A 57,671-nucleotide genomic window follows, 5' to 3' on the forward strand; every position below is an offset into this window, starting at 1 on the left:
AATGACCTCGAAGCGGCCGTCAGCGAGCTGACCGGATCGCCATGCCGCGCCTTTCAGACAGTGCACGACGGAAGCCTGACCATATTGGTGGAGTCCGCGCCGGGAGCCGGGCCTTCCGCCCGTCAGGTACGGAGCGCCGTCATCGACGCCTGCGGCGCGGTCGTGGAGACCGTGGCGACCGTCGACCCGGGATCGCTCGTCGGCGACGAGGCGGAACTCGTGACGCGTTACCGGCGTGGACTGCTGCCGGTCCGTGCCATCGACACTCTGGCCGCCCCGCCGGTCACCCTGATCGCCGCACCGGATGCCGCGCCCCGAACCGAGGCGAGCACGCCCGCACGCCCCGCCGTCCCCTCGCCGCAGGCGCCCCCGCTGGAGGAGATCACCCGTGCCGCGGCGGACCTGCTCGGCGTCCGCCCGGAGGATCTCGGGCACGGTGAGGACCTCATCGCTCAGGGCCTCGACTCCATCCGGATCATGCAGCTCGCCAACGACTGGCAGCGCCGAGGGGTGAACGTCAGGTTCGGCGATCTCGTGGAGTCCCCGACGATCGCCTCATGGCATGCCCTGCTCCAGTCGGATGGTGCCGTCGCCCCACCGCGCTCCAAGGCCGCACCGGTCGATCGCGATGCCCCCTTCGGGCTCACCCCGCTCCAGCACGCCTACTGGTTCGGCCGCCGCGACCGCCAGGTGCTCGGCGGTGTCGGCTGCCACTTCTACATAGAGTTCGACGGCCGGGCCATGGACCGCGACGCCCTGGAGCGCGCCGCCCGCGCCCTGTTCGAGCGACACGACCTGCTGCGCGCCCGCTTCCTCGACGACGGTACCCAGCAGATCCTGCCGTGCAGCCCCTGGCCCGGCCTGACCGTGCACGACCTGCGTACGGCGGACGACGCCGGAGATGACCTGCGCAAGCTGCGCGAACTGCTGTCGCACCGGCGCCTGGAGGTCGACCGCGGCGAGGTGCTCGACCTGGCACTCTCACTGCTGCCGGACGACGCCTACCGCCTGCACGTCAACATCGACCTCCTCGTCGCGGACGTGCGCAGCATCCAGATCGTCCTGGAAGACCTGGCCGCCCTCTACCGCGGCGAAGACGCCGAGTTGCCGCCGCTGACCTACTCCTTCCCCGACTACCTCGCCGAGCGGGAGCCGCTGCGGGCGGAGGAGCACGAGGCCGGCCGCCGCTACTGGGCCGACCGCCTGCCCGAACTGCCCCCAGGCCCGCCGCTGCCGCTCGCCGTCAACCCGGAGAGCGTCGGCCAGGTCCGGGTCGTGCGCCGTGACCGCCGGCTCACCGCCGAGGAGAGAGGACGGCTGGCCGAGCGCGCCCGCGCCCACGGCGTCACGCTGCCGATGGTCATGGCCGCGGCGCTGGCCGAGGTCGTCGGCGCCTGGAGCGGCACGCCGCGCTTCGTGCTCAACGTTCCGCTCTTCGACCGGCAGGCGATCCACCCGGACGTGGAGCGCATGGTCGCCGACTTCTCCAACCTCATCCTGCTGGAGGTCGACCTGTCGCGCCCGCAGACGTTCGCCGAGCGGGTGGCGGCGCTGCAGGCGCGCTTCCAGCGCGACATGGCGCACTCGGCCTACTCGGGCGTCGAGGTTCTGCGCGACCTCAACCGAGGCGGCCGGCACGACCAGGTGACCGCGCCAGTGGTGTTCACCAGCGCCCTCGGAATGGGGGACCTCGTGAGCGCCGACGTGCAGCGGAGCCTGGGCCGCCTCGGCTCGATGCTGTCCCAGACGCCGCAGGTGTGGATCGATCATCAGGTGGTTGAGGTGGATGGTGGTCTGCTGGTGAATTGGGATGCGGTGGAGGAGTTGTTTCCGGCGGGTGTGCTGGATGGGATGGCTGACGGGTATGGGCGGTTGCTGGAGTGGTTGCTGGAGTGTGAGTGGGATGCGGTTGTGCCGTCGCTGGTGCCGGCGGCGCAGTTGGCGGTGAGGGCGGCGGCCAATGACACTGTGGCGCCGGTCCCGGAGGGGACGTTGCACGGTCGTTTCTTTGAGTGGGCGCGCCGTGATCCTTCGCGGACGGCGATCCGTCCGGGCATCTCCTACGGTGACCTGGCTGAGCGGGCGTTGCGGGTGGCGGGTTTCCTGCGTGAGCGCGGCGTGGGTGTTGGGGAGCCCGTTGCGGTGTCGTTGCCGAAGGGGCCTGATCAGGTTGTGGTGGTGTTGGGGGTGCTGGCGGCCGGGGGGCTGTATGTGCCGGTCGGTGTGGATCAGCCTGAGGCCCGTCGTGGGCAGATCATGCGCCGGGCGGGTGCGCGTCTGCTGCTGACTGATGTGCCTGATGGTGGGCCGTTGGAGGGTCCGGTCGAGACCGATCCGGGTGCGGGCGCGTATGTGATTTTCACGTCGGGTTCGACGGGGGAGCCGAAGGGTGTGGAGGTGTCGCATCGTGCGGCGTTGAACACGGTGCTGGATGTCAACGCGCGTTTCGGTGTGGGTGAGGACGATCGGGTGCTGGCGGTGTCGGCGCTGGATTTCGATTTGTCGGTGTGGGATGTGTTCGGGTTGCTGTCGGCGGGTGGGTCGCTGGTGATGGTGGGCGAGGACGAGCGTCGTGATGCGGCCCGGTGGGCGCGGCTGGTGGCCGAGCATGGGGTGACGGTGTGGAACACGGTTCCTGCGCTGCTGGACATGCTTTTGGTGGCTGAGCGCGGGCAGTTGGGTTCGCTGCGGTTGGCGATGGTGTCGGGTGATTGGGTTCCGCTGGATCTGTCGGCGAGCCTGTCCCAGGCGGCGCCGGGGTGTCGGCTGGTGGCGTTGGGCGGGGCGACCGAGGCGGCGATCTGGTCCAACTACTGCCCGGTTCCTGCGCGGGTGCCGGCGGAGTGGGTGTCGGTGCCTTATGGCCGTCCGCTGGCCAACCAGTGCTTCCGGGTGGTGGACCAGTTGGGTCGTGACTGCCCGGACTGGGGTCCGGGGGAGTTGTGGATCGGCGGCGCCGGGGTGGCCGAGGGCTACCGGGGTGATGCGGAGACGACGAAGGCCAAGTTCGTCGAGCATGACGGGCTGCGCTGGTATCGCACCGGGGATATGGGCCGCTATTGGCCGGACGGGACGCTGGAGTTCCTGGGGCGGGTGGACCACCAGGTCAAGGTCCGCGGCCACCGCATCGAACTGGGAGAGATCGAAGCGGCACTGCTGTCCCACCCGCAAGTGGAGCGGGCCGTGGCCACCACGGTCGGAGCGACCAACCGCAGACTGGCCGCCCTGATCGTCCCGGCAGACAACCCAGCCCACCACGACCCGGCCCACGACGAGCTGGACCACGACGACCTGCACGACCGGCTGGCCGAACAGCTCCCGCCCTACATGATCCCCGAACAGATCATCCAGCTCCCCGCCCTCCCCCTCACCCCCAACGGCAAAATCGACCGCGGCGCCGTCCAGAACGTCCTCACCGAACATCTCGCCGAGCGTGCGGAGCACTTCGATCCGCCCCACCCGGGGGTGGAGAGCATCGTGGCGGAGATCTGGGCCGAGGTGCTGAAGCTGCACGCAGTCGGCCGTGACCAGAACTTCTTCGCCCTCGGCGGCGACAGCCTGCTGGCCACCCGCCTCATCACCCGCCTCCAGTCGGAGGGTGTCGCGGGCGCCGAACTGACGAATCTCTTCGACCACCCCGAACTCGCCGCCTTCTCCAGGACCGTACGGCTAGGGGATGTGCACGAGGTCTCCGAACGGTCCATCCTGCGCGCCGATCCGGAACGACGACACGAACCGTTCCCGCCCACTGACGTGCAACGCGCCTACTGGTTCGGCCGTACCGACGACTTCTCCCTCGGCGGCGTCGGCTGCCACTTCTACACCGAGTACGACTTCGACGGTCTCGACCTGGCCCGTCTCGGCGCCGCGTGGAACCGGCTCATCGAACGGCACGAGATGCTGCGCGCGGTGTTCCTGCCCGACGGCACCCAGCGCATCCTGCCGACGGTGCCGCCGCTGACCATCCCCCTCACCGAAGCCGGCGACGGCGACGGCGACGGCGACGGCGAACAAGCCCTCGCCGAGCTGCGCGAAGCCATGTCCCACCAGCTCATCGACGCCACCCGGTGGCCGCTGTTCGATGTGCGGGCCGTCCGGTACGGCGAGGGCCGCACGCGTCTCGGCGTCAGCTTCGACAACATCGTCATGGACGCGCTGAGCATCATGACCCTGCTGAGCGAGCTGGACGTCCTCTACCGCGATCCAGATGCCGACCTGCCAGAGGTAGGCCCGTCCTTCCGTGACTACGTGCTCACGGTCAAGCCCGAGGCCCAGGCACTCCGGCGCGCCGAGGAGTATTGGTCCGCCAGGGTCGCCGAGTTGCCGCCGGCACCGCAGCTGCCGCTGGCCATGGACCCGGACCGCTTGGGCCGCCCGCGCTTCACCCGCCGCCAGATCCGCGTTCCCGCCGAACAGTGGCAGGCCGTCAAGGACACGGCCCGGCGACACGGCCTCACGCTCTCGACCGTTCTCGCCACGGCGTTCGCCGAGGCGCTCGGCGCGTGGAGCGCCCGCCGCGACATGACGATCAACCTCACGCTCTTCGACCGGCGCCAGGTCCACCCCGACATCGACACCGTCCTGGGCGACTTCACCTCGCTGCTGCTGGTCGCCTACGAGCCGGGGGAGACGTGGCTGGAGAGCGCCCGCCGCCTGCAGCACCGGGTGGCGCACGACCTTGAGCACAGCGAAGTGTCCGCGCTGTGGGTGATGCGCGAACTGGCCAAGCGCACCGGCTCGGCCGACGTCACCATGCCGGTTGTGTTCACCAGCACGCTCGGCGTGACTGGGGAGGACGGCGCGCTGGCCGACACATTGTTCGCCGATCCGGTGTGGGGCGTATCGCAGACGCCGCAGGTGTGGATCGATCATCAGGTGGTTGAGGTGGATGGTGGTCTGTTGGTGAATTGGGATGCGGTGGAGGAGTTGTTTCCGGCGGGTGTGCTGGATGGGATGGTCGACGGATACGGTCGTCTGCTGGAGTGGTTGCTGGAGCATGATTGGGATGCGGTCGCTCCGCCGCTGGTGCCGGCGTCGCAGCTGGCGGTGCGTGCGGCGGCCAACGACACCGCCGCCCCGGTCCCGCAGGGCACACTGCACGGCCGCTTCTTCGAGCTGGCCCGCCGCGACCCTTCCCGGCCGGCGATCCGCCCGGGCATCTCTTATGGCGAGCTGGCTGACCGGGCCTTGCGGGTGGCCGGCTTCCTGCGCGACCGCGGTGTGGGCGAAGAGGAGCCCGTCGCGGTGTCGCTGCCGAAGGGACCCGATCAGGTCGCGGTGGTACTGGGGGTGCTGGCGGCCGGGGCGCTGTACGTGCCGATCGGCGTCGACCAGCCGGAGGCTCGCCGCGAGCAGATCATGCGCCGTGCCGGTGCCCGCCTGCTGCTGACCGAACCCCCCGAGGGGAAGCCGCTGGAGGCCCCGGTCGAGGCGGATCCGGCCGCGAGCGCTTATGTGATCTTCACGTCGGGATCGACGGGTGAGCCGAAGGGAGTGGAGGTCTCCCACCGCGCCGCACTGAACACGGTGCTGGACATCAACTCTCGCTTCGGAGTAACCGAACACGACCGGGTGCTGGCGGTGTCCGCGCTGGATTTCGACCTGTCGGTGTGGGACGTCTTCGGGTTGCTGTCGGCTGGCGGGTCGCTGGTGACGGTGGCCGAGGACGAGCGGCGCGACGCCGCCCAGTGGGCGCGGCTGGTGGCCGACCACGGGGTGACGGTGTGGAACACGGTGCCGGCGCTGCTGGACATGCTGCTGGTCGCCGAACACGGTCACCTGGACTGTCTGCGGCTGGCGATGGTGTCGGGCGACTGGGTTCCCCTCGACCTTTCGGCCAGGTTGGCGCAGGCCGCACCAGAATGCCGACTGGTCGCACTGGGCGGTGCGACCGAGGCCGCCATCTGGTCCAACTACTGCCCGGTCCCGGCCGAGATCCCGCCGGAGTGGGTGTCGGTTCCCTACGGCCGTCCCTTGGCCAACCAGTGCTTCCGAGTGGTCGACCAGTTGGGTCGTGACTGCCCGGACTGGGGCCCGGGGGAGTTGTGGATCGGCGGCGCCGGCGTCGCCGAAGGCTACCGAGGCGACCCGGACACCACCCGCGCCAAGTTCGTCGAACAGGATGGGGTCCGCTGGTATCGCACCGGCGATATGGGGCGCTACTGGCCGGACGGGACGCTGGAGTTCCTGGGGCGGGTGGACCACCAGGTCAAGGTCCGGGGCCACCGCATCGAACTTGGCGAGATCGAAGCGGCACTGCTGACCCACCCGGCAGTGGAGCGCGCCGTGGCCACCACGGTCGGCGGCGCGGCCCGCAGGCTGGCCGCCCTGGTCGTCCCGGCAGGCGACCCAAATCACCACGACCCTGACCACGACGAGCTGGACCACGACGACCTGCACGACCGGCTGGCCGAGCAGCTCCCGCCCTACATGATCCCCGAACAGATCATCCAGCTCCCCGCCCTCCCCCTCACCCCCAACGGCAAAATCGACCGCGGCGCGCTCGCCCGGCTGGCCGAGGAGCACGGCAGCGGCCAGGTCGAGGACGTCCCGCCCGCCGGCCCCGTGGAGGAGGCCCTCGCCCGGATCTGGCAGGCGCTGCTCGACCTCCCCGACGTGGGCAGGCATCAGAACTTCGTGATCCTCGGCGGCGACAGCGTCCTCGCCACCCGCCTGGCCGAGGAGATCAGGATCGAGTTCGGCGTCGAGCTTCCGCTGCGGATGCTGTTCGCCGGGCCGACCATCGCCGAGCACGCGGACTTGATCGGACAGCATCGCGACGACGGAGCCTTCGAGGAGGGCGCGATATGACGGCTGGTCAGCTCATCGCCGAACTGGCCCGCGAGGGCGTGCACCTGTGGGAAGAGGCGGGCCGGTTGCGGTTTCGCGCTCCCCAGGGCGTCCTCACCGACGAGCGGCGCGCGCTGCTGGCCGCCCGCAGGGACGAGCTGCTGGAGCATCTGAGCCGCCCCGCCGCGCCGGACCTGACCCCCGACCCGGCCGCCCGGTACGAGCCGTTCCCGCTCACCGATGTGCAGGCCGCCTACCTCCTCGGCCGGGGCGACGCCTTCGACTACGGCGGCACCGCCTGCCAGGTGTACGCGGAGCTGGCCTTCGCGGACCTGGACCCGCCGCGGATGGAGGACGCCTGGAACCGGCTCATCGAGCGGCATGACATGCTGCGCTGCACCGTCCACGTGGAGGGCTACCAGGTCACGGCTCCGGAGACGCCCAGGTACCGCATCGAGGTCGCCGACCTCCGCGGCCGTCCCGCTGACGAGGTCGGCGCGCATGTGGCCGCCACGAGGTCCGCCATGGACAGCCGCGTCTACGACCCCGCGACATGGCCGCTGTTCGAAGTACGGATCACCCGGACCGACGATCGCGACGTGCTCCACGTCTCCATCGACTTCCTCATCGCCGACTACCTGAGCATCCAGCTCCTGCTCACCGAGCTGAAGCGCCGCTATCTCGACCCGGACGCGGAGCTCCCGCCGATGGAGATCACCTTCCGCGACTATGTGGCCGCAGCGCGGGGCCTGCGTGACGGCGACGCCTATGAGCGAGACCGGCGCTACTGGGAGGACCGGCTGGACGATCTGCCCGGCGCGCCCGAACTGCCGCTGCGCGAGGAGCGCGAGATCCAGGCCGCCGGCTCATTCACCCGCCATGAGGTCCGCTTCGCCGCCGAGCAGTGGGACGGGCTGCGCGAACGGGCGGCGGCGCACGGCGTGACCCCCTCGACGGCCGTGCTCGCCGCTTTCGCCGAGGTCATCGGCCGCTGGAGCCGCCAGCCCGCGTTCTGCCTCAACCTCACGCTGCTCAACCGGCACCCTCTCCACCCGCAGGTGGGCTCCCTCGTCGGCGACTTCACCACCGTCAGCCTGCTGGAGGTGGACGGCGCGGCCGGGGACCGCTTCGCCGCCCGCGCCGGTGCCCTCCAGCAGCGGCTCTGGGACGACCTGGACCACCGGCTCTACTCCGGCGTGGAGCTGATGCGCGAGATCGCCCGCCGCCAGGGCCGGCAGGCCGCCCTGGTACCGGTCGTCTTCACCAGCACCGTCGGGCTCGGCGACGAGAACGAGGGCATGCGCGGCCTGGCCGAGGTGGTGTACGGCAGGAGCCAGACGCCCCAAGTGTGGATCGACTGCCAGGCGTTGATCGAGGGCGGCGTCCTGGAAGTCAGGGCCGACGTGCGCGACGGCGTCTTCCCCGACGGCCTGATCGAAGACCTGTTCGGCGCTCTGCGCACACTGCTGCTCGACCTGGCCGCCTCCGACTCCGCGTGGGAGTCGGCCTCACCGGTCGGGCTGCCCGCCGCACAGGCCGAGCGGCGCGACCTGGCCAACGCCACCATGGCGCCCCGTCCCGCCGGGCTGCTCCACGAACCCGTCGTGGCGCAGGCGGCGGCCACACCCGGCTCGCCCGCCGTCATCACCGAGGAGCGCACGCTGACCTACGGTGAGCTGCTCGCGCGGGCCACGGCCGTGGCCGAAAGCCTGGCGGAAGCAGGTGACGCGCCCGTCGCCGTGCTCATGCGTAAGGGCTGGGAGCAGGTCGCCGCCGTGCTCGGGACACTGCTGGCCGGCGCCGCCTATCTGCCCGTGGACGCCGGGCAGCCGCCCGCCCGGCGCGAGCGCATCCTCACCGATGCAGGGGTGACCACCGTACTGACCCAGTCCCAGATCACCGAGCGTCCGGCCGGAGTGCGCTGCGTGGACGTCGACACGGTGCCGCCTTCCACCGCCCCCGCGCCCGCAGGCCGCGCCCGCCCAGAGGATCTGGCCTACGTCATCTACACGTCCGGATCCACTGGCGACCCCAAGGGCGTGATGATCTCCCATGAGGCGGCGCTCAACACGGTGGCCGACATCAACGGCCGCTTCTCGGTCACCGCGGACGACCGCGTCCTCGGGCTGGCGAGCCTCGGCTTCGACCTCTCCGTCTACGACATCTTCGGTCCCCTGGCCGTAGGCGGCGCACTGGTGCTGCCCGGCCCCGAGGGCCGCGGCGACCCCGCCAGCTGGGCCCGGCTGATCGCCGACCACGAGGTCACGCTGTGGAACTCCGTCCCCGCGCAGCTCCAGATGCTGGAGCACTACCTGGCCGCCCACCCCGGGACCGGTCTGCGCACGCTCCGGCTCGCCCTGCTCAGCGGCGACTGGATCCCGATCACGCTGCCCCCGGCCGTGCGCGCCCGCCTGCCCGGACTCGAACTGGTCGGCCTCGGCGGTGCGACCGAGGCGTCCATCTGGTCGATCCACCACCCGATCGGCGAGCTCTCACCGGACTGGACGAGCGTCCCGTACGGAAAACCGCTGGCCAACCAGACCTTCCACGTCCTCGACCATGCCATGCGGCCGTGCCCGGACGGGGTGGCGGGCGAGCTCTACATCGGCGGCGCCGGAGTGGCGCTGGGTTACCTCGGCGACGCGGAGAAGACGGAACGGCGATTCGTCCGGCACCCGGAGACCGGCGAGCGCCTCTACCGCACCGGAGACCTGGGACGCTACCGCGAGGACGGGCTGATCGAGTTCCTCGGCCGCGAGGACCGGCAGGTCAAGATACGCGGACACCGCATCGAGCTCGCCGAGGTCGAGGCCGCCGTCCAGGAGCATCCCGCGGTCGCCGCCGCCCACGTCCTGGTCGACGGCGACGGGATGGAGCGCCGCCTGGCGGCCTTCGCCGAGCCGGCCCGCACCCCGTCGCCGCGGACACCGGCGGCGGCTCTGGCGGAGGAACTTCGTTCGGCGGGGTCCGGCGCCGGGGACCTGCAGACCGCGCACATCGACCGCGAAGAACTCATGGAGTTCATGTCCCGCCTGGACAGGGCCGCGGTGACAGGCATCATGCGCGCCCTCATGCGGCACGGCCTGTTCGCGCGACCCGGCGAGACCGCCACCACCGAGGAGGTCATCGAGGTCATCGGGGCCGCCCCCAGGCACCACCGGCTGGTGCGGCGCTGGCTGCGCGTCCTCGAAGACGAAGGGTTCCTGGAGCGGGACGGGGACGTCCGCCGCGCCGTGCGCACCGCCGCCGAGCAGGATCTCGACGCCGCCTGGCAGGCGGTCGCGGAGCTGCAACGCGAGGACAGCTACCCCGCGGCCCTGATCTCCTACTTCAGGACCAGCACCGATCACTTGCCGGAGCTCGTCCGCGACGAGATGGACCCGCTGCCGCTGCTCTTCCCGGAAGGACGCCTGGAGATCTCCGAGGCCGCCTACCGGGAGAACATCATCAGCCGCTACGTCAACCACGCCGCCATCGAGGTGCTGCACCGCATCGCCGGCCGGCATGACGGCGGCCTGCGGGTGCTGGAGGTCGGGGCGGGGGTCGGCGGCATCAGCGCGCAGATGATCCCGGCGCTGGCCGAGTACGACGTCGACTACCTGTTCACCGACGTCTCGCCCTTCTTCCTCAACGAGGCCCGCAACCGCTTCGGCGACCGGCCCTGGGTGCGCTACGGGCTGTTCGACATCAACGAGGACTTCCGCGAGCAGGGGTACAGGCCCAACGACTTCGAGGTCATCCTCTGCGTCAACGTCCTGCACAACGCCCGCCATGCCGGCCGGGTGCTCGGCAGGCTCGTGCAGATGCTGCGGCCGGGCGGCTGGCTGGTCTTCGTCGAGACCACCAGGGACAGCTACCAGATCATGACCTCGATGGAGTTCATGATGCCGGAGAAGGACCCGCGCAAATGGGACTACGAGGACTCGCGCAAGGGCCTCGACCAGACCTTCCTCGGCCGTGAGCAGTGGCTGGAGCTGCTGCGCGGGGCGGGCGCCGACGCGACCGTCTGCCTGCCCGGCCCGCAGGACGTGACCGGCCCGCTCGGGCAGCACGTCTTCGCCGCCCGCTTCAAAGCGGACCGGCGGGCGCTGGACATCCCGGCGCTGGCCGGGCATCTGGCCGGGCGGCTGCCCGAGTACATGATCCCGGCACATCTGCAGATCGTCGACGAGCTGCCGCTGACCCGCAACGGCAAGGTGGACACCGCCGCACTGGCCTCCTGGCTGCCGCGCGCCGCCGCGGGCCGCGCCTCGGCGGGCGGACCGCCCCGCGACGACCTCGAACGGGAGCTGGCCGCCATCTGGGCCGAGGTGCTGAACGTGGCCGGGCTCAACCGCGACGACGACTTCTTCGACCTCGGCGGCGATTCGCTCGTGGTCGCCAAGCTGGCCGCCACGTTGCGCGAGCGCGTGCCGGCCGCGGCGGAGGCGCACTGGGACGACCTGGTCCGCCAGATCCTGCACCGGCCCACGGTGGCGGCGCTGGCCGAAGAGCTGCGCGGCGGCGGCGACCGGACGGAGGAGGGGGGCCGCGCCGAGAGCTCACCGCTGGTCCCGCTCGGCGGCGAGCCCGCCGGCGGGGAGCCGCTGCGCGTGCTCGTCCACGAGGGCAGCGGCACGCTCGCCCCCTACCGGGCGCTGTCGCGGCTGCTGGCGGGCAAGGGCGGCCCGCTGGCCGGGCTCGCGGTCACCGACGTGGAGTCCTACCTCGCGGAGGATCCGCGCGGCCTGATCGAGCGCCGGGCCGCCCGCTACACCCGCGTGCTGCTCGACACCGGCGCCGGCGCCTTCCACGTGGTCGGCTACTGCATGGGGGGCCTGCTGGCCACGGAGATCGCCCGGCAGCTGACGGAGGCGGGCGCCGACGTCACCAGCCTCACCGTGATCAGCAGCTACACGCTGCCGCGGATCATCGAAGACGAACTGGTCGTGGAGTACGTCTTCGCCAAGGTCATGGGCGCCGATCCGGCCGAAGCGGGCTACCCCGGTGACGAGAGGGCCATGTCCGAGGTCTTCGAGCTGCTGCTCCGCGAGAACCCGGACCGGGTGCCCGCCGGGCGCGTCACCGCGCTCACCGGCGCGCTGGCGCCGGCCGGCGAGATCTTCCGCGGCCTGGAGAGCCGGCCGCAGGACGAGCGGCTGGCCGCCATCGGCCGCGCCGCGGGCCGCCACGCCGGCTCGGACGCCGACGTCGAACGGCACGTCGCCACCTTCTACCGGGTGGTGCGGCACAGCCTGCTCGCGGTCGGCTCCCACGAGCCGGAACCGTACGCCGGGGACATCACCTTCCTGCGCCAACTCGGCGACACGCACTTCCTGCCGTGGCTGCGCGACGACATGACCGGCTTCTGGCGCGAACTGTGCCTGGGCGAGCTGAGAGTGGCCGACATACCCGGCGACCACTTCAGCTGTCTCCAGCCGCCGCACGTGGACGAGGTCGCCGCCATGCTGACCCGGAGGTGGGAGCGGCCATGACCGTCGGCGTGATCGGATGCTACGGCGCGGTGGGCCGCGCGCTGGTGCGCCGCCTGCGGGAACCGCTGCGCCTGGGCGGCAGGGACCTGGCCCGGACGCGGAAGCTGGCCCGAACCGGCGACGAGGCCGTCGAGGTGGACATCGAGGTGGACAGCGACAGTGCCTCCGGCCTGGCGGGGTTCTGCGCCGGCTGCGACGTGGTGGTGAACTGCGCGGGTCCGTCGGCGCGCATCGGCGACACCGTGGCACGGGCCGCGCTGAAGGCAGGGGCCCACTACGTGGACGTGGCCGGAGACCAGCTCGACCATTCCGGTCTCACCCTGCTCGCCGGAGGGCGCGCCGCGGTGCTGGCGGCGGGGATGATGCCCGGCCTGTCCGCGCTGCTGCCCCGCGCGCTGGCCGAGGGCGCCGATCGGCCTTCCCGGCTGGTCGCCCGTGTCGGCGGCCTGGACCGCTTCACCCGGGCCGCCGCGCTCGACTACATCGCCTCCCTGGACGGCGAGCACGCGACCCCGCTGGCCGCCTGGCGCGGCCACCAGGCGATCCGCGGCGCCCTGCGTCCCGCCGAGCGCGTCGCCGTGCCGCACTTTCCCGGTCGCGTCGGCGTCTACCCCTACCTGAGCCGGGAGAGCGAGCGGCTGGCCCGCGCGCTGGAGCTGGCCGAGGTCGAATGGTGGGGAGTCTTCGACGGTGAGCGGACCCTGCAGGCGCTGTCCGGAGCGAGGGGCAAGGAACCGGTGCACGCCGCTGAGGACCTCGAACTGGCGGCCCGCCTCGACGCCCTCGGCCGCCGGCCGTACTTCCAGCTCGTCTTCGACCTCGACGGCAGAGTCCTCCTCGTCCGCGCCGCCGACAGCTATGAGCTGACGGCCGCGCTGGCGGCCACGGCCACGCGGGCGGTGGCCGCGGGCCGGGTCCCCTCGGGCGCCCACGACGCGTCCGACGTGCTGGCTCCGGCCGGCGTGCTCCGGGACCTGCGCGACGACCCGGCCGTGGAGGTCGCCGAGCCGTCGCGCGCGCCCGTCGAGGAAGGGGTTCTGTGAGCACCGGCGCGGACGCGAGCGGCCTCGGCGCCACCGGTCGCGGGGTGCCCGGGAGCCGGCGTCCACGCGTGCTGGTGTGCGGTACCGGTTTCGGCCGGGTGCATCTCGCCGCTCTCACCGCGCCCGGCTCCGCCTTCGAGCTCGCCGGCATTCTGGCCAAGGGCGGCGAGCGCTCCCAGGCGTGCGCGAAGGACGCCGGTGTCCCCCTCTTCACCCGCGTCGAAGAGGTGCCCGGCGACGTCGACCTGGCCTGTGTCGTGCTGCTCGGCGAGGTCAACGGGGGACCCGGCAGCGCGGTCGCGGCCGAGCTGATGGCCCGCGGCGTCCACGTGCTGCAGGAGGGGCCGCTGCTGCGCGACGAGCTGGCCGCCGCACTGCGCACCGCCCGGCGGAACGGGGTGATCTACCACGTGAACAGCCACTACGTGCACCTGCCTTCGGTACGGCGCTTCATCGCCGCCGCCCGCGCCCTGCGTCCGGTGTACGTCGAAGCCGCCTGCGGCGTGCAGGTCTCCTACCACCTGTTCGACATCCTGGGCCTGGCGCTCGGCGGCCTCCGCCCCTTCGACCTGCCCGCCCCCACGGGCCGCGGCCCGTTCCGCACGATCGACGGCACGCTGGCCGGTGTCCCGTTCACGCTGCGCGTGCAGAACCAGCTGCACCCCGCCGATCCCGACAACCACGCCCACCTGCTGCACCGCATCACCATCGGCGCCGAAGGCGGCACGCTGACACTGGTCGAGACACACGGCCCCGTGCTGTGGTCGCCCCGGCCCCACCTGCCGGCCGAGGCGCGACGCACGACCCGCCTCGACGCCGCCGCCGACCCCGGACTCGATCTGCCGGCCACCAGCGCGATCGGTCCCGCCGAATCCCCGACCTACCGGGAGATTCTGTCGTCCCTGTGGCCGGCGGGCGCCCACCGAGCGATCATGCGTACATGGAGCGCCGTGAGTGACGGGCTTGATCCACTGCGTGACGGGCAGTACCACCTGTCCGTCGGCTCGGCCTGGCAGGCGATGGCGGCCGCCCTCGGCTATCCCGAGCGCCTGTCCGGCCCGCCGCACCGCCCGATGCCCGCCGACGAGCTGATCGCCACCGCGAGAACGGAGCTGGAGGAATCACCGGCATGACCATCCCGACCGTACGGCAGCGCGAGCGGTGGCTGCGTCCGCTGCGCGTCCAGGACGTCCCCCGGCTCCGTCTGGTCTGCTTCCCGCACGCCGGCGGCGCCGCCGGCTTCTTCAGGACGTGGGGAGCGCGCCTTCCCGACGGCGTCGAGCTGTACGGCGTCCAGTACCCGGGCCGCCAGGACCGGCTGCGCGAACCATGCGCGGAGACCGTGGACGACATCGCCGAGCCGGTGGCCGCCGTCCTGGAGCCGCTGGGCGAGGTGCCGCTGGCCCTGTTCGGGCACAGCATGGGTGCCGCCGTGGCGCACGAGACGGCCAGGCGGCTGGAGGGCGTGCTCGGGCGGCCCCAGGCCGGGCTGATCGTCTCCGGCCGGCCGGCCCCCGACCGGCTGCGCCACTCCGGCGTGCACCTGGGAGGCGAACCGGCGCTGCTGGAGGACCTGCGCCGGCTGGGCGGCACCAGCGAAGAGGTGCTGGACGATCCCGCGATGCGCGAGCTGATCCTGCCGACGCTGGCCGCCGACTACCGGCTGATCGAGACGTACCGGCCCTCGGACATGGCCCCGGTCCGCACTCCGGTCCTCGCGTGCTTCTCCGACGCGGACCCCGAGGTGGACCGCGACGAGGCCGCGGGCTGGGAGCACCACACCAGCGGTGCGTTCCGGCTGCGGCGCTTCCCCGGCGACCATTTCTACCTGATACCGCGGGAGGACGACCTGGTCGAGCAGGTGCTGCTGTTCTGCGGCATGCCCGGCCGCTGGCCCTCCACCCCGTGAACCCATCGCGACACCCACAGGAAAGGAGCCCGCGATGAGCACCGAGAACGAACTGCGCGAGCTGGAGGAGAAGGGCTGGGCGGCCATCTCGGTCGGCGACGGCGACTTCTACCGCGGACTGGTCACCGACCGCACCGTCTGCGTCGAGCCCGACGGACTGCAGACCGGCCACGAGCTGGCCGACGACATCGACGCCAGCAAGTCGCCGTTCGACGACTACACGCTCGAAGACGTCAAGGTGCTGCCCCTGGGCGAAGGGACGGCGCTGATCACCTACAAGGCCACGGTCCGGCTCAGCCAGGCGGACTTCTCCTTCCAGCTCTACATGACCAGCGTCTACGAGGGCGGCGAAGGCGACTGGAAACTCGTCTTCCACCAGCAGACACCGGTGAAGCAGGACGGCTGACGGACACGGGCGCCAACGACCACCCACGACAGGAGGTAGCGCTCATGGGTGAAGGGGGAGTCGAAGTCGAACGCCTCCGCAAGGTCTTCGGCAAGAAGACGGCCTTGGAGGAGGTGTCGTTCACCGTGCAGCCGGGCGCCGTGGTGGGGCTGCTCGGTCCCAACGGGGCCGGCAAGACCACGATGGTCAACTGCCTGAGCACGCTCCTGCCGCTGGACGGCGGCCGGGCAACGGTGGCGGGGCACGACGTGGCCCGGGATCCGGCCGGGGTCCGCGCCTCCATCGCGCTGACCGGCCAGTTCGCGGCCGTCGACGATGTGCTGACCGGGCGCCAGAACCTCGTCCTGTTCGGCAGGCTGCTCAAGCTGGACCGCCGGGCGGCCGCCGCGCGGGCCGCGGAGCTGCTCGCCGGGTTCCGCCTGAGCGATGCCGCCGACCAGCCCGTGAAGTCCTACTCCGGCGGCATGCGGCGGCGCCTGGACCTGGCGGCCAGCCTGGTGGTCGAGCGGCCCGTGATCTTCCTCGACGAGCCGACCACCGGGCTCGACCCGGCCGGCCGCCGGGAGATGTGGGACATGGTGACCCGGCTGCGCGCGGAGGGCGCCACGCTCCTCCTCACCACCCAGTACCTGGAGGAGGCGGATCGCCTGGCCGACCGGATCGTCGTCATCGACCACGGCAGGGTGATCGCGGAGGGCACCCCGGGGGAGCTGAAGAACCAGGTGGGCGGGCAGGTCTGCGAGGTGCGCGCCGAGCCGCGCGAGCGGGTGCTGCTCATGCTGCGGGAGCGGTTCGGCGACGTGGACGAGTCCGGCGGTGTCGTCACCGTGCGCGGCGCCGACGCCGGCACGCTGGCGGACGTCGTCGCGGTGCTGCGCGACGCGGGGATCGGCGCCGACGACATCAGGCTGCGGCGCCCCACCCTGGACGAGGTGTTCTTCGCGCTGACCGGCAAGGACACCGACCGGGAGCCCGAGGAGGTCGGGTGATGGCGACCGGAACCGAGGCGGGCCCGGGCAACCTCTTCGGGCAGGGACTCCTGCTCGCCGGGCGCAACCTCCGCCTCAACTCGATGGCCGACACCATCAGCACGATGGTGGTGTTCCCGGTCATCTTCGTCTTCGGGTTCCTGGCCCTGTTCCAGAACCTGCTGCGGACGCACGGCATCGACTACGCCCAGTTCCTCCCCCCGGCGATCGTCGTGCAGTGGATGTTCTCGGTGGCCATCACCGCCGCCTTCTTCTTCGCCTCCGATCGCCGCAGCGGCATGCTGGCCCGGTACCGGTCGCTGGCCATCAGCCGGGGCGCCGTGGTGGTGGGCCGGATGGGGGCCGACGGCGTGCGGGCACTGCTGGCCATCGCGGTCATCATCGTCACCGGGTACGCGGCGGGCTTCCGGTTCCAGGCCGGGCCGGCGGCGTCCCTGGGCTTCGTGGTGCTGTCGGTGTGCTTCGCGCTCACGGTCACGGCGGGCACGAGCGCTCTCGGGCTGGTCTCCAGGGACCCCGAGGCGGTCTCCTCGACACTGCACGTCATCTACCTGCCGCTGTTGATGGTCTCCTCCGCCTTCGTGCCCGCCGACGCCTTCCCCGCGTGGATCGAGCCCTTCGTCCGGCATCAGCCGGTGACCGTCGTGCTCGACGCGCTCCGGGCGCTCGCGGACGGCGGCCCGACGGCGGGGCCGGTGCTGAAGGCGGCGGCGTGGCTGGCCGGGCTGCTGGCGGTCTTCTCGGCCGCGGCAGTACAGGCGTTCAGGAGGGCGGTATGAGCGTCATCACCGAGACGAGTCTGCTGGCCGGCCGCAACTTGCGGCGCTTCGCCAAGAGCACGCAGCTGGTCGCCGACTCGGTCATGTTCCCGCTGATCCTTCTCTTCCTCATGCTGCTGGTCTTCGGGGAGCTGGTCGGCGACGCCACCGGCGGACGCTACATTGACCGGCTCGCCCCGGCCATCGTCCTGTTCAGCGCCGCCTACGGCGCGGTCGGCACCGGGCTGGGGTTCCACACCGACCTGCACAGCGGCATCGTCGACCGGTTCAGGGCCATGAACATCAGCCGGTTGTCCGTGCTGGCGGGCCGGATCACCGGCGACCTGGTGCGGGTCCTGCTGATCGCGGTGGTCACCACCGCCGTCGCGCACACGGTCGGGTTCCGCTTCACGCAGGGGGCGCCGGCCGTGCTCGGCTTCTTCGCGGTCGTCGTGCTCTTCGCCTGGATCTTCCTGTGGCTCGCGGTCGTGGTGGCCATGTCGGCCAAGAGCGAGCAGGCGGTCAGCGGAGCGCTCAGCGGCCCCGTCACGCTGCTGCTGTTCCTCTCTTCGGGATTCGTGCCGGCCGACCAGTTCTTCACATGGCTGCGGCCAGTGGTGCGAGCCAATCCGCTGTCGCTCGCCGGCGACGCGCTGGTCGGGCTTTCCAGCGGCGGTGAAGTATTGCAGCCCGCGCTTTTGACCGTCGCCTGGGCGGCGGCCGCGACGGTGATATTGGTCCCGCTCGCCGTGCGCCTCTACAAGTGAATAGACCGGGCCTCCGGAGAGGCCCGGCCGAAATGGTCAACCGGCCCGCGTGAATTCGAGGAGCCGGTACTCGATCTGCCCTTCTTCGGCGGCGCATTTCGCGGCGCGCAGCAATGCGGGCCGCCAGCCGTGCTCGGCCGCCAGCGCGTGCACGCGCTGCTCGTCGCCCAGATCGGTGAAGCCCAGCAGCAGCCTGCCGCCCGGCTCCAGGTGCGCGGCGGCGCCGCGGAAGAAGGCGGCGTGCGCCGCGTAGCCGGAGTCGAAGAAGGCCCGCTCCAGGGCGTCGGCCGGCTCGCCCTCGACGAAGTTGGAGTTCCAGTAGATGACGTCGAATCTGTCCTCGCTGGTCAGCGGCCCGAACATGTCCCCGCAGGCCACGCGGACCACGGAGCCGGCGCCGTGCCGCTCGGCGTTGAGGCGGGTGTTCTCGGCGGCCGCCTCGCTGACGTCCAGAGCCGTCACCGACGCGCAACCGCGCAGCGCCGCCAGCACCGAGACGTAGCCCGTGCCGCTGCCGACCTCGCAGAACGAGCCGTGCAGCGGATAGGGCAGCCATTCGGCGTACAGCGCCGACGACTGTGCCAGCTGGGGCGCGTAGACGCCGGGCAGGAGGTCCCATTCCATGCCGAGCAGCCGGAATGTGCGAGGAGCGGTGATTTCTCGGTGCCGGGTGATGAGAGTGCGCGCGACTTGTTGCATGCCGCCGATTATAGGCAATAGTGTCTAGAAGACCACTGAATGACGGGATCAGGAGAATGTCGACTCAGTTGCCGACCGACCCGCTGCGGCAGTTCACGCGCTGGCAGGAGGAGTGGCGGGCGGCCAATGCGCAGATGCCGAACTCCGCCGTGCTGGCCACGTCCGACCACCGCGGCCGCCCCTCGGCCCGCTGGGTGGACGTGGCCTACGTCGACCACGGCTTCGTCTACTTCACCAACCATGCGAGCCGCAAGGCCTCCGACGTGGCCGTCAACCCGATGGCCGCGCTCTGCTTCGGCTGGCTGGACAAGGGGCGCCAGGTGCGGGCCGAGGGCCCGGTGAGCCGGCTGGACGACGTCGAGTCCGACGCCTACTTCGCCACCCTGCCCCGCAGTATCCAGCTCCTGGCGTGGAGCAGCGACCAGTGCGCCGAGATCGACGACCGGAACGTCGTGCGTGCGCGCTTCGACGCCGAGCGCGCCCGCTTCACCGGCCAGGAGATCCCGCGCCCCGGCCACTGGGGCGGCTACCGGCTCACTCCGGACGAGATGGAGTTCTGGCAGCGCAGGGCCGACGAGATCCAGGACCGGCTGCGCTACCGCCGCCGGGACGAAGGCTGGCGCGTGGTGCGGGTGGCGCCGTGAGGAGGCTCCGATGATCGCCGGATGCGTACCCTGGCCCCCGGAAACCGCCGGGCGGTACCGCGAACTCGGTCTGTGGACCGGCCAGACCCTCGACGTCCTGCTGCGGGCGCACGGCGAGCGTACCGCCCTGATCTCGGGCGGGGTCCGCCGCACGTACCGGGAACTCGCCGAACGCGCCGCCCGCCTGGCCGCGGGGTTCCACGGCCTGGGACTGCGGCGCGGCGACCGGGTGATCGTGCATCTGCCGAACTCGCCGGAGCTGATCGACACGCTCTTCGCGCTGCTGATGCTCGGCGCCGCCCCGGTGCTCGCGCTGCCCCCGCACCGGCACGACGAGATCGGCCACCTGGCCGCCCGTACCGAGGCCGCCGCCTACGTCGTTCCCGCCGTCCACCAAGGCTTCGACCACCGCGAACTGGCCCGCCGCATCCGCGGCCCGCGGCACGTGATCGTCGCCGGCGAGCCGGCGGAGTTCACGTCACTGGCCTCGCTCTACGCCGAACCCGTGGAACTCCAGCCGCCCGAGCCGGATGACGTGGCCTTCTTCCTGCTGTCGGGCGGGACCACCGGACGCGCCAAGCTGATCCCGCGCACCCACGACGACTACCTGTGCAACATCAGGCTCAGCGCGGACAACGCCCGTCTCCGTCCGGACGACGTCTACCTGGCCGCGCTGCCCATCGCGCACAACTACGCGCTCGGTTGCCCGGGCGTGCTGGGCACGCTGTACGCGGGCGGCAGCGTCGTGCTCACCCCGACACCGAGCGCCGGAGACGCGTTCCCTCTCATCGAGAGCGAGCGCGTCACCGTCACCGGCCTGGTGCCGTCCCTCGCGCTGCTGTGGGTGGACGCCGCCGCCTGGACCCCGCACGACCTCTCCAGCCTGCGCCTGGTGCAGGTCGGCGGCGCGGGAGTCAGCCCCGAGCTGGCCGAAGACGTCCACGCGCGGCTCGGCCCGGTGCAGCAGTCCTTCGGCATGGCCGAGGGCCTGCTCAGCCAGAGCCCCCCGGACGACCCGCCGGAACTGCTGACCACCGTCCAGGGCAAGCCTCTTTCGGAGCACGACGAGGTCCGCATCGTGGACGAGGGCGGCGCCGAGGTGCCGGCGGGACGGACCGGGGAACTGCTCGTCCGCGGTCCCTACACGATCCGCGGGTACTTCCGCGCCGAGGAGCACAACAGACGGGCCTTCACCCCCGACGGCTTCTTCCGCACCGGCGACCTGGCCCGCCGTACCGAGACCGGCCACCTGGTCATCTGCGGCCGGGTCAAGGACGTCATCAACCGCGGCGGCGACAAGGTGCCCGCCGACGAAGTCGAGGAGCACCTGCTGGCCCACCCCGGCGTGCGGGCCGCCGCCGTGGTCCCGATGCCCGACCCCTACCTCGGCGAACGCACCTGCGCCTACATCGTCGCCCGGGAGGAGCCGCCCACCCTGCGGACGGTCGCGGCGTTCATGCGGGAGCGCGGCGTGGCCGCCTACAAGATCCCCGATCGCGTGATCGTCGTCCCCGGGCTGCCGCTCACGCCGGTCGGCAAGGTCGACAAGGCCCGGCTCCAGGACTCGCCGCTGTGATCGGCGAGGTCGCGCAGCAACCCGACTGGGGCGACCCGGCGCTGCTCGACCAGGTCACCCGGACCCTGCACGGCATGCCGCCGCTGGTCACCAGGGCGGAGTGCGTCCAGCTCAGCCAGGCGGTGGCCCGCGTCGCCCGGGGCGGGGGCTTCCTGCTGCAGGGCGGCGACTGCGCCGAGCGCTTCTGCGAGTCCGGTCCCGCCGAGGTGCGCGCCAAACTCGCGCAGCTGTACGGCCTTGCCGAGGTGATCCGCTCGGCCACCGGGAGCGTGACCGTCCCGCTGGGCCGGCTGGCCGGCCAGTACGGCAAGCCCCGCTCGACCCCCTACGAGCGCACCGCCGACGGCACCATCGTCCCGTCGTATCGGGGCGACGCCGTCAACAGCCCCGCCACCGACTCCCGGGCCCGCCACCCCGATCCCACCCGGCTCCTCCGCGCCCACGAGTGCGCCGAGCGGGTGCTCGGAGTGGTGCGCGACTCCTGGGCGGGGCGGTCGCCGCAGGAGCGGGCCTACGTCTCCCACGAGGCGCTGCTGCTCGACTACGAGCGTCCGCAGGTGCGCGGTGACCACGCCGCTTCGGCCCACTCGCTGTGGATCGGGGACCGCACCCGCCAGCCCGGCGGCCGGCATGTCGACTTCGCGCGCTCCGTCGCCAACACCATCGGCGTCAAGATCGGCCCCGTCATCAGCCCCGCACAGGCCGTACGGCTCACCCGGCTGCTCAATGCCGACGGCGAGGACGGCAGGCTCGTCTTCATCGTCCGCCTCGGCAGCACGCGCGTGCGCAGGCTCCTGCCCGAGCTGGTGGAGGAGGTGAGCAGACGGGGTAGGCCGGTCGTGTGGCTGTGCGACCCCATGCACGGCAACACGATGCGCATCGGCGCGGGGCCCAAGACCCGGCTCATGGAGGCGATCCTGGACGAGATCGTGGCGTTCGTCCGCATCATGCGCGCCTGCCGGAGGCATCCGGCGGGACTGCACCTCGAGATGACCCCCGAGGACGTCACCGAGTGCACCGTCACGCCGAAGCCGTTCCGCGCGCCGCCCGAGCTGCCGCACTACCGCACGGCCTGCGACCCCCGCCTGAACGCCGCCCAGGCCGCGGAGGTGGTCGAGCGTTTCGCCGCCCTGCTGTGAGGAAGGAAGGGACCGATGGCCTTCGACGGCTTCCCGCGCAAGGCCTTCGACTTCTACAAGGAGTTGGAGGCCCACAACACGCGTGAGCACTGGCACGCGCACAAGGCCGACTATGACGGCGCCGTGCGCGAACCGATGCAGGCGCTGCTGGAGGAGCTGGAAGAGGAGTTCGGCCCGGCGAAGCTGTTCAGACCGCAGCGCGACACCCGGTTCAGCAACGACAAGTCGCCCTACAAGACCAGCCAAAGCGCCGCCGTGGGCGGCGACGGCCCCGCCGGCTACTACCTGCAGCTCGGCGCCGACGGACTGTTCGTGGGCGCGGGCTTCCACGCATTCGCCTCCGACGGCATCGCCGCCTATCGGGCCGCCGTCGACGACGGAAAGTCGGGCGCCGAGGCGCAGGCGATCGTGGACCGGCTGATCGAGAAGGGCTTCTCCCTGGTCGGCGAGCGGGTCAAGACCCAGCCCCGGGGCTACCGGGCCGACCATCCGCGCATCGAGCTCCTCCGCTACAAGTCCCTGGGCGCCGAGAAGCGCATCCCCAAGACGAAGGCCACCGGAGAACGGGCTCTGTCCACGGTCCGCGACACATGGCGCGACCTCCGCCCTCTGGTCGAGTGGCTCTCCACACATACCGGCCCGTAAGCCCCGTCCCGCACTGACGCGGGGAGCGGCCAGGCTCCAAGCGAAGACGCATCGCGCATCGCTTGATGCGCGATGCGCAGGCCGCCGCTCAATCGTGGCAGGGCTCCGATCCGGGTGGCGAACCCGGGCGATGACCTTGTCGGTGATCGGCGCCGCATCCCGAGGGCGTCGAGGCTGTATCGGCTCCGTTCGCAGAAGCCCTGCGGATCGCGCCCCCTCCGAAGAGGGCCGCCGCGCCCCCTTGTCGTGGCGGCGGGCGTGGCCTTAAAGTGCACTCTACGGTTTTATAGACCGAGTGGTATGTAAAACGTCTGCCGCAGTTATAGGAGGTCAGACGGTGCCGGTGCAGTCGCCCCGCGTTCTGCTCGATCGGCTCGTGGAAGCTCGTCCCGGGCGGAATCGGAGGTCCTGATGCTCGATATCGACCGGCTTCTCGTCACCTACGGGGCGCGCGAACCGGTGATCAAGGAAGTGTCCCTGCAGGTCGGAGACGCTGGAGTGGTCGCGCTCCTGGGCAGCAACGGAGCCGGCAAGACGACTCTGATGCGGGCGATCTCCGGAACCCTGCCGCTGTACGGCGGGGCCGTGCGAGGCGGCTCCATTCGTTTTCTAGACCGAGCTGTCGAGAAGTCGAGCCCGGCGGCGATCGTGCGGAGCGGGCTCGTCCAGGTGCCGGAGGGGCGGCACGTCTTCGCGGCGTTGAGCGTCGCCGAGAACCTGGCCGCCGGGGCGCTCCCCGTCAGGTCGCGGACGGAGCGGGAGAAGTCGAGGAGGCACGTGCTCGACCTGTTCCCGCGGCTCGCCGAGCGGCTGAAGCAGCCCGCGGGCACGCTCTCGGGCGGCGAACAGCAGATGCTCGCCATCGCCCGGGCGCTGATGTCGCGGCCGAAACTGCTCCTGCTGGACGAGCCGTCGCTCGGGCTCGCGCCCAGGCTCGTGCAGGTCATCGCCGAGACGATCCAGAACATCAGCGGGGAGGGCGTCCCCGTCCTGCTGGTCGAGCAGAACGCGGCGATGGCGCTCTCCCTGGCCCGGTCGGCGTACGTGCTCGAACTGGGCCGGGTCGTGCTGGAGGGCGCGGCGGACGAGCTGGCCGGCAGCGACGAGGTCCGCCGCCTGTACCTGGGGGAGTCGGCGGGGGAGTCGGCGGGCGAGTCCGGCCGGGTGGCCGCTCCGGTGCCCGCCCTGAGCAGGTGGGGCGGATGACGGCGCCGAGGCTGCGCATCGAGGGAGTGACCGTCCTGTTCAGCGGGCTGCACGCCCTGGACGAGGTGTCCTTCGAGGTCGAGCCGGGAACGGTGCACGCCGTGATCGGGCCGAACGGCGCCGGCAAATCGTCCCTGCTCAATGCGCTGTGCGCCATCTATCCGGTCACGTCCGGACGTATCTACGTGGGGGACCACGAGGTCACCGGGCTGCGCCCCGACCGCGTGGCGGGCCTGGGCATCGCCCGGACGTTCCAGAACATCGTGGTGTCGCCGGGCGAGTCGGTGTTCGACAACCTGATGGTGGGACGGCACCGGCTGACCCGCACCGGAGTGATCGGCGCGGCCTTCGGGCTGGGGCGCCGGGAGGAGCGGGCGCACCGGGAACGCGTCCGGGAGATCGCCGGGTTCGCCGGCCTGTCGGACAAGCTGGACGCCCCGGCGTCGCGGCTCTCCTACGGCGACCTCAAGCGGCTGGAGTTCGCGCGGGCGCTGTGCCTGGAGCCGCGCCTGCTGATCCTGGACGAGCCCGTCGCCGGCATGAACGCGGCGGAGAGCGCCCGGCTCGGCGACCTCGTCTCCGCGGCGCGGGACGCGCTCGGCCTGACGATCCTCTTCGTCGAGCACGACATGGGCGTCGTCATGTCGATCGCCGACCGCGTCACCGTCCTCAACTTCGGCCGGGTCATCGCGGACGGCACCCCCGCGGAGGTCCGCCGCGATCCCGAGGTGATCGGCGCCTACCTCGGCGGCGACCCGGCGCGGCCGGCGGCCGGTACCGGGGAACCCGCGCCGGAGTCCGCGGCGGAAACCGCGGCCGGCAGGCTCACGGAGAGGCCCTCCTCATGACCAATCTGCTGGAGCTGGCGGCGAACGGCGTGTCGCTCGGGCTCCTCTACTCGATGATCACGCTCGGCTTCGTCGTGGTGTACAAGGCGACGCGGGTGGTGAACTTCGCCTATCCCGCGTTCATGCTGACCGGGGTCTTCCTGGTGGCCGCGGCCTCACCGGAGATCGGGTTCGCCGCCGCCGCCGCGCTCGGGCTGGCCGTCACGGCGCTGCTGACACTGCTGTCGGAGCGGCTCCTGGTGTCGCGGGTCAAGGGCGGCGACCACCACGGCATGGCGATCCTGACGATCGGCCTCAACATCGTGATCCTGGCGGAGGTGAGCCGCCGGCTGCACGAGCGCGTGCTGCCGCTCGGCGCGCCCTGGGACGGGCACGTGGTCCGCCTGGGGCCGCTCACCCTCCCGCTCACGGTCATCATCACGGTGATCCTCATCCCGCTGCTGATCGCCGGGCTGGCGCTGCTCCTGCGCACGACCGGTCTCGGCCTCGCGATCCGGGCGTCCGTGGAGGACGCCGAGGGCGCCACCCTGGTCGGGGTCCGGCTGCGGCGCGTGTCGGCGGGCGCGTGGGCGGTGTCCGGGCTGCTGGCGACGGTCGCCGGGATCGGGCTCGCCTCGTTCCCGAGCCCCGGCGTCAGCCTGAGCATGGAGGCCGTCGCCCTCACCGCGTTCCCCGCCGCGATCATCGGCGGCATGGACTCGCTCGGCGGCGCCGTCGCGGGCGGCCTCACCGTCGGCATGGTCCAGGTGCTCATGGCGGGCTACCAGGACGAGCTGTCGTTCCTCGGCCTCGGCCTCGGGGACGTCGCCGCCTACGTGGTCATGCTCGCGATCCTGCTCTGGCGGCCGTCCGGGCTGTTCGGGGCCAAGGAGGTCAGTCGTGTTTGAGGTGATCACCCGGCGCCGGGCGCTGATCGGCACCATCGTCCTGGCGGCCGTCCTGCTCGTGCTGCCCCTGTACGTCGGCGGCTTCTGGCTGCGCATCGGCCTGTTCGCGATGGCGGCGGCGATGGGCGCGATCGGCCTGACGCTGCTGTTCGGCGCGGCGGGGCAGCTGTCGCTCGGCCACGCCTTCTTCATCGCGATCGGGACGTACGGCTACGCCTACCTGTCCGGCGACGACCAGGGCCGGACCCAGGGGCTCGGCCTGCCGCCGCTGCTCGCGGCGGTGCTGGCGGTGCTGCTCGCGGGCGTCGCCGGGCTCATGTTCAGCCCGGTGGCGGGCAGGCTGCGCGGACTGTACCTGGGGATCGCCTCGCTCGGCCTGGTCTTCCTCGGCCACCATCTGCTGCTGAACCTGCCGTCGGTGACCGGCGGCTACGACGGCCGCTCGGTGACGCCGTTCTCGCTGGCCGGGCACGAGTTCTCCGACGCGTCCGGCCTGGTGGTGGCGGGCGTCCCGTTCGGGGACGTCGAGCACCTCTGGTACCTGTTCCTCGCCCTGATGGCGGGCGGCGTGCTGGTGGCGCACAACGTGCTGCGAGGACGGCCCGGCCGGGCGTACCGCCTCATGCGCGACAGCGAGATCGGCGCGGCGTCCATGGGCGTCGACGTACGGCACGCCAAGGCGTCCGCGTTCGTCCTGTCCTCGATGTTCGCCGGGCTGGGCGGGGTCATGACCGCGCTGGCCTTCCAGCGGGCGATCCCCGACTACTTCGACCTGATGCTGTCCATCGACGTCCTGGTCATGGTCGTCCTCGGCGGTCTCGGCTCGGTCGGCGGGGCCATCGCCGGGGCGACCCTCGTCACCGCGCTCCCGCTGGTGCTGAGCAGGTACGCGGACGCGCTGCCGCTCGTCGTCGCCGGCGGGCAGAGCGGCGGCCTGGACGCCTCGATCGCCGCGAAGTTCGCCTACGGGTCCCTCGTCATGATCGTCGTGCTGCGGCACGGCCGGTCGATGCGGCCCTTCCGCGCGGTGCGCCGCGGCCCCGCCACACCCGAACCCGCGGCCGCCTGAGCGCGCCGTCCACGAAAAGCCCACCCCCACGAACCCTTCGTGGCTCGCCTGTGTTCCGAGGAGGAGCAGCCATGTCCAGAATCTCCCGAAGAAGGGTGACGGCGGGAGTCGCCGCCATCGCCCTGACCCTGTCCCTGTCGAGTTGCTCGACGCGCGGTGGCGGCGGCGACGACGCCACCACCGGCGTCGACAAGGACACCGTCAAGTTCGGCGTCCTGGTCGACCTGTCCGGGCCGCTGGCGGGCAGCGGCAAGACCATCCTGCAGTCCCACCAGATGGCCGTCGAGGAGATCAACAAGGCCGGCGGCGTGTGCGGCCGGAAGATCGAGCTGGTCGTCCGCGACAACGGCTACGACCCGCAGAAGGCCGTCACCGCCTACGACGAGATCGAGCCGCAGGTGTTCGGGTTCCTCAACATCTACGGCTCCGCGGTGATCACGGCGCTCCGCGACAAGATCGGCCAGAACGGGGTGCTGTCCGGGCTGACCAGCTTCTCCTCCGAGCTGCTGGGCGACGAGCATCTGATCGTGATGGGGTCCACCTACGACATCCAGATGATCAACGGGGTGGACTGGCTGGTCCGCCACGACAAGATCAAGAAGGGTGACAAGGTCGGCCACATCTACCTGCAGGGCGACTTCGGCGGCAACAGCTACAAGGGCAGCCAGTTCGCGGCGAAGCAGCTCGGGCTCACCCTGATCGGACAGCAGATCAAGCCGAGCGACAGCGACCTGACGAGCCAGGTCAACGCGCTGAAGGCGGCCGGGGTGAAGGCCGTCCTCATCGACGCCACCTCCAAGCAGACGGCCTCGGCCGCGTCGGTGATGAAGGCGACCGGCCTGGACGTGCCCATCATGGGCAACGTGTCGTCCTGGGGGACGAGCATCCTGTCGACCTCGGCGAAGTCGGCGATGATGGGGCGGTACCAGCGGATGAGCCCGATGGGCTCGCTCGGCGGCACCGCCGAGGCCAACAAGAAGCTGGCCGCCGACTGGAAGGCCAAGTACGGGGCCACGCGGCCGGAGTCCGACTACGCGGTGGTGCACGCCTACACGCTGACCCACCTCTACACGAAGATCGTCTCCGGCGCCTGCGACGACCTGACCAGGCCCGGCCTGCTCAAGGCGCGGGCGAAGGTCACCGACTTCGAGATGCCGGGGCTGCTGCCGCCGCAGGACCTGTCGGACCCGGCGCAGCCGACGACGCGGGAGAGCCAGGTGCAGCAGATCGATCCCGACGCACTCGCCGGCCTCGGCGTCAAGGAGGACTTCCGCGCCTCCGACACCGCCAACGCCTACAAGGTCGGCGCCGCGGGCTGACCCGTCCGCCGCGAGAACCCCGGCCCATCCCGTTCGATCCACGGGGTGGGCCGGTTCCCGTGCGGGGTGCTCAGGCGGGCCGGCGCACCGGGAACGACCTCGGCCCGTCCCGTGTGCTCCACGGGACGGGCCGATTCAGGTGCGGGACTACGGGACTACGGGACTGCGGGACTGCGGGGGGGCCGGGGCGTCAGCCGGGCGGACGGGCGTGCGCGGCCGCCACGCAGTGCCGCTCGCCGTCCGGTGAGGCGACCCACAGTTCGAGGGACGCCTCGGGCGGCCCCTGGACGACCCGGCCGCCGACGGCGAGCTCGGCGCCGCAGAAGGCGGGCCGCACGTTGCGGTACTCGATCGACTCGACCCGCAGCCCCGCCCGCCGCGCCCAGGCTTCGGCGAGTTCCAGCAGCCAGGAGCCCTGCAGAGGGCCGGGCACGACGACGCCCGGGTAGTCCTCGACCTCCCGGCAGTAGTCGGCGTCGTAGTGGACGCGGTGCGGGTTCCACGTGGCGGCCGAGAAGGCGAACAGCTGCACCGGGCCCGGTGTGACCGTGAACCCCTCGACCGGCGGCGCCCCGCTCATCGCAGCACTCGCGCATACGTCTCGGACACGACGGCCTCCCCGAACTGGTCGGTGTATTCGAGCGAGTAGGACACCAGGATCAGCGGCCCGGACCGGCCCCGCTTCTCCTGGATGCCGCTGATCGAGGTGGTGAGCGTGATGACGTCGCCGGCCCGGATCCGCCGGTGGAACCGGGCCCTGGTGTCCCCGGCCATGATCTTGGACGCCCGGCTCGGCGGCGTCAGCCCCGGCGACACCCCGTCGGCGTTGAGCTCGTCCAGCGGCACGAGGTTCTGCGACTGGAGCCGGATCGCGACGTAGAACCCGAGCGGAGCCACCACGTCCGGATGGCCCTCCCTCTTCGCGGCCCCGGCGTCGAAGTGGACCGGGTCGCGGGCCCCGATGGCGAGCGCGAACCTGGCGATGTCGGCCCGCGCGACCGGGTACGGGGCAGCGGTCACGGTCCGCCCGACCCAGGACATGGTCGTGTCGTCGAGCAGGCTCGTCACCGGCTCTCCTCCCGTCCGGCCGGGGCGGGCGTCCAGACGGGCCGCCGCCCGCCCGCGGGGGAGCCGGCGAACGTCCAGCGCACCGGCATCCCGATCGCCAGCTCCGCGGCCGGCGCGGCGATCCGGCCGATCATCCTGATGCCGGCGCCGGGCAGGGCGATCATGCCGACCGGGTACGGGACGGCGTCCTGGAAGCCCGCCAGGCGGGTGTGCGCCACGACCGTCCAGGTGAACAGCTCGCCGGCGTCCGGCAGCCGCTCCCAGGACGTGTCGGGGCAGCCGCAGCGCGGGCAGGCCGGCCGCGGCGGCCAGCACATTCGCGCGCAGCCGCCGCAGCGCTGGGCGCGCAGTTCGCCGGCCGCGAGGCCCTCCCGGTATCCGGCGAGGTCCGGGTGTCCGTCGGTCACCTCGGCTCCCTTCTCGTTGTGCGGATCAACTGGCCGCCAGCAGGGCGAGGGCGCCGTCGCCGAGGTCGCCCCAGCCGGTGACGGCCGCCACCCGGGCGCCGCCGACCTGCCGCGCGCCGCACGCGCCGCGCAGTTGGCGCACCGCTTCGACGACGTGGCTCATCCCCGCCGTGTGGGCGTGCGACAGCAGCCCGCCGTGCGGATTCACCGGCAGCGGGCCCGTGCGGGCGATGTTCCCGTCGAGGACGAACGGGCCGCCCTCGCCGCGCGGGCAGAAACCGGCCTCCTCCAGCTGCTGGATCACCTCGAAGGTGAAGCAGTCGTAGATGAGCGCCACGTCCACGTCCCGCGGGGTCAGCCCGGCGGCGCCGAAGGCGCGGGGCGCGGCCCTGGTCAGCCCGGTGCCGAAGATGTCGGCCCGGCCGCACAGGTCGTCGGGGGAGTCCGGATGGCCTTCGGCCGCCGCCAGGATCGACACCTGCCGCGCACCGTCCGCCGCGCCGGCCGCGGACACGATCACGGCGGCGGCGCCGTCGGTCTCCAGGCAGCAGTCGAACAGCAGGTACGGGTCGGCGATGACCCGGGAGGAGAGGTAGTCCTCGCGGGTCAGCGGCCTGCCGTGCATCTGCGCGGCCTCGTTCAGCTGGGCGTTCGCCCGCATGGTCAGCGCCACCTCGGCGAGGGCGTCCCTGCTCGTGCCGAACTCGTGCATGTGCCGGCGGCAGATCATCGAGTACCACTGGGCGGGGGTGCTGAGCCCGTGGACCTCCTCCAGCTCCTCCCGGAAATGGCGTCCGGCGAGGTGGGCGACCCGCTTCTCGACGCGCGTCCCGGACCGTCCGTTGCGGGCGACGAACACCGCCACGTGCTCGGCCTGCCCGGACTCCACGGCCATCGCCGCGAGCCGCAGCCCGGCGATCGCGCTCGCCCCGCCCAGATGCGGGACGGCGGTGAAGGTGACGTCCGGGAGCCCGAACACCGAGATCACGTCCTCGGCCGCCGGCCCCATGGGGTACGGGACGACGCCGCCGATGCGCGCCGGGTCGATGCCCGCGTCGGCGGCGGCGGCCGAGACGGCCTCGAAGGCCAGCCGGGTCGTGCTGCGCCCGCTGGCCTTCGAGAACTCCGTCTCCCCGACCCCGCTGACGACCGCCGTCCGAGGCGCGCCGGTCACAGGCCCAGGCTCTTCGCGAGCAGGTTCCGCTGGATCTCCGACGACCCGCCGCCGATCTCGCCGAGCTTGGCGTCCCGGAAGTGCCGCTGCATCGGCGTCTCCATCGTGTAGCCGAGGCCGCCGAGGATCTGCAGGCCGTCGTGCGCGGCCTTCATGTACGCCTCCGACGCGACGAGCTTGGCCAGCGACGCCTCCCGCCGGCAGGGCAGCCCCTCGTTCAGCATCTCGCCGACCCGGTAGGTGGCGAGGCGAGCGTGGTCGATGGCGATGTGCATGTCGACGAGCTTGTGCCGGATCACCTGGAACGACGAGATCGCCCGCCCGAACTGCTCGCGCTCCCCGGCGTAGGCGGCGGCGTAGTCGAAGGCGTCCTGCGCGGCGCCGACATACGCGGCCGCCAGGGTGAAGCGTTCCACGTCGAGGGAGTGCGTGATGACCTCCCACCCCTGGCCCTCCGCGCCGAGCAGGCAGCTCGCCGGGACGCGGGCGTGGTCCAGGGAGATGTTGAACGTCGGGTTCGTCCAGATCCCGAGCTTCCGCATCTCGGCGAACGTGATCCCCTCCGTCTTCGGGTCGACGAGGAAGACGGAGATGCCCTTGTGCTTGTGCTCCCCGGTGCGCGTCACCAGGATGATGTGGTCCGCGATGGCGGAGCAGGTGCTGAAGTGCTTGGTCCCGGTGAGGACGTAGTGGTCCCCGTCCCGTTCCGCGCGCGTCGACACGGCGGCGGCGTCGCTGCCCGCGCCCGGCTCCGACAGGGCGATGGCCAGCAGCAGCTCGCCGGACGCGAGGCCCGGCACGATCGCCGCGCGCTGCTCCGCGCTCCCGTACCGCAGGATCGTCTCGCCGTAGCCGGTCACCTTGAAGTAGTTGCTGGCCAGGGAGTACGACACCTTGCCGAGCTCCTCGGTGACGAGCCCGAGCAGCGTCCCCCAGCGCGGGTCGCGCTCGCCGGTCTCCTCGTCGGGGAACGCGATGCCCATCCAGCCGGTCGCGCCGAGCTTCCTCATCAGGTCGGCGGGGTAGGTGTGGGCCTGGTCCAGCTCGTCCCAGTGCCCGGGCGGGCATTCGCGGCGGACGAAGTCGCGGACGGCCGAGCGCAGCGCGAGCTCCTCGTCCGTCAGATACGGCATCACCATGCCGGTAACCACCTCTCTCAAGATCGGGAATCGGCGAGCTCGACGAGGCTGTCGGCGATCGTCGCCGTGCCGTCGCCCGCCACGATGACGGGGTTGCACTCGATCTCGCGGATGCGCGGGAGCCGGGCGACCAGCCCGCTCAGCCGCGCGATCACCGCGCACAGCGGCCCGAGATCGGTGTCGCGGCCCCGGTAGCCGGACAGGACGCGCCCGACCTTCGTCCGGGCGAGCAGCTCGCGGGCGGCGTCCGGGCCGATCGGCGCGGCCATCGCCCACAGGTCGCCGATCAGCTCGGCCTGCACCCCGCCGGAGCCGGCCAGCACGACGGGCCCGTAGGCGGGGTCGTGCCGGGCGGACAGCAGGACCTCGACGCCGCGCGGCGCCATCTGCTCGACCGTCCACCCCTCGATGGCGATCCCGGGGACGCGCTCCCGCGCGGCCGCCGCCGTGGCGCGGACGGCCTCGCGCAGCTCGTCCTCGTCCCGGACGTCCAGGACGATGCCGCCGATCTCGGTCTTGTGCCGGACCCCCGCGGCCTGCAGCTTCACGGCGACGGGGAACGCCACCGCGGAGTCGAGGGCGAAGCCGTGCTCGGCGTCCGGGCCGAGGACGGCGGCGGCCGCGATCGGCAGTCCCGCCGACCGCAGCAACTCGCGGGACTGGGACTCGGTGAGGAATCCGCCGCCGTCCGGCGCGAGGCCCGCGAGGTCGGGGAGCGGGCCGTCGTCGGCGGCGTCCTCCGCGCGGACCGGCCCCGGCCGGCACAGCGCCCTCGCCACGCCGACCGCGTTCGCGAGCGTCGGGCTCACCGGCACCGGGCCGGCCGCCAGGACGGGACGCACCGCCTCCGGGCACGCCTGCCAGACGAGCTGGTTCGGCTTCGCCAGCTTCGGCGCCGCCTCGATGAGCGCCGCGGCGATGGCGGGGGCGTGCTCCCCGCCCGCCCCCATAAGCGTGATCAGCTGGCCCACGCCCGGGTCGCCGGCGAGGGCGCCGAGCGCGCCGACCATGATCGACGGGTCGTAGACGGCCCCGGCGGTGGTGTCGGTCGGGTTCCCCGGGACGACGAAGCCGGGCAGCGCGGCGCGCAGCCGCTCCACCGTCTCCGGCGCCGGCTCGGGGATCTCCAGGCCCGCCTCCGCCAGCCGGTCGGCGGTGATCACACCGGCTCCACCGGAGACGCTGACGATCCCCACCCCGGGCGCCCGCGGCTCGCCGTGGCCGAGCAGCACGGCGACCGTGCCGAGCAGTTCCTCCGGCGTGTCGGCGGTGAAGGCCCCCGCGTTCGCCGCGAGCATCCTGGTCAGCACGTTCGACGACGCCATGGCCGCCGTGTGCGAGGCCGCGGCGCGCGAGCTGGCTGCGCTCTCCCCGGCGGGCAGCAGCACGACCCGCTTGCCCAGCGAGCCGGCGAGCGAGATCGCCTCCAGCAGCGCGCGGCCGTCGTCCGTCCCCTCGATGTAGAGGGCGATGACGTCGATCTCCGGATCCCGGGCCAGGTGCGCGACGAGGTCGCCGGCGGTCAGGACCAGCTCGTTGCCCGTGCTGAACATGTACCGGAACGGCGTCCTCGGCTTGGCCATGCCGGTCAGGTAGGAGCCGATCGCGCCGCTCTGGACGATGAGGGCCGCGCGCCCGACCTCGTCCGCCGCGGGGACATGGCCGCCGATGACCGTCCCGAACGTCAGGTGGACGCCGGACGCGAAGTTGAAGACGCCCAGCGAGTTCGGGCCGAGCACGGTCAGTCCCCGCTCCAGCGCCAGCGCCTTCAGCTCCGCTTCGCGGGCGCGCCCCTCCTCGCCCGCCTCGGCGAATCCCGAGCTCAGGACGAGGAAGCTGCCCGTGCCGCAGTCGGCGGCCTCCCGTACGACGTCCGACACCGCCCCGGCCGGGACGGCGACGACCACCACGTCCGGGACCTCGGGCAGGCTCGCGACGCTCGCGTGGAAACCGTCATGGCCGGCGTACCGGTTGTTCACGGCGTACGCCGCGGGCGGAGCGGCCGCGGCGCGCAGGTTCGCCAGCACGGTGGTCGCTGGCCCCTTGCGGGTGGGTGAGGCGCCCACCACCGCGACGCTCCGCGGCGCGAGGACGCGGGCGAGCCCGCTGCGGTCGCCGTTCATCGGCCTCCTATCGGGTGAGGGCGCGGGCGATGACATTGCGCTGCACCTCGTTGGTTCCCTCGCCGATCTCCAGGATCTTGGCGTCGGCGTAGAAGCGGGAGATGTCGGACTCGCGGATGTAGCCGTACCCGCCGTGGACCTGCACGCTCTGCGAGGCCGCGCGGTTCGCGACCTCCGACGCGTACAGCTTGGCCATCGCCGCCTCGGTGGCGTGCGGGCGGCCCTGGTCGGCGAGCCAGGCCGCCTTGTAGACGAGGCCGCGCGCGGCCTCGTACTCGGTGGCGATGTCGGCGAGCTTGTGCGCGACCGCCTGGAAGTCGACCAGCGGGCGGCCGAACTGCCGGCGGGTCCTGGCGTGCTGGACGCCGAGCCGCAGCGCCGCCGCGGTGAGCGACAGGCCGAGCGCGGCGACGCTGATGCGCCCCTTGTCCAGGACGGCGAGGAACTGCCGGAGCCCGTTGCCCTCCTCGCCGATGAGGTGGTCGTCCGGCACGAAGCAGTCGGCGAAGACCAGTTCGCGGGTGTCGAGGGCGTGCCAGCCGAGCTTCTTCAGCCGGTTGCCCTTCGTGTAGCCGGGGGTGCCGTCCGGGACGAAGAACGTCGCGTAGCGCTTGCGGCCGTTCTCGCCCGTCCCGGTCACGGTGAGGACCGTCACGCCGAGGCTGATGTCGGTGCCCGCGTTGCTGATGAACATCTTGGTGCCGTTGAGGACCCAGCCGCCGTCGGCGCGCTCCGCGCGGGTGGTGATGCCCGCCGCGTCCGAGCCGGCGGACGGCTCGGTCAGCCCGAACGCGCCGAGCCGCTCCCCGGACGCCAGCGGGCGCAGCCAGCGCTCCTTCTGCTCGGGCGTGCCGAACGCGGCCAGCGGCAGGCTGGCGATGGTGGAGTGCGCGTTCCAGGCGGCGGCGACCGACTGGTCGGCGGCGCCGAGCTCCTCCATGACGGCGACGTAGGCCACCATCCCGGCGCCGGTGCCGCCGTGCTCCTCGGGGACGAGCATCCCCATCAGCCCGAGATCGGCGAGCCGGCCGAACACGGGGGAGGGGAAGTGCTCGTCCTCGGACCAGCGCGCCGCGTGCGGCGCGATCTCCTTCGCGGCGAAGTCGCGGACCGTGCGCTGCAGGTCGCTGATCTCGGGGGGCAGGTCGAAGTTCATGGGGGTCACGGTGCCTTCGGGGTCAGGAGCGCCTTGAGGTGGCCGCCGCGGCCGGCGGCCAGGTCGGCGAACAGCCCGGGGCCCTCGGCGAGCGGGAAACGGCCGGTGATCATGAGGGAGGGGTCGAGGGCGCCGCCGGACATCAGGTCGACGATCCGGCCGACGTCGAAGTTGTAGCCGAGGCTTCCGGCGACGGTGCGCTCGTAGAACGTCAGGGCGGTCAGGTCGAGCCGCGCGGGACGGTCGCCGATGCCGGCGAGGACGATGCGGCCGCCGCGGCGCGCCGAGTCCACGGCGGCCACCGCCAGATCGGGCAGCCCGGTGGCCTCCACGACCACGTCCGGCCCGACCCTGCCGGTGCGCAGGTAGACCTCGCGGCGCACGTCGGCGGCGGCGGGGTCGTACGCCTCGGTCACGAGGCCGGCGATCCGCTCCCGGCGCGCGGCGACCGGCTCGCTGACGTAGAGGCCGGCCGCGCCGGCGATCCGCGCCGCGAGCACGACGGCGACGCCGATCGGCCCGGCGCCGAGCACGAGCACGTGGTCGCCGGGGCCGACGCCGCCGCGCCGGACGGCGTGCAGGCCCACGGCCAGCGGCTCGGCGAGCGCGGCGAGGTCGTCGGGGACGCCGTCCGGGAGCCGGACGAGCCCGGCGGCGGGCACGGTGGCCCGCTCGGCGAAGCCGCCGGGGGAGGCCAGGCCCACCGAGCCGCCCTTGGGGCAGATGTGGTACTCGCCGCGCCGGCACCAGCGGCACTCGCCGCACCGCCAGCAGGGGTCCACGGCCACCCGGTCCCCGACCTCGACGCCGGGGACGGGGGCGCCGAGGGCCAGCACCGTGCCGCTCATCTCATGGCCGAGCGCGAGCGGCGGGCGGTGGCCGGTCAGCGGATGCGGCCCGGGCCTGATCATGTGCGGTCCGGAGGTGTACTCGTGCACGTCGGTGCCGCAGACACCGCAGTGGGCGACCTCGATCAGCGCCTCGCCGGGGCGGGGCGGCGGGGGCTCCGGAACGTCCTCCAGGCGCAGGTCGCGCGGTCCGTGCCAGCGCAGGGCCCTCATCGCACCTCACAGGATTAGTTTCGTCTACCGATCGGTCAATGAAATCCCCATGGTCATCCGACTGTCAAGGCCAGAGCAGGTAAACGGGCCTCACCGAGGTGCCGGGACGAGACGGGTTCGCGGTCTTGTCAGGGGTTGTCTGCGCGGTTTAGGGTGCCGTCCACGCGGTTTTATATACCGGTCGGACTGATTAACGGGCCGGCCGTCGGACGATCCCGGAGGAGAGGCCCCGCCGATGTACAGCCTCGCGAGCGTTCTCGACCAGCACGCGCAGCGGCGCCCCGGCAAGACCGCGGTCGTGGACGGCGACCGGTGGTTCACCAACCGGGAGCTCCTGGCGCGCGTCGACGCGCTGGCGCACGGCCTGCTCGACCTCGGCGTCGGCCGCGGCGACGTGGTCGGGCTGCTGCTCTACAACCACGCCGAGTTCCTGGAGGCGGTGCTCGCGGCCGGCCGGATCGGCGCGGTGTTCCTGCCGCTCAACTACCGGCTCGCCCCCGCCGAATGGGAGTACATCCTCGGCCACGCGGGCGCCCGCGCGATCATCACCGAGAGCGAGTTCGGCGCGGCCGTCGAGGGCCTCGCGCTGCCCGAACTGCGCCACCGCATCACCCTCGACGGGCCCGCCGGCCCGTCCTGGACGCGCCTTCCCGACCTCGTCCAGGCGAACCTCGGCCGCACCGTCCCGCCCGCCGACCTGGCCGAGGACGACCTCCAGCGGCTCATGTACACCTCGGGCACCACCTCGCGGCCCAAGGGTGTCAAGATCACCAACGGGAACGTGAACTACAAGAACCTCGGGCAGATCATCCAGCTCGGCCTCACCCACGCCGACATCACGCTCGTCTGCGGCCCGCTCTACCACGTCGGCGCGCTCGACCTTCCCGGGCTCGCGACCTGGCACGCCGGCGGGAGCCTCGTCGTCCAGCGCAAGTTCGACGCGGGCGAGGTGCTGCGCGCCATCGAGCGCGAGCGGATCACCAACGTCTGGCTCGCCCCCGCCATGATGAACGCGGTGCTCGGATCGGAGGAGCTCGGCCGGTGCGACACCTCGTCCGTGCGGTTCATCGTGGGCGGCGGGGAGAAGATGCCCGAACCCCTGGTGCGCCGCATCCTGGACGCGTTCCCCAACGCCTGGTTCGCCGACGCCTACGGCCTCACCGAGACCGTGTCCGGCGACACCTTCCTCGACCGGGAGCACACCCTCGCCAAGCTCGGCTCCGTCGGCCGCCCGATCCCGCACGTACGGGTGCGGGTGGTGGACGAGGACGGCCGGGACGCGTCCACGGGAACGCTCGGCGAGATCGTCCTGCGCGGTCCCAAAGTGTGCGCCGGGTACTGGCGCGACGAGGCCGCCACCGAGCGGGCGTTCCGCGACGGCTGGTTCCACACCGGCGACATCGGGCGGCTCGACGAGGACGGCTTCCTCTACATCGAGGACCGCAAGAAGGACATGATCGTCTCGGGCGGCGAGAACATCGCCACCCCCGAGGTCGAGCGCGTCCTCTACGAGCACCCGGCCGTGCTGGAGGCCGCCGTGGTCGGCCTGCCCCACGAGCGCTGGGGCGAGGTGCCGCGCGCGTTCGTCGTGCCCCGGCCGGGGGAGACGGTGTCGGCCGAGGAGATCCAGGAGTTCTGCCGCGCCCGGCTCGCCCGGTTCAAGGTCCCCGCCCGCGTGGAGATCATCGGCGAGCTGCCGCGCACGCCGTCCGGCAAGGTGCTCAAGCGGCTGCTCCGCGACCGTCCCGCGCCGGCCGCCCGATGACCGCGCCCGGGACGCGTCCGGCTCCATCGTCAACCTCAGCTCCGTCCACGCCACCTCCGGCGCCGTCCCGGTGGGACGCGTCGGGGACGCCGCCGAACTCGCCGGCGCCGCGGTGTTCCTCGTCGGCGACGGCGCCCGGTACATGACCGGCTCGACCATGACCGTCGACGGCGGCTGGACCGCCCGGTGACCGCCACCGAACCAGGAAGGACGCCATGACCGGCTCCCGGCCCGACCTCCCCGACCTCTTCGAACTGCACCGCAGGATGCGGCGGATCAGGCGTTTCGAGGAGCGCGCCGCCGAGCTGTACCGGCGATCGGAGGTGCCCGGGTTCGTCCACCTGTCGATCGGGCAGGAGGCGAGCGCCGTCGGCGCGTGCGCGCCGCTCGACGAGCGTGACGTCATCACCTCCACGCACCGCGGCCACGGCCACTGCCTGGCGCGCGGCCTGGACACCGGGTCGATGTTCGCCGAGCTGATGGGCCGGGAGACCGGCACCTGCCGCGGGCGCGGCGGCTCCATGCACATCGCCGACCCCGGGCTCGGCGTCTTCGGCGCCAACGGCATCGTCGGCGCCGGGCTGCCGATCGCCGTCGGCGCCGCCACGGCCGCGTCCCTGCGCGGCACCGGAGGCGTCGTCGTCGCCTTCTTCGGGGACGGCGCCGTCGCGCAGGGCATGTTCCACGAGGCGGTCAACCTCGCCGCCGTCCAGGACCTGCCGGTGCTGTTCATGTGCGAGAACAACCACTACGCCGAGTTCTCCAGCGCCGCCGACCAGCACCGGGCGCCGCTCTCCGCCCGCGCCGCCGGGTACGGCATCGGCTACGAGCACGTGGACGGCAACGACGTCGCCGCCGTGACCGACGTCGCGGCGTCGGTGGTGGAGCGGCTGCGCGGCGGGGCCGGGCCCGTCCTGGTGGAGGCCGAGACCTACCGCTGGCACGGCCACTACGAGGGCGATCCCGAGCGGTACCGGTCACCGTCCGAACTGGAGGCCTGGAAGAAGCGCGACCCGCTGCTCGTGTCGCGCCGCCGCCTCGCCGCGGCCGGTGTGGACGCCGCGGCGATCGACGCGGCCGAGGCCGAGATCGAGGCGGAGATCGAAGCGGCCGTCGAGGCCGCTCGCTCGGCACCGGAACCCGCCCCGTCCAGCCTGTTCGACCACGTCTCGGCGCCCCGCCCGGCCCTGCCCGAGCCGCCGCCGGCGACCGGCGAGGACTTCCGCACGATGGACGCCGTCAAGTCCGCCCTCGAACACGAGCTGACCGCCGACCCCGACGTGTTCGTCGCCGGCATCGACGTCGCCGCCGGCGGCAACGTCTTCGGGCTGACGCGCGGGCTGGCCGAGCGCTTCCCCGGCCGCGTCCGGGACATGCCGATCTCCGAGACCGCGATCGTCGGGACCGCGGTCGGCGCCGCGATGGCCGGCCTGCGGCCGATCGTCGAGATCATGTACATGGACTTCATCGGCGTCTGCTTCGACCAGCTGCTCAACCAGGCCGCCAAGCTGCGGTTCATGACCGGCGGCCGGGCGAGCCTGCCGCTCGTCGTCCGCACCCAGTTCGGCGCCGGACGCTCCTCCGGCAGCCAGCACTCGCAGAGCCTGGAGGCACTCCTCGCGCACGTGCCGGGCCTCACGGTCGTGATGCCGTCGACACCGGCCGACACCTACGGCCTGCTCCGCGCCGCCGTCCGCGACCCGAACCCCGTCGTCTTCGTCGAGAACCGGCTCCAGTACGGGAGCAAGGGGCCGCGTCCGCCCGCCGACCACCTCGTCCCCATCGGGAAGGCGAAAGTGGTCCGGGAGGGGCGCGACCTCACCCTGGTCTCCTACTCGCGGATGGTGCACGACTGCCTCGCCGCCGCCGGCACCCTCGCCGCCGAGGGCGTCGACGTCGAGGTCATCGACCTCCGCACGGTCGCGCCCCTCGACCGGGAGACGGTGCTCGCCTCGCTCGCCAAGACGAACCGCCTCGTGATCGCCCACGAGGCCGTCCGGGACTTCGGGGTCGGGGCCGAACTCGCGGCGATGGCGGCGAACGAGGGCTTCTGGCACCTGGACGCACCGGTCGTCCGGGTCGCGCCGCCGCCGATGCCCGCCCCCTACGCCCCGTCCCTCGAACGGCTCTGGCTGCCGGACGCCGGCGCCATCGCCGAGACCCTGCGCCAGGTCGCGGCGGTCTGAGCCGTCATGCCCCCGGCTCCTCGCCCTCCACCGGATCCAGGACGATCTCCGGGTACTGCTCGCGGAACTTCAGCACCCGCTCCTCCAGATCGTCCACCGGACCGGGCCCGGCGCGGAAGCCGGTGAACAACGTCGCGCAGTACTCGCGCGACAAATACTGCGCGTCCCAGCTGCCATCGGGCCTGACCCATTGGTAGGTGTGGTTGTGCATATTCAGGAATTGCAGCATCGCCAGCCGCGGATTCATCTCCCGGAATTCTCCGGCGTCCATGGCCTCGGCCAGCAGATTGGAAATGATCCCCTCGAACTCGCCGCGCTGCCGCAGCAGCCGCGTCCGGTTGTCGCCGCCCAGCATCCGGTAGTCGTGCTCGTAGACCCAGATATGGTCGAGCCGCCGCAGGATGATGGACAGCAGCGCCTCCGACAGCAGCCGGAGCCGCAGCACCGCGTCCACCTCCAGCCGGGCGATCCGCCGGGCGGTCCGCAGCAGCGGCCGCATTACCCGCGACTGGATCTCGACCAGCAGGTTCTCCTTCGAGCCGATGTAGTAGTAGAGGGCGCCCTTCGTGAGCCCGGCCGCGCCGCCGATCTCGTTGATCCCGGTCGCCGCGTACCCCTTCCGGGCGAACAGTTCGGCCGCCCGGTCGATGATCTCCTGGCGTTTGATCTCATATCCCGGGCCATGGCCTGGAGGGCGGGGCATCGCGTTCCCAGTTTTCTCGCTCGGCGCAGACGAGGTCGTTTCGCGCCCTCGTTATCGATGGAAACAAGATAATACCCGCCACCGCCCATTACCGGTAAGGCGACCGTCAGGGCAGTGTGTTCTTGTGGACGCGGCCGTCCTTGATGATGACCTTCAGGTTGGCGGCCGGATCGGCCAGCGGCCGCAAGTCGCGGACGGGGTCGCCGTCGACGAGTAGCAGGTCGGCCCACGCCCCTTCGGCGATGACGCCCAGGTGGGCCACGTGGGGCCCGTTCCCGTAGGCGGCCACGTCGGAGGCGGCCGGGTTCTGGTACGGGTCGCGCGGGCCCGACCTGCGGAAGAGCTCGGCGTTGCCGGAGGTGGCGATCTTCAGTCCCGCCAGCGGGTCCCCGGCCAGCCCGGCCAGGCGGGCGAGCATGTCGCTCTGCCTGGTGCTCGCCGCCGGGTTCAGCATCAGGTCGGTGCCGAAGGCGATCCGCACGCCGTGCTTGAGCGCCCAGCCGAAGACGCGCTCGACGCCGGCGCAGACCTGCCGGTTCTTCGCGGCCGACGCCGGGTCGGGGTAGTAGTGGTCGTCCTCGGCGAACGGCTGGGTGCACAGCCAGACATCGTTGTCGGCCATGAACCTGATGTCGTCCTCCCCGGCCAGGTGCCCGTGCTCGATCACCTGGACGCCCGCCTCGACCGCCCGGCGGATCCCGGCCCCGGTGTAGACGTGGACCGCCACATAGGTGCCCCAGTCCGCCGCCGCCAGCACCCCGGCGCGCAGCTCGTCCGGCGTGTACTGCAGGACGTCCAGGTGGTCGTAGGCCGAGGCGACGCCGCCGCCGGCCATCATCTTGATCTGCGCGGCGCCCTTCTTCAGCTGCTCGCGGACGCCCGCGAGCACCTGGGCGGTGCCGTCGGCGATCCGCATGAGTCCGAGCTGCTCGGCGCGGGTGGCGGTTCCGCCCAAGGGGGTCGGCACGTCGTAGACCATGCCGAAGTCGCCGTGCCCGCCGGTCTGCGACAGGCCCGCGTGGCTGGGGTAGATGCGCGGGCCGGGCAGCGCACCCGTGTCGATCATTCGCTTGAGGTCCCCGGTGTCGCCGGCCATGTCCCGGACGGTGGTGAACCCGCGCATCAGCATCGCCTCGGCCTCGGCCGCGCCCCGGAGGTACCCCAGGCCCGCGCCGCCGAGCATCAGCTCGCTCTGCGTGGCGCCGGCCAGGATGAGGTGCACGTGGGCGTCGCTGAGCCCGGGGATGAGGGTCATCCCGCGTCCGTCGATGACGGCCGCGGCATCGCCCGCGGGCGGCTCCCCGTCCCCGACGGTCTTGATCTTGGTTCCTTCGGTCACCACGTGCCCGGTCCGGATCCGGTCGCTCAACCCGTCGAAGATCCGCACGTCACGGAGCACGATCGCGCCGGCGGCCCGCTGCTCGCTCACGAGTGCCCCGTGCCCGCTGCGCGGACGGTGAGCGGACCGGCGCGAAGACTTTGCCAGTGTTTGCCGAGCACCTGAAGCCGGCGGGCCACCGAGCCGAAGACGAGTCCGGAGTATCGGCGTCTGCAGCGGTGGAGGCGGGCGGTGGAAGCGTCGCCTACGCGTGCGGGCAGATGTCCTCGGTGCGGCTTCCCGGGGGGAGTGCCTTGCGCTCGGCGGCGGTGAGGTCGCGGCCCACGATCCGGCACAGGTGTTCCGCCCAGCGGTCGGGGCTCAAGGGGATCCGGGCGAAACCCTGATCGAACCAGGCGAAGAGGGTGGTGCGATCGCGAGAGAGGGCCGGGGCGCTCGCGGACGCGCCGAGGGCGAGGTCGGCGGCCGGGGCGCGCCGGGCCAGATCCCAGATCTGGACGCGACCGTCCATCCCGATGATGCTCTGGTCCTCGTCGATGAACAGCACGCTCGCGCCGGGGGCTGCGCCCGCCCTCAGGACCTTCAGCGGCCTCCGGATCGAGCGCCGTTCATCGACGTCCCAGACCTGCAGCGATCCGTCGGCCGACACGATCGCGAGCAGCCGTCCGTTCGCGCTGAAGCGCAGGCTCCGGATCCGGCCCGCGGCGTTGACCGGCAGGCTCGCCACGTGGTCGCCGCGCTCGAGGTCCCAGAGTTCGACGTCGCCTCCGACGTCGAAGGCGAACTGGTCGCTGCGCGGGCGGGCCGAGCAGACGCCGGTGTCGGCGAGCCTGCTCAGGTGCGACGCGTCCCGGTAGGGCCTCGTCGGGTCCCCGGGCGTGCCGGTGCGGAGGTCGATCCGGCTGATGGAGCCGCCGTACATCAGCGCGACCGCGTCGGGGTCGGAGGTTTCGGCCACGCAGTGGGCGGAGAAGGCCTGGTCCGAAGGCTGGACGCCTGGAGCCGGGGTGAGGGGCGTCCGGGCGAGGATGCGCAGCGACGGTATCTCGCGCACGGACAGCCGCCTGGCGGTCCGGCTCAGGCTGAGGAGTCGCCGGCCGTCCGAACTGAAGCGGATCGGCTCCTCGTCGTCGGGGTTGGCGGCATGCGCGATCTCGTCGTTGCCCGTGGTGTCCCACAGCCGCAGGCGCGACGACGCCGACCCGGTGGCCGCGAGACGCAGATCGCCGCTGAGGACCGGGCGGGGGACCGCGCCCCACTCCTCATCCTCATCGGCCGGCGCGAAACGGGACGCGTCGACGTCCGCCACGGCCACTGCCGAGCCCAGGTTGGCGACCAGCCGCGTGCCGTGTCCGGTGCCGACGCCGGTGCGGTGACGGCTTGCCGAGGCAGCGGGGACGACGGTGGCGGCGGTCTCGCCCGTGTCCATGTCCAGCAGCGAAATGCGGCTGTTCGGCGGCGCCCCCGGTGCGCCGGCGAGAAGGATCCGGCCGGTGTGGTCGATGACCTCGGGCATGCAGGAGCTGTGGCGAGGGGCGGCATGCCGGTCGCGTTCGCGCAGTGTCGCCAGATCCCAGCGAATGAACGTGTGGTCCGCACACGTGACCGCGGTGCGCCCATCGCCCGAGACGGTCGTTTGGGCGGGCCCGCCCGGGATGGGCACGCGGGTCGCCTTGCCCGTCCCGACGTCCACCCGGGCGAGCTCACCGTCCGAGACCACGATCAGGGTGTCGCCGTCCGGCCCGAACCACACGGTGCTGAGGTCCCGGCGGATCACGCCCGAGGGGATGGGGACGGCCGTCCCGCGTTCGAGGTCCCACAGGCGGGAATCGCGTGACCGGTGCACCAGCAACCGTGTGCCGGTCGCATCGAAGCGAAGCTGCCCCGGACCCGTTCGCGCGAGGTCGCGTTCGAGTTCCATCGTGCTGCCGTCCGGTCGCCAGACGAGCAGTCGCCAGGTGGCGGCGTCCAGGGCGGCGAGGAACCGCCCGTCCGGGCTGAGAGTGATGGATTGCAGACCGCGGTCGATGTACCGGACGGCCGTCGGCGGCCCGCCCAGCCGCCAGGTCGCCGTCCTGGCTCCGCCGCTGGCGGCCGCGGTGCGGCCGTCGGCGCTCACGGCGATCCGGCTGATCGGGCCGACGCGGGGAATGATCAGGCGGTCGACGTCCCGGTAGAGCATGTACTGCTCGGAGAGGTTGGCCAGGACCTCCGGACCGGGACTGGTCCGGTACGCCGCCACGGACAGCAGCGCCGCCGTGTCCACGTCCGTGCCGGACGCCTCGCGCACCTCGCTGACGAGCAGATGTGCGGCGTTGGCGCGCAGCTGGTCGCTGAGCTCCCCGGTGCGCTGCTGGAGGAGTACGGCGAACGTGCTGGTGAGGAGGAGCAGGGTCACGACCGTGGCGAGGACGGCCCGCACGGTGTTGGTGCGCCATCGGGCGCGCCGCCGGCTGACCGCGATGAAATCCCGCTCGGCGCCGGTGATGTCGCCCGGATGGTCGCGCGCCCACCGGACGGCGTCGGCGAGCCGCGGGCCGCGCAGGAGTTCGGCCCGCTCCATGCTCTGGCGCAGGTCTTCCTGCCAGGTGCGGAAGTCGCCCTCCTCGCGCAGCCAGTCGCGTAACCGCGCCCAATGGGTGGCCAGGGCGGCGTGCGCGAGGTCGTAGGTCGGGCGGCCGTCGGCGTCCGCCCCGGTGACCACCAGCCGGGTCGCGGCGAGCCGCCGCGCGACCGGCGGTACGCCGGGTCCGAGGTCGGCCGTGCGGGCGGTGCGGCGGATCGCCTCATCCTGATCGCCGGGCCGCACCATCTGTATGAGCAGCCCACGCGCGTGGGCGCGTTCGGCGTCGTCGAGCTCATGGCTCCAGACGCGCTCGGCGTAGCGGGCCAGCGCGCCCTCGACCCCGCCGAACTCGTCGTACGCGGTGTGCGTGAGAGACCAGCCGTCGTGCTCCTCCCACAGCAGCGTCAAAGCGAACTGCATCAGCGGGAGGGCGCCGGGAGCGGCGGCGGTGGAGGCGAGGACGCGGTCGGCGAGCCCGCGTTCGAAGACCACGCCGGTGGACTTCACGGGGCCTTCGATGGCGGCGCGCAGCTGTGCCGTCCCCAGCGGCGGAAGCAGGGTGACCGAATGGTCGGCGGGTTTCCCGAAGCCGAGGTGGTGGAGGGCGGTGTCGAGCGTCTCGGTCCGCAGCGTCACGACCACGTGGACCGGAAGCGGACTCTCCGCGAGGCCGGTCAGCAGGCCCGCCAGTTCCCGGGCGGCCGGGGCGTTCCTGGCCAGGAACTCGTCGAACTGGTCCACGCAGACGACGAGGCGCGCCGGCCCGGTCCGGGCGAGCACGTCCGCGGCGACCTCCTCCAGCCGGCCCGCGGTGATCGCATCCGCCAGCGTCGCGCGGCGTCCGAGCGTCTCCACCCGGCCGAGCTCCGGCTCCAGCAACGGGAGGAGGGCACCGGCCAGCGAGATCGCGGCGGGGACATCGGGCAGCGGACGCAGCGCGGCGACGGCCCACTCGCGGCCGCGCAGGCGCGGCACCAGCCCGGCGTGCAGGAACGAGGACTTCCCGATCCCCGACCGGCCGGCGACGATGGTGAATCTGCGGTGCTCCAGGCGTCCGGTCAGCTCGTCGGCCATCTCGTCCCGGCCGAAGAAGACCTCGGCGTCCCGTTCCCGGAACTCCGCCAGGCCCCGGTAGGGGCACGGCAGGCGGCTCATCGGGGTCGCGGGGGAGTGCCCCTGGCAGATCCGGGCGGCGAGGGCGGCCGCGAAAGCCGCGGCCCGGTCGGCCGCCATCGTCTGGAAGCCGGCGGCGTCGGTCTTGCGCTTGTCGCCGCTCGCCGTGTCGCTGACCGCCCGGACGGTCACCGCGCGGTGGAAGTCCTTGCGGTGCGCGGCCTCGGCGACACCGGCGCTCTCCATGTCTATGGCCACCGCGCCGCCGTAGTGTCTGGCGAGCAGATCGGCGATGGGCGATGTACGGGAGTCCAGCACCACCTCACCGGACACCACCGGCTTGACGTGCACCCTGGGCGCCGGGTGGTCGTCCGCGTCGTCCACGGCGTCGGCCCAGGCGCCCTCCCGGGCCACCTCCCGGGCGAGCTGCTCCAGGCCGTGCGGCAGCGGCCAGCTGCGCGGGCGCGGATGGAATCCACCGCTGTCCTCGCGACCGCCGTGGTAGGCGTGGACTTGGCTCGCCACCACGACGTCGCCGATGGCGACCTCGTCTGCCAGACCGCCGGCGATCCCGACGCACAGCAGCGCCTTGGGGCGGAACTCCTCGATCGCTCGGCCGGCCAGGGTGGCCGCGCCCAGGTTGCCCATCCCGATCAGTGTCAGCGCCACCGAGCATTCCGTGCCGCGCAGCACACCGAGGCTGTAGCGGGTTCCGTCGGCGTCCTGATGCTCGCGGACGCGAGTCAGCCGTTCGGTGAACGCCCGGTGCTCGAGTTCGATCGCGGTGAGCACCACGATGTCGGCGCTGAAGTCCGGTGACCCTGCCATGGCCTGACCCCTGATCGCTTCAGCGCCCGGCCGGCCGGCGTCTGCGACCGGCATGGAAGACGCCCGGAAATCGTCGATGTGGCGAGACCTACCGTACAAGTCCGGATTACGCCCGCTGAAGGCACGACCGGGGCGGCGGTGGCCACGATCGGGACGCCGGGACGCTCGCCGGCGCCGGCCTCAGCGGAGATCGCCGTCGATGCCCGTCCGCAGCACCGGAGGGTACAGCGTCGTCGCCGGTCCGCCGCTGTAGAGGGCCGCGGGCCGGCCCGTTCCCGGTCGCCTCTTGCCGCCCGTGGGCACCACGAAACCTTCGGTTCTCCGGATCTTCCGGCTGAAATTGCGCTCGTCGAGAGGCCTTCCCCAGACGACCTCGTACACCTGCCGGAGCTCGCCGATGGTGAACTCCTCCGCGCAGAACGCCGTGGCCAGCGTGGTGTATTCGAGCTTGCTCCGGGCCCGTTCGACCGCGTCCTCGACGATCTGAGCGTGGTCGAACGCCAGTGCGTCCGGCGGCGACGTCACCCTGTCGAGCGGCGTCCAGCGGGCCTGGCGGGCGTCCGACCCGGCGACCGGCTCCGACAGGCTCGGTGCGATGGCCAGATAGGCGACGGAGATGACATGGCCGCGCGGGTCGCGGTCGGGGCGGCTGTAGGCATGGACTTGTTCGAGGTGCAGCCGGGAGCCGTTCAGCCCCGTCTCCTCATGCAACTCCCGGCGCGCCGCGTCGTCCAGCTTCTCGCGTCCTCGCAGGAACCCGCCGGGCAGCGCCGGCACGCCCAGATACGGCTCCTTGCCGCGTTCGATCAGCAGCAGTTGCAGGCGCGACTCGCGCACGGTCAGGATCACCACGTCGACCGCGACGCGTGGTGCGGCATAGGGCGGTCTGGCGGCGGTCACAGCCGGGAGTCTAACTTAATGTCTCCTTGACAGAAACCGTTGAATCACTTTACTGTCCGGAGGACATAAACAAGATCACCGTGTCGATCCCGGGGTGGCCGTATGCCCGTCCATGACCCGCACCACGTCGACGACGCAGGCCGGGAGACGCCGTTCGTCGGCCGGGAACGCGAGCTGGCCCGCCTGCGGGCAGGGCTGGAGCGAGTCCGCGCGGGTGACTCGCGGCTGGTGTCGATCGACGGACCGGCGGGCATGGGCAAGACGGCGCTGATCCGGCGCTTCCTCGCGAGGGCCGAGGACGTGCTCGTCCTCTGCGCGAGCGGTGAGGACAGCGAATCGCTGCTGCCGTACGGCATCGTGGCTCAGCTCGTCCCTCAGCTCGCTCCCCAGTTCGCCGCGCCGCGCGATGGCGCCGTGCCCGATCCGCCGGTGGTGGGATCCGCTCTACTGGACGTCCTCTGCGGCCTCCAGGACGACCACGTCGTCGCGGTCGTCATCGACAACGCCCACTGGGCGGACCTGCCCTCGCTGGACGCGCTCGTCTTCACCGTCAGGCGGCTGCGCACCGCTCGTGTCCTCATGGTCGTCATCACCACCGACGCCGCCGACTCGCGGTTGCCGGAAGGGCTGCGCCGGATGCTGGCCGACGACGAGACAACGCGGATGCCGCTTGCCGGAATCGGCACGGCCGAACTGCGCGAGCTGAGCGGCCGGCTGGGCGCACGGGTGCTCGCCCAGCGCTCCGCCATCCGGCTGCACGAGCACACCGACGGAAACCCGCTGCACGCCCGTGCCCTGCTGGAGCGGGTCCCGGCCGACGTGCTCGATGACCCGTACGCGCCGCTGCCCGCTCCTCGCTCCTACGACTCGCTGGTGCTCGAACGGTTCGCGGAGTGCCCGTCCGAGGGGCGCCTTCTCATCGAGGCGGCGTCCGTGCTGGGCCGGTCCTGCACCTTGCACGAGGCCGCCGTGCTGAGCGAGACCGCGGAGCCGTTGCACGCGGCCGAGCAGGCGGTGCGGACCGGACTGCTCGCAGAACGGCCCACGGCGGGCGGCCTTGAGCTCAGCTTCCCGCACCCGCTCGTCCAGGCGGCGGTCTACCAGCTCCTCGGACCCGCCCGGCGCGCCGGCCTGCACCTGCGGGCGAGCGAGGTGGTGCCCGACGGCCCGGCCCGGCTGGGCCACCGGCTCCGGGCGGTGGCCCAGCCGGACGACCGCCTGGCCGCCGAGTTCGCCGGCCTGGCCCGGCGCGACGCCGCCCGGGGGCGGTGGGCGGAGGCCGCCGGCCACATGATGTCGGCGGCACGGTTGTCCACCAGCGGCGGCGAACGGGTCCGGCGTACGGCGGAGGCCGTCGGGATGCTGCTGGACGACGGGCAGGTCGCAGCGGCGAGAACGCTCGCGGGCGAACTGGCCGAGGACGCCGATCCGGTGGCCCTCGGGTACGCGCGCGGAGCGATCGCCGCCGTCTCCGGCAGGCCGCGCGAGGCGGACGCCTGGCTCACCGGCGCGTGGCCGCACTGCGATCCGCGGGCCGAACCGGACATGGCCGCCCGCGTCGCCGAACAGCTGGCCTTCAGCCGGTTCATGCAGGGCAGATGTGCCGACGCCACCGCCTGGGCCGAACGCGCCGCGGCGTTGGCACCGCATCGTCCGGGCGCCGACCTCGTCCGGTCCCTCCGCCTGCGCCGCCTCGCGGCCTCCGGCAGGCGCGGTGAAGGACCGCGGCCCACCGCCCGCCCGGAGCCGGCGGCTCCGGCGAACATCGGCGGGCGGGACGCGCCGCTCGGCTGCGGCCTGCTCCTCGCCTACTCCGGTGACCTCGAACGAGCCGTCGTCGAACTCAACGCGGAAGTGGACGCCTCTCCGCGCCGGTCGGTGCGGTACCGGCTCGCGGCCCGGGCCGCCCTCGGCTGGGTCGAGTTCCAGCGCGGCGACTGGGACGCCGCCGCCCGTCACGCGAACGCGGCGGTCTCGGCCGCCCTGGACGCGGAGCAGACATGGTACGAGCCGATGGCACGCGCCCTTGCCGTGCTCGTCGCGGCCGCCCGGGGCGAGTGGGACGGCGCCGCGGCGCACGTCCAGGCGGCCGTCAGGGCCGCCGGGCGCGCCGGGGGCATCAGCGCCCTGGCCGCGGCGGCCGCGCAGGCTCACCTCGCCCTCGCACGCGGTGACCGCGGGCCGGTGCCGATCCCCCTGGGGCCGACGACCCGGTCCGGCTCGCCCTGGCATGAGTACGTCATCGAAGTGCTCCTCGCCGAGGGGCGCATCCGGCAGGCCGAGGACGCCCTCGTCACGTACGAGAGGTTCGGAGCCGCGCACGAGAGCCACTTCGTCCTCGCCTCGGCGGCGCGCCTTCGCGGCAATCTCCTCGCTGCTCAAGGCGACACTGTGGGGTGCCATGCGGAGGGCGGTTCCCAGCGAAGGGCCAAGGGCGCCGGCAACGGTGCCGAGGCCGCGTACCAGAGCGGATTGGGACATGCCTCCCTGGCGCCCGTCCCGTTCGTCCAGGCCCGCCTGGAGTTGGACTACGGCAGGTTCCTGCGGCGCAACGGGAGGAGCGACCTTGCCGCCGTGCACATCGAGACCGCGCACACCGTCTTCGAGCGGCTCGGCGCACGGCCCTACCTGCAACGCTGCGACAGGGAACTCGGCCGGCGCGGCCACTGGCCGGTGCAGCCCACCGCACCGCGCGCGGCGCGGCTCACCCGGCAGGAGCAGGCCGTCGCCCAGTTGGCCGCCAGCGGGCTGACCAACCGCCAGGTCGCCGGCGAACTGGTCCTCAGCGTCAAGACGATCGAATACCACCTCAGCAACGCCTACTCGAAGCTGGGCGTCGCCGGCCGCACCGGCCTTGCGGCGCTCCTGGCCGAGCATTCCTCCCCCGGGGCCCCAGGGTCCCTGGGGAAGTGGTGAGGGTCCCTGCCGAAGGAAGTCCCGGAAACCCTGGGGCCCTGCCCTGATGTACCAACACCGCCCGTTCTCCTAATCTCGATTACAGCAAACGCTGGCACGGTTGAGAATCAGAGAAGTTCTTCGGCGGTTGAAGGAGCCCAGACATGTTGGTCCGGCATTTCGACTTTCCCGCGGCGAAGTGGGAGGCGGCACTCTCCTGGCCGCATCCGCGATTGCGAGCGGAAGTGCACGCCTATCTCGGCTTCCGGCTCGGAACGGGATCGGCATTGCCGTGGCAGGAAATTCCCGGCGGCGCGGTGACCCTTCTGATCGGACTCGACCAACGACATCCGGTGTGGTGCAGCGGGCTGGACGACGCCACCACGCGGACGCCCTACACGTCATTCGTCTCGGGGCTGAGCACCCGGTCCTCCTGGGTCGTCGAACCGGCTGACGGCGCGCACTGCGTCGCGGTGGTCATGGCGCCGTGGGCGGCTTTCGCGATCTTCGGCACGGCGATGAACGAGCTGACCGGAAAGATCGTCGATCCGGCCGACCTCCCGGGCGACCGCGTGCGGCGCCTCGCCGGCGCGCTGGCTGCGCGGCCCGACTGGGAACAGCGGTTCCGGCTGCTCGACGAGGTCCTGGGGGAATGGATCGGCGGGGCCGACGCCTGGTCCACGCGGGTGGTGCGGGCGCATGGCGCACTGATCCGCACGGTCGGCGCGGGAGGAAGCATCCCCGTCCAGCGGCTGGCGGCGGAGGCAGGATGGAGACCACGGCAACTGGAATACCGTTTCATAGAACAAATCGGCGTATCGCCCAAGGCCATGGCACGGATAGTTCGCTTCCGCCGTGCCGCGCTCATGCTCGCCGACGGACTGCGCCCGGCGAACACGTCCACGAACTGCGGTTTCAGCGACCAGGCGCATCTGACCCGCGAATTCAAGGCCATGGCGGGCTTCACTCCGAATCGGTTCCGTCAGAAGGCGGAGCTCGCCGCGGCCGGGTCGCCCATTTACACCGCTTCGTACGCGGCCGCGCGACGCACAAAGACCCTCATGCTTCCTGCGGCCTGACCGAAACCGGTCATGCGCCCTGCGCGTCCGCTGCGTATCCATGCAAGACGCTCCCGGCCGTTACCGGCAGATTGGCGCGAGCGGCCCACGCCCGTCCTGAACGGAACGTGGAACGGCCATTTCAGAGTGATACCAGCGGGGACCAGTATGCAGATCTTGCTGGCCGGCGCCGATGGCCCGAGCGGTGAATCCTTGGCGACCGGACTCAAACAGCACGGACATGACGTCGACCTGGTGCGCACGGGCGCCGAGGTGCTGGCACGGCTCGACCGGACCGAGTTCGTCCTCTTCGATCTGCTGCTTCCGGATCTCGAAGGATGCGAACTGTGCCGACGCGTCCGGGCCCGGTCGGCCGTACCGATGATCGCCTTCGGGGATGCGGACGCCCAGCTCGACAGGGTGCTCGTCCTCCGCGCCGGCGCGGACGACTGCGTCGTCAAACCCGTCTGGCTCCACGAGCTGGCCGCACGCATCGAAGCGGTGAGGCGACGGACCGAAGGGGCCCGGAGCGGAAGCGCGCCGTACCGCCTGGGGACGCTCAGCGTCGATGCGCTGCGACGCTGGGTGACGATCGATGGCGCCCAGGTCCGGCTCACACGCAAGGAGTTCGAACTGCTCGCCCTCCTGGCCGAGGCCCAAGGGGCGGTCGTTACGAGGGATTCGATTCTCGCCCAGGTGTGGGGCGACAACTGGTACGGGTCCACGCGCACGCTCGACGTTCACATCGGCGCCCTCCGCACGAAGCTCGGTGACAAACGGTGGATCGAGACGGTACGCGGAGTCGGCTTTCGCCTCGCCGTACCCCAAGGGGAACGTAAAGAAATCGTGTAGGCAGACTTGCCGATGTGCTTGAACAGCCCTGCTTCTTTACGCCGCGGAGGCATGTCAGATTGTCAATTGTCAGAGCAGGTCGGTCAGGAAAGGGATCGCAATGTCACTGAGAAGGCTGGGCATGGCCTCCGGCGCCGCGGTTGGCATCACCGTCGCGCTCGGAATCAAGACCTCGACCGCGCACGCCGCCCCGAACTACGACTGTGACCGCGGCGAAGTCTGCCTCTTCGAGAACAACAACTACAACGAGAACAACACCAACCACGTCTACCAGTGGACGGGCAGCGACGGCGACTACACGAACAACGTCTGGTACAACAGCACCGACGGCCTCGACAACGAGGCGAGTTCCGTCAAGAACAACGGTGGCGGGAGCTACAACGTCACCCTCTACCAGCACACCAGCGGCGGCGGCGCCAACACGACGTACGCGCCCGGAACATCGGACCCTTCCCTGTCGAACAACAACATCGGGGACAACCGGGCGAGCTCTCACTACTGGACTCATGTCTAGCACGACCGGGGTGCGGGGCCGCGGGCGGCAGGCGCTGCGTGCGGCCCTCGCGCCGGCTGTGCTGCTGGCGTCCGTGACTCTGGCGGGCTGCGCGGCCGGAGGCGGCGGAACGGCCGGCGGCGAGCCCGCCATCGGCCCGCCCCCGGTCGTCCGGGACGGGACGCAGATCAAGCTTCCGCTCGATGCCTACATCCCCGGAGAGGGAATTCTCGGCAAGGCGAACGACCTCCTGCTGCGGGACTGCGTGCGGCGGTACGGCTTCTCGCTCGGAACCGCTGCTCAGCCGAAACCGCGGCCCAGGAACGAACGGCGCTATGGAATCGTCGACGCGGAGCTGGCGGCTCGGGAAGGTTATGGCTCGCCGCCGGAACTGAAGGCGGGCGCGGCCGGTCAGCAGCGGCAACTCGCCGTCTCGAATCCTCCTCCCACCGAGGTCCTCTACGGCCGTGCGAGTGATTCTCCGCGACAGAAGATCCGGAACTATGCGGGGAAGCCCGTGTCGGACGGCGGATGCGTCGGCGAGGTGCGGGCGCGGCTCTTTTCGGGCGCTCCCGCCCACGCGGACATCAAGCTCGGAGAGAGGCTCGCCAATCAGGCTCACGCCCAGGCCGAACACGACAGCAGGGTCACCAAGGTGTGGGCGCTGTGGAGCAATTGCATGTCCAAGTCGGGTTATTCGTACAAGACCCCCTGGGACGCGCACGACGATCCGCGGTGGCAGGGCGATTCGGCGAGCCCACGTGAAATCCGCACCGCCCGAGCGGATATCGCCTGCCGGAACGAGACCAATATGGTGGGCATCTGGATGGCCGTGGAGTCGGCCTACCAGCGCCGGCTCCTGGAGACGAACTCCTTGGCCCTCGCGGAGACCAGGAAGCTCCTCGACACGCTGCAGCGCAACGTGGCCGACGTGATGGCGGGCCGATGAAGACGGCACCCGATCCCGCGCGCCGGCGTCGGGCGCTCGCCGGGCTGGTCGCCGGCGCAGTGGTGCTGGCGGTGGCGGGGTCGGGTGCCTCGACGCTGGTCAAGTCGCCGCAGCAGGTTGCGGCGGAGGCGGAGCCGCCGGTCGCCTCGGTGCTCTCGGCACTCGTGGAACGGCGGGTGCTGCGCGAGACGGTCGTCCTGCGCGGCACCGTCGCCCCCGGCAAGACGATCAAAGTGCCCGCACCCGAGGTCGATGCGGGCAGAGCCGTGATCACACGAGCCGCGGTGCGGAAGGGGCAGCGGATCCACGCGGGCAGCGTCGTGGCCGAGGTCTCGGGGCGCCCGGTCATCGCGCTGCCGGGCCGGATCCCCCCGTATCGCGACGTCAAGCAGGGCGCGAAGGGGCCTGACGTCCGCCAGTTGCGGTCGGCGCTGAGTGATCTCGGCTATCGGGTCGGTGACCGGTCCGGGGTCTTCGGGGCGTCGGCCGCGGCGGCGGTGAAGCGGCTCTACTCCGACAGGGGCTACGACCCGCCCACGGACGTGAAGGCGCCGGCGGACGCTCCTCCCGACCGTCCCGGGGACGGCACCGAAGAGGAGGACCGAGGACGACGGTCCGAGCCGGAGAGGCGGGCGTACCTGAGCGCGGGTGAGGTGCTGTTCATTCCGAAGTTCCCGACCCGCGTGGTGGACGTGAAGGCGCACTTGGGGGATCCGGCGAAGGGGACGATCCTCGAACTGTCCGCCGAAGACCTCGTGGCGCGCGGCTCGTTGTCGGCCGCCGACCATGAACTGGTCAAAGCCGGGATGCGGGTGACCGTCCTCGCCGAAGAGACCGGTGCGAAGGCCACGGGCAGGGTCACGTCGATCGGCGGGTTCGCCGGCAGCGGGGGCGCCGGTGAGGACAGCGGAGACGGCGGAGGCGGCGAGGACGGCGGAGGCGGCGAGGACGGCGCCGAACGCGCAGTCCAGCCGGGGTACCCGATCGAGGTCAGGGGGGTCAAGCCGCTGCCGCAGCGGTTCACGGGGCGCGACGTCCGGTTGACGATCGAGACGGCGTCGACCGGCGGGCCGGTGCTGGTGGTGCCCTCATCGGCGATCTACGCGAGCGCGGACCAGTCGACGCAGGTGATCAAACTGCTGGCCGACGGGCGGCGGGAACGGGTCTCGGTGCGCACCGGGGCCGCCGGGGGCGGGTTCGTGGAGGTGGCGCCGACCGGATCCGCCCGGTTGGCGCCGGACGACCGCGTGGTGGTTGGCAAGTGACGTCGGCCGAGCCTCCGGAGAGCACCGAGCCCGCCCCGGTCATCGAGGTCGCCCCGGTCATCGAGTTCGCCGGGGTCGGGAAACGGTATCCGGGCCCGCCGCCGGTCACCGCGTTGCATCCCGCGGACCTGGTGATCCGGCGAGGCGAGTACTCGGCGGTCCTCGGGCCGTCGGGGGCGGGCAAGTCGACGTTCCTGAACGTCACCGGCCTGCTGGACCGGCCGAGTGAGGGCGTGTACAGGCTGGACGGGATCGACACGGCAGCCTTGAGCGAACGAGATCGCACGGCGCTGCGCGGGCGGCGGATCGGGTTCGTCTTTCAGTCCTTCCATCTGCTGCCGCACCGCTCGGCCCTGGAGAACGTGATGCTGTCGATGCTCTACACCGGTGTGCCGCGCGGCAAGAGGCGCGCACGGGCCGCCGCGACGTTGGACCGGGTGGGCCTGGCGCGGCGGGCGCAGGCGCCGGCCGGCGTGTTGTCGGGCGGTGAACGCCAGCGGGTGGCGATCGCACGGGCTCTGGTCAACCGGCCGAGCCTGCTGCTGTGCGACGAACCGACCGGCAATCTCGACACCGCGACGGCGGGCACGGTGCTGGAGCTGATCGGCGAACTGCACGCGGACGGCTTCACGGTGGTGGTGGTCACGCACGATCCGGGTGTGGCCGCGGACGCCCAGCGGGCGGTGGTGATCCGGGACGGCGTGCTCGCCGAGGCGGACCCGCGGACTCTGGCTTCGGGCGTCGCGCAGGTGGGTGAGGGCGGATGAGGCCGGGGCGCCGGCACCGGAAGGCGGTGCGGCCGACCCGGCTGGCGGTCCGGGACGCCGCGGACGAGGCGGTGGCGGCGATCCTGGCCCGTCCGGCGCGGGCCGCGTTGACGGTGCTGGGGACGGTGCTGGGAGTGGCGGCGTTCGTCGCGGTGCTCGGGTTGACGGCGACCACGTCCGGGCAGATCTCCAAGCGCTTCACCGCCCTGGCGGCCACCGAGGTGGTCGTGGAGGACGCTCCGGCCGACCCGGCACTGGCCGACCCCGCGTTCCCGCCCGGCACCGAGTCGCGGCTGACCGGGCTGAACGGTGTACTGGCGGCGGGCGTCCACTGGCAGGCCACGCTCGGGTCGAAGACCGAGATCAGCGCGCGGCCTCCCTCGATCCGGCGTGAGCCCGGCGAATCCCTCACCGTGGTCGCCGCCTCGCCCGGCTACCTGGAGGCGATCCACGCGACGGTCGGCGCCGGCCGCCTGTACGACGCGTTCCACCAGAAGGAGCGGCAGCGTGTCGCCCTCCTGGGGAAGGCCGCCGCGCACCGGCTGGGGATCGTCCGGCTCGACCACCAGCCGGCGGTCTTCATCGGCGACACGGGCCTGACCGTGATCGGCATCATCGAGGACGTCCGGCGCCAGCCCGAGACTCTCCTGTCGGTGCTCGTGCCGTCCGCGACGGCGACCACCCTGTGGGGTGAGCCGGGGAGCCGGGAAGGGCAGCCGCCCAAGGTGCTCATCGAGACCCGGCTCGGCGCGGCCCAGCTGATCGGCGACCAGGCCGCCCTGGCCATCCGGCCGGATCAGCCGGGACGGTTCAAGGTGACCGTCCCGCCCGACCCGAAACAGCTCAGGGAACAGGTCGACACCGACCTCGGCGGCCTTTTCCTGGCACTCGCCGGAATCTGCCTCGTCATCGGAGCGGTCGGCATTGCCAACACCACCCTTGTGGCCGTCCTCGAACGAACAGCGGAAATCGGGTTACGCCGATCCCTCGGCGCTCGCGGACGCCATGTCGCGGCCCAGTTCCTGTCCGAATCGGCTGCTCTCGGACTGCTCGGCGGGCTCATCGGGACCTGCGCCGGAGTTGCCACGGTAGTGGCAGTCGCCATCGCCCGGCAATGGACTCCCGTCCTCGAGCCGTTGACCGTTCTGCCCGCCCCCTTCGTCGGGGCCGCCACGGGCCTGCTCGCGGGGCTCTACCCGGCCTGGCGCGCCTCCAAGATCGAGCCGGCCGAAGCACTCCGCCGCTGAGGGCGATCGATTATCCCGGGCCTGCGCATTTATTCAATACATTACCCCGTGCCCATGGCAGATTCATTGGTGAACGTGATCGCAGTCTGTTTTCTGGTGACCGGGAGGTGGAGATGACGGTGACCTTTCTGTCCCGACAGGGGCAGGTCACGTGGAGCCGTGATCAAATAGAAGATATGTCTGCCGAGCTGGCATCTCGCCTGATAGCGCGGCATGGCGAATCCGATTTCCTCGTCGCGGTGGTCGGGGATACTTCGCCGGAGAGTGCGGTTCTCGCTCGGGCGGCACTCGTCGCCGGAATCCAGATCACCTTTCTCGGCATGGCCGGCCACTCGCCGGGAATGATGGCCTCGCTGCGCGACCGACTGGATCGGCTCCAGCCGGATATCATCGTCGGCCCGGGTCAGGAAATACGCGGCCTCGCCGCCGGGGCGCAGCGAGTCGCCATCG

Annotated in this window: 43 protein-coding genes (1 of these 43 running past the window's edge); 30 read left to right on the forward strand and 13 right to left on the reverse strand. The window is 72.1% G+C overall.

The window, feature by feature from the left end:
* The first annotated feature begins 171 nt into the window (after positions 1 to 171).
* Genes AL2_RS33070 through AL2_RS33110 form a run of 9 tightly spaced genes read left to right on the forward strand, consistent with a single transcriptional unit; the run spans position 172 to position 18,135 of the window.
* Positions 172 to 6,810, forward strand: a complete 6,639-nt coding sequence (locus tag AL2_RS33070; protein WP_245667099.1) for a non-ribosomal peptide synthetase — start codon at positions 172 to 174, stop codon at positions 6,808 to 6,810.
* On the forward strand, positions 6,807 to 12,263 hold the full coding sequence (locus AL2_RS33075) for a non-ribosomal peptide synthetase (RefSeq protein WP_067640713.1): 5,457 nt from the start codon (positions 6,807 to 6,809) through the stop codon (positions 12,261 to 12,263). The genes AL2_RS33070 and AL2_RS33075 overlap by 4 nt, the downstream gene beginning before the upstream one ends.
* On the forward strand, positions 12,260 to 13,306 hold the full coding sequence (locus AL2_RS33080; protein WP_067640715.1) for a saccharopine dehydrogenase NADP-binding domain-containing protein: 1,047 nt from the start codon (positions 12,260 to 12,262) through the stop codon (positions 13,304 to 13,306). Before AL2_RS33075 ends, AL2_RS33080 begins: the two co-directional genes overlap by 4 nt.
* On the forward strand, positions 13,303 to 14,439 hold the full coding sequence (locus tag AL2_RS33085) for a Gfo/Idh/MocA family oxidoreductase (RefSeq protein ID WP_245667100.1): 1,137 nt from the start codon (positions 13,303 to 13,305) through the stop codon (positions 14,437 to 14,439). The genes AL2_RS33080 and AL2_RS33085 overlap by 4 nt, the downstream gene beginning before the upstream one ends.
* Positions 14,436 to 15,215, forward strand: a complete 780-nt coding sequence (locus tag AL2_RS33090; RefSeq protein WP_067640717.1) for a thioesterase II family protein — start codon at positions 14,436 to 14,438, stop codon at positions 15,213 to 15,215. Before AL2_RS33085 ends, AL2_RS33090 begins: the two co-directional genes overlap by 4 nt.
* A gap of 34 nt (positions 15,216 to 15,249) precedes the next feature.
* Positions 15,250 to 15,621, forward strand: a complete 372-nt coding sequence (locus AL2_RS33095; protein ID WP_067640718.1) for a nuclear transport factor 2 family protein — start codon at positions 15,250 to 15,252, stop codon at positions 15,619 to 15,621.
* 44 nt (positions 15,622 to 15,665) lie between these two features.
* On the forward strand, positions 15,666 to 16,610 hold the full coding sequence (locus AL2_RS33100) for a daunorubicin/doxorubicin resistance ABC transporter ATP-binding protein DrrA (protein WP_067640720.1): 945 nt from the start codon (positions 15,666 to 15,668) through the stop codon (positions 16,608 to 16,610).
* A complete protein-coding gene (locus AL2_RS33105) occupies positions 16,610 to 17,389 on the forward strand; it encodes an ABC transporter permease (protein WP_067640722.1) in 780 nt (259 codons plus the stop codon). The genes AL2_RS33100 and AL2_RS33105 overlap by 1 nt, the downstream gene beginning before the upstream one ends.
* Positions 17,386 to 18,135: an ABC transporter permease gene (locus tag AL2_RS33110; RefSeq protein WP_067640724.1), complete on the forward strand. Its 750-nt coding sequence runs from the start codon at positions 17,386 to 17,388 to the stop codon at positions 18,133 to 18,135. Before AL2_RS33105 ends, AL2_RS33110 begins: the two co-directional genes overlap by 4 nt.
* 36 nt (positions 18,136 to 18,171) lie before the next feature.
* Here the strand turns inward: AL2_RS33110 and AL2_RS33115 are convergent, their stop codons facing one another.
* Positions 18,172 to 18,834, reverse strand: a complete 663-nt coding sequence (locus AL2_RS33115) for a methyltransferase (RefSeq protein ID WP_067640725.1) — start codon at positions 18,832 to 18,834, stop codon at positions 18,172 to 18,174.
* A 56-nt stretch (positions 18,835 to 18,890) separates the two neighbouring features.
* On the opposite strand from AL2_RS33115, the gene pdxH reads away from it, so the two are divergent.
* The 9 genes from pdxH (at position 18,891) to AL2_RS33160 (ending at position 28,167) form a co-directional block, all read left to right on the forward strand.
* On the forward strand, positions 18,891 to 19,478 hold the full coding sequence (gene pdxH / locus AL2_RS33120; protein ID WP_067640726.1) for a pyridoxamine 5'-phosphate oxidase: 588 nt from the start codon (positions 18,891 to 18,893) through the stop codon (positions 19,476 to 19,478).
* Between the two features lie 10 nt (positions 19,479 to 19,488).
* Positions 19,489 to 21,054: a (2,3-dihydroxybenzoyl)adenylate synthase gene (locus AL2_RS33125; RefSeq protein ID WP_067640727.1), complete on the forward strand. Its 1,566-nt coding sequence runs from the start codon at positions 19,489 to 19,491 to the stop codon at positions 21,052 to 21,054.
* Complete coding sequence (locus tag AL2_RS33130; RefSeq protein ID WP_067640728.1) at positions 21,051 to 22,193, forward strand: 3-deoxy-7-phosphoheptulonate synthase; 1,143 nt, start codon at positions 21,051 to 21,053, stop codon at positions 22,191 to 22,193. The genes AL2_RS33125 and AL2_RS33130 overlap by 4 nt, the downstream gene beginning before the upstream one ends.
* Before the next feature lie 15 nt (positions 22,194 to 22,208).
* Positions 22,209 to 22,838 (forward strand): DUF2461 domain-containing protein, encoded by a 630-nt coding sequence (locus AL2_RS33135; RefSeq protein WP_067640729.1) that lies wholly within the window; start codon positions 22,209 to 22,211, stop codon positions 22,836 to 22,838.
* 411 nt (positions 22,839 to 23,249) lie between these two features.
* A complete protein-coding gene (locus tag AL2_RS33140; protein WP_067640730.1) occupies positions 23,250 to 24,044 on the forward strand; it encodes an ABC transporter ATP-binding protein in 795 nt (264 codons plus the stop codon).
* A complete protein-coding gene (locus tag AL2_RS33145; RefSeq protein WP_067640732.1) occupies positions 24,041 to 24,892 on the forward strand; it encodes an ABC transporter ATP-binding protein in 852 nt (283 codons plus the stop codon). The genes AL2_RS33140 and AL2_RS33145 overlap by 4 nt, the downstream gene beginning before the upstream one ends.
* A complete protein-coding gene (locus tag AL2_RS33150; protein WP_067640734.1) occupies positions 24,889 to 25,779 on the forward strand; it encodes a branched-chain amino acid ABC transporter permease in 891 nt (296 codons plus the stop codon). The genes AL2_RS33145 and AL2_RS33150 overlap by 4 nt, the downstream gene beginning before the upstream one ends.
* Complete coding sequence (locus AL2_RS33155) at positions 25,772 to 26,848, forward strand: branched-chain amino acid ABC transporter permease (protein ID WP_067640736.1); 1,077 nt, start codon at positions 25,772 to 25,774, stop codon at positions 26,846 to 26,848. The genes AL2_RS33150 and AL2_RS33155 overlap by 8 nt, the downstream gene beginning before the upstream one ends.
* Positions 26,849 to 26,919: 71 nt before the next feature.
* Positions 26,920 to 28,167, forward strand: a complete 1,248-nt coding sequence (locus tag AL2_RS33160) for an ABC transporter substrate-binding protein (protein WP_067640738.1) — start codon at positions 26,920 to 26,922, stop codon at positions 28,165 to 28,167.
* Between the two features lie 190 nt (positions 28,168 to 28,357).
* Here AL2_RS33160 and AL2_RS33165 read toward each other — a convergent pair whose 3' ends face one another.
* Genes AL2_RS33165 through AL2_RS33200 form a run of 8 tightly spaced genes read right to left on the reverse strand, consistent with a single transcriptional unit; the run spans position 28,358 to position 36,295 of the window.
* Positions 28,358 to 28,747 carry an HTD2 family dehydratase gene (locus tag AL2_RS33165; protein ID WP_067640740.1) on the reverse strand — a complete coding sequence of 130 codons (390 nt, stop codon included), beginning with the start codon at positions 28,745 to 28,747 and terminating at the stop codon, positions 28,358 to 28,360.
* Positions 28,744 to 29,235: an FAS1-like dehydratase domain-containing protein gene (locus tag AL2_RS33170; RefSeq protein WP_067640742.1), complete on the reverse strand. Its 492-nt coding sequence runs from the start codon at positions 29,233 to 29,235 to the stop codon at positions 28,744 to 28,746. Before AL2_RS33170 ends, AL2_RS33165 begins: the two co-directional genes overlap by 4 nt.
* Positions 29,232 to 29,642 carry a Zn-ribbon domain-containing OB-fold protein gene (locus AL2_RS33175; RefSeq protein WP_067640744.1) on the reverse strand — a complete coding sequence of 137 codons (411 nt, stop codon included), beginning with the start codon at positions 29,640 to 29,642 and terminating at the stop codon, positions 29,232 to 29,234. Before AL2_RS33175 ends, AL2_RS33170 begins: the two co-directional genes overlap by 4 nt.
* 25 nt (positions 29,643 to 29,667) lie before the next feature.
* Positions 29,668 to 30,816: a thiolase C-terminal domain-containing protein gene (locus tag AL2_RS33180; protein WP_067640746.1), complete on the reverse strand. Its 1,149-nt coding sequence runs from the start codon at positions 30,814 to 30,816 to the stop codon at positions 29,668 to 29,670.
* Positions 30,813 to 31,955 carry an acyl-CoA dehydrogenase family protein gene (locus tag AL2_RS33185; RefSeq protein WP_083947153.1) on the reverse strand — a complete coding sequence of 381 codons (1,143 nt, stop codon included), beginning with the start codon at positions 31,953 to 31,955 and terminating at the stop codon, positions 30,813 to 30,815. The genes AL2_RS33180 and AL2_RS33185 overlap by 4 nt, the downstream gene beginning before the upstream one ends.
* Positions 31,956 to 31,972: 17 nt before the next feature.
* Positions 31,973 to 34,078, reverse strand: a complete 2,106-nt coding sequence (locus tag AL2_RS33190) for an acetate--CoA ligase family protein (RefSeq protein WP_067640748.1) — start codon at positions 34,076 to 34,078, stop codon at positions 31,973 to 31,975.
* 7 nt (positions 34,079 to 34,085) lie between these two features.
* Positions 34,086 to 35,234 carry an acyl-CoA dehydrogenase family protein gene (locus AL2_RS33195; RefSeq protein WP_067640750.1) on the reverse strand — a complete coding sequence of 383 codons (1,149 nt, stop codon included), beginning with the start codon at positions 35,232 to 35,234 and terminating at the stop codon, positions 34,086 to 34,088.
* Positions 35,235 to 35,239: 5 nt separating this feature from the next.
* Positions 35,240 to 36,295 (reverse strand): alcohol dehydrogenase catalytic domain-containing protein, encoded by a 1,056-nt coding sequence (locus AL2_RS33200; protein ID WP_067640752.1) that lies wholly within the window; start codon positions 36,293 to 36,295, stop codon positions 35,240 to 35,242.
* A 235-nt stretch (positions 36,296 to 36,530) separates the two neighbouring features.
* Here AL2_RS33200 and AL2_RS33205 point away from each other — a divergent pair, with 235 nt between their 5' ends.
* The 3 genes from AL2_RS33205 to AL2_RS33210 all read left to right on the forward strand — a co-directional run bounded on the left by AL2_RS33205 (position 36,531) and on the right by AL2_RS33210 (position 40,246).
* Positions 36,531 to 38,060, forward strand: coding sequence for an acyl-CoA synthetase (locus AL2_RS33205; protein WP_067640754.1), 1,530 nt, complete (start codon positions 36,531 to 36,533; stop codon positions 38,058 to 38,060).
* A 70-nt stretch (positions 38,061 to 38,130) separates the two neighbouring features.
* Positions 38,131 to 38,250, forward strand: coding sequence for an SDR family oxidoreductase (locus tag AL2_RS36920; RefSeq protein ID WP_245667101.1), 120 nt, complete (start codon positions 38,131 to 38,133; stop codon positions 38,248 to 38,250).
* Positions 38,251 to 38,275: 25 nt separating this feature from the next.
* Positions 38,276 to 40,246, forward strand: coding sequence for an alpha-ketoacid dehydrogenase subunit alpha/beta (locus tag AL2_RS33210; protein ID WP_067640756.1), 1,971 nt, complete (start codon positions 38,276 to 38,278; stop codon positions 40,244 to 40,246).
* Positions 40,247 to 40,250: 4 nt separating this feature from the next.
* Here AL2_RS33210 and AL2_RS33215 read toward each other — a convergent pair whose 3' ends face one another.
* The 4 genes from AL2_RS33215 to AL2_RS33230 all read right to left on the reverse strand — a co-directional run bounded on the left by AL2_RS33215 (position 40,251) and on the right by AL2_RS33230 (position 47,695).
* A complete protein-coding gene (locus AL2_RS33215; protein ID WP_067640758.1) occupies positions 40,251 to 40,949 on the reverse strand; it encodes a TetR/AcrR family transcriptional regulator in 699 nt (232 codons plus the stop codon).
* A 106-nt stretch (positions 40,950 to 41,055) separates the two neighbouring features.
* Positions 41,056 to 42,378 carry a metal-dependent hydrolase family protein gene (locus AL2_RS33220; RefSeq protein ID WP_067640761.1) on the reverse strand — a complete coding sequence of 441 codons (1,323 nt, stop codon included), beginning with the start codon at positions 42,376 to 42,378 and terminating at the stop codon, positions 41,056 to 41,058.
* A gap of 154 nt (positions 42,379 to 42,532) precedes the next feature.
* Positions 42,533 to 46,795 carry an nSTAND1 domain-containing NTPase gene (locus AL2_RS33225; protein ID WP_067640763.1) on the reverse strand — a complete coding sequence of 1,421 codons (4,263 nt, stop codon included), beginning with the start codon at positions 46,793 to 46,795 and terminating at the stop codon, positions 42,533 to 42,535.
* Positions 46,796 to 46,975: 180 nt separating this feature from the next.
* Positions 46,976 to 47,695 (reverse strand): NUDIX hydrolase, encoded by a 720-nt coding sequence (locus AL2_RS33230; RefSeq protein ID WP_067640765.1) that lies wholly within the window; start codon positions 47,693 to 47,695, stop codon positions 46,976 to 46,978.
* Between the two features lie 102 nt (positions 47,696 to 47,797).
* Between AL2_RS33230 and AL2_RS33235 the strand changes: the two genes are divergently transcribed.
* The 9 genes from AL2_RS33235 to AL2_RS33270 all read left to right on the forward strand — a co-directional run.
* Positions 47,798 to 50,611: a helix-turn-helix transcriptional regulator gene (locus AL2_RS33235; protein WP_067640767.1), complete on the forward strand. Its 2,814-nt coding sequence runs from the start codon at positions 47,798 to 47,800 to the stop codon at positions 50,609 to 50,611.
* A gap of 143 nt (positions 50,612 to 50,754) precedes the next feature.
* Positions 50,755 to 51,669 (forward strand): helix-turn-helix domain-containing protein, encoded by a 915-nt coding sequence (locus AL2_RS33240; RefSeq protein ID WP_067640769.1) that lies wholly within the window; start codon positions 50,755 to 50,757, stop codon positions 51,667 to 51,669.
* Between the two features lie 147 nt (positions 51,670 to 51,816).
* Positions 51,817 to 52,500, forward strand: coding sequence for a response regulator transcription factor (locus AL2_RS33245; RefSeq protein ID WP_067640770.1), 684 nt, complete (start codon positions 51,817 to 51,819; stop codon positions 52,498 to 52,500).
* A gap of 100 nt (positions 52,501 to 52,600) precedes the next feature.
* The gene (locus AL2_RS33250; RefSeq protein WP_083947157.1) at positions 52,601 to 53,014 is read left to right on the forward strand and encodes a peptidase inhibitor family I36 protein; all 414 of its coding nucleotides are present in this window, start codon (positions 52,601 to 52,603) and stop codon (positions 53,012 to 53,014) included.
* The gene (locus tag AL2_RS36925) at positions 53,007 to 53,942 is read left to right on the forward strand and encodes a hypothetical protein (protein WP_083947158.1); all 936 of its coding nucleotides are present in this window, start codon (positions 53,007 to 53,009) and stop codon (positions 53,940 to 53,942) included. The genes AL2_RS33250 and AL2_RS36925 overlap by 8 nt, the downstream gene beginning before the upstream one ends.
* The gene (locus AL2_RS33255; RefSeq protein WP_083947159.1) at positions 53,939 to 55,207 is read left to right on the forward strand and encodes a peptidoglycan-binding domain-containing protein; all 1,269 of its coding nucleotides are present in this window, start codon (positions 53,939 to 53,941) and stop codon (positions 55,205 to 55,207) included. The genes AL2_RS36925 and AL2_RS33255 overlap by 4 nt, the downstream gene beginning before the upstream one ends.
* A complete protein-coding gene (locus tag AL2_RS33260; protein ID WP_157438525.1) occupies positions 55,204 to 55,974 on the forward strand; it encodes an ABC transporter ATP-binding protein in 771 nt (256 codons plus the stop codon). The genes AL2_RS33255 and AL2_RS33260 overlap by 4 nt, the downstream gene beginning before the upstream one ends.
* A complete protein-coding gene (locus tag AL2_RS33265) occupies positions 55,971 to 57,221 on the forward strand; it encodes an ABC transporter permease (RefSeq protein WP_067640776.1) in 1,251 nt (416 codons plus the stop codon). Before AL2_RS33260 ends, AL2_RS33265 begins: the two co-directional genes overlap by 4 nt.
* A gap of 113 nt (positions 57,222 to 57,334) precedes the next feature.
* Positions 57,335 to 57,671 carry the beginning of an AMP-binding protein gene (locus AL2_RS33270; RefSeq protein ID WP_067640778.1) on the forward strand. The gene runs 1,208 nt beyond the window's last position, so only the first 337 of its 1,545 coding nucleotides appear in the window; its start codon is at positions 57,335 to 57,337; the stop codon falls past the right edge of the window.

This window comes from Actinomadura latina NBRC 106108, from assembly GCF_001552195.1.
Lineage (GTDB): Bacteria > Actinomycetota > Actinomycetes > Streptosporangiales > Streptosporangiaceae > Spirillospora > Spirillospora latina.

Bases quoted from the DNA above. Each gene is read 5' to 3' on its own strand.
- AL2_RS33250 (WP_083947157.1), top strand. From the start codon at position 52,601: ATGTCACTGAGAAGGCTGGGCATGGCCTCCGGCGCCGCGGTTGGCATC.
- AL2_RS33135 (WP_067640729.1), top strand. From the start codon at position 22,209: ATGGCCTTCGACGGCTTCCCGCGCAAGGCCTTCGACTTCTACAAGGAG.
- pdxH (WP_067640726.1), top strand. From the start codon at position 18,891: ATGTCGACTCAGTTGCCGACCGACCCGCTGCGGCAGTTCACGCGCTGG.
- AL2_RS33080 (WP_067640715.1), top strand. From the start codon at position 12,260: ATGACCGTCGGCGTGATCGGATGCTACGGCGCGGTGGGCCGCGCGCTG.
- AL2_RS33160 (WP_067640738.1), top strand. From the start codon at position 26,920: ATGTCCAGAATCTCCCGAAGAAGGGTGACGGCGGGAGTCGCCGCCATC.
- AL2_RS33105 (WP_067640722.1), top strand. From the start codon at position 16,610: ATGGCGACCGGAACCGAGGCGGGCCCGGGCAACCTCTTCGGGCAGGGA.
- AL2_RS33185 (WP_083947153.1), bottom strand. From the start codon at position 31,955: ATGGTGATGCCGTATCTGACGGACGAGGAGCTCGCGCTGCGCTCGGCC.
- AL2_RS33215 (WP_067640758.1), bottom strand. From the start codon at position 40,949: ATGCCCCGCCCTCCAGGCCATGGCCCGGGATATGAGATCAAACGCCAG.
- AL2_RS33205 (WP_067640754.1), top strand. From the start codon at position 36,531: ATGTACAGCCTCGCGAGCGTTCTCGACCAGCACGCGCAGCGGCGCCCC.
- AL2_RS33090 (WP_067640717.1), top strand. From the start codon at position 14,436: ATGACCATCCCGACCGTACGGCAGCGCGAGCGGTGGCTGCGTCCGCTG.
- AL2_RS33210 (WP_067640756.1), top strand. From the start codon at position 38,276: ATGACCGGCTCCCGGCCCGACCTCCCCGACCTCTTCGAACTGCACCGC.
- AL2_RS33200 (WP_067640752.1), bottom strand. From the start codon at position 36,295: ATGAGGGCCCTGCGCTGGCACGGACCGCGCGACCTGCGCCTGGAGGAC.
- AL2_RS33110 (WP_067640724.1), top strand. From the start codon at position 17,386: ATGAGCGTCATCACCGAGACGAGTCTGCTGGCCGGCCGCAACTTGCGG.
- AL2_RS33075 (WP_067640713.1), top strand. From the start codon at position 6,807: ATGACGGCTGGTCAGCTCATCGCCGAACTGGCCCGCGAGGGCGTGCAC.
- AL2_RS33225 (WP_067640763.1), bottom strand. From the start codon at position 46,795: ATGGCAGGGTCACCGGACTTCAGCGCCGACATCGTGGTGCTCACCGCG.
- AL2_RS33245 (WP_067640770.1), top strand. From the start codon at position 51,817: ATGCAGATCTTGCTGGCCGGCGCCGATGGCCCGAGCGGTGAATCCTTG.
- AL2_RS33140 (WP_067640730.1), top strand. From the start codon at position 23,250: ATGCTCGATATCGACCGGCTTCTCGTCACCTACGGGGCGCGCGAACCG.
- AL2_RS33165 (WP_067640740.1), bottom strand. From the start codon at position 28,747: ATGAGCGGGGCGCCGCCGGTCGAGGGGTTCACGGTCACACCGGGCCCG.
- AL2_RS33195 (WP_067640750.1), bottom strand. From the start codon at position 35,234: ATGAACTTCGACCTGCCCCCCGAGATCAGCGACCTGCAGCGCACGGTC.
- AL2_RS33255 (WP_083947159.1), top strand. From the start codon at position 53,939: ATGAAGACGGCACCCGATCCCGCGCGCCGGCGTCGGGCGCTCGCCGGG.
- AL2_RS33095 (WP_067640718.1), top strand. From the start codon at position 15,250: ATGAGCACCGAGAACGAACTGCGCGAGCTGGAGGAGAAGGGCTGGGCG.
- AL2_RS33190 (WP_067640748.1), bottom strand. From the start codon at position 34,078: ATGAACGGCGACCGCAGCGGGCTCGCCCGCGTCCTCGCGCCGCGGAGC.
- AL2_RS33125 (WP_067640727.1), top strand. From the start codon at position 19,489: ATGATCGCCGGATGCGTACCCTGGCCCCCGGAAACCGCCGGGCGGTAC.
- AL2_RS33240 (WP_067640769.1), top strand. From the start codon at position 50,755: ATGTTGGTCCGGCATTTCGACTTTCCCGCGGCGAAGTGGGAGGCGGCA.
- AL2_RS33150 (WP_067640734.1), top strand. From the start codon at position 24,889: ATGACCAATCTGCTGGAGCTGGCGGCGAACGGCGTGTCGCTCGGGCTC.
- AL2_RS36925 (WP_083947158.1), top strand. From the start codon at position 53,007: ATGTCTAGCACGACCGGGGTGCGGGGCCGCGGGCGGCAGGCGCTGCGT.
- AL2_RS33100 (WP_067640720.1), top strand. From the start codon at position 15,666: ATGGGTGAAGGGGGAGTCGAAGTCGAACGCCTCCGCAAGGTCTTCGGC.
- AL2_RS33265 (WP_067640776.1), top strand. From the start codon at position 55,971: ATGAGGCCGGGGCGCCGGCACCGGAAGGCGGTGCGGCCGACCCGGCTG.
- AL2_RS33115 (WP_067640725.1), bottom strand. From the start codon at position 18,834: ATGCAACAAGTCGCGCGCACTCTCATCACCCGGCACCGAGAAATCACC.
- AL2_RS33145 (WP_067640732.1), top strand. From the start codon at position 24,041: ATGACGGCGCCGAGGCTGCGCATCGAGGGAGTGACCGTCCTGTTCAGC.
- AL2_RS33235 (WP_067640767.1), top strand. From the start codon at position 47,798: ATGCCCGTCCATGACCCGCACCACGTCGACGACGCAGGCCGGGAGACG.